This window comes from Stenotrophomonas sp. SPM (assembly GCF_003105135.1).
GTDB lineage: Bacteria > Pseudomonadota > Gammaproteobacteria > Xanthomonadales > Xanthomonadaceae > Stenotrophomonas.
The window spans coordinates 1-57,237 of record NZ_QETL01000003.1 but is presented as its reverse complement, the minus strand read 5'-3'; the positions used below and the strand labels follow the sequence as shown (position 1 = coordinate 57,237).

Annotated in this window: 47 protein-coding genes, 1 other RNA gene and 1 riboswitch (1 of these 49 only partly in view); of the genes, 34 read left to right on the top strand and 14 right to left on the bottom strand. The window is 67.4% G+C overall.

The window, feature by feature from the left end; translation table 11 throughout:
• The 4 genes from DCO49_RS02120 to DCO49_RS02105 all read left to right on the top strand — a co-directional run.
• Positions 1-379, top strand: partial view of a fimbria/pilus outer membrane usher protein gene (locus DCO49_RS02120; protein WP_116862597.1) — the end only. Its footprint begins 2,162 nt before the window's first position; the window shows 379 of its 2,541 coding nt (coding positions 2,163-2,541); the start codon falls outside the window, past its left edge; its stop codon occupies positions 377-379.
• 34 nt (positions 380-413) lie between these two features.
• A complete protein-coding gene (locus tag DCO49_RS02115) occupies positions 414-923 on the top strand; it encodes a fimbrial protein (RefSeq protein WP_116862596.1) in 510 nt (169 codons plus the stop codon).
• A gap of 62 nt (positions 924-985) precedes the next feature.
• Positions 986-1,987: a fimbrial protein gene (locus DCO49_RS02110; RefSeq protein ID WP_116862595.1), complete on the top strand. Its 1,002-nt coding sequence runs from the start codon at positions 986-988 to the stop codon at positions 1,985-1,987.
• A gap of 246 nt (positions 1,988-2,233) precedes the next feature.
• On the top strand, positions 2,234-5,194 hold the full coding sequence (locus tag DCO49_RS02105; protein ID WP_116862594.1) for an autotransporter outer membrane beta-barrel domain-containing protein: 2,961 nt from the start codon (positions 2,234-2,236) through the stop codon (positions 5,192-5,194).
• A gap of 163 nt (positions 5,195-5,357) precedes the next feature.
• On the opposite strand, the gene DCO49_RS02100 is transcribed toward DCO49_RS02105, so the two are convergent.
• From DCO49_RS02100 to DCO49_RS02085, 4 genes are read right to left on the bottom strand one after another with little or no spacing between them, the layout of a single operon-like run.
• On the bottom strand, positions 5,358-6,743 hold the full coding sequence (locus DCO49_RS02100) for an FAD-linked oxidase C-terminal domain-containing protein (protein WP_116862593.1): 1,386 nt from the start codon (positions 6,741-6,743) through the stop codon (positions 5,358-5,360).
• Positions 6,740-7,330, bottom strand: a complete 591-nt coding sequence (locus DCO49_RS02095; protein ID WP_116862592.1) for a metal-dependent hydrolase — start codon at positions 7,328-7,330, stop codon at positions 6,740-6,742. Before DCO49_RS02095 ends, DCO49_RS02100 begins: the two co-directional genes overlap by 4 nt.
• Entirely contained in the window at positions 7,330-7,725 is a 396-nt protein-coding gene (locus DCO49_RS02090) for a YraN family protein (RefSeq protein ID WP_116862591.1), read from the bottom strand. Before DCO49_RS02090 ends, DCO49_RS02095 begins: the two co-directional genes overlap by 1 nt.
• A complete protein-coding gene (locus DCO49_RS02085) occupies positions 7,688-9,409 on the bottom strand; it encodes a penicillin-binding protein activator (protein WP_116862624.1) in 1,722 nt (573 codons plus the stop codon). Before DCO49_RS02085 ends, DCO49_RS02090 begins: the two co-directional genes overlap by 38 nt.
• Positions 9,410-9,490: 81 nt before the next feature.
• Between DCO49_RS02085 and rsmI the strand changes: the two genes are divergently transcribed.
• The 3 genes from rsmI (at position 9,491) to rnpB (ending at position 11,586) form a co-directional block, all read left to right on the top strand.
• Positions 9,491-10,309, top strand: a complete 819-nt coding sequence (gene rsmI / locus DCO49_RS02080) for a 16S rRNA (cytidine(1402)-2'-O)-methyltransferase (RefSeq protein ID WP_116862590.1) — start codon at positions 9,491-9,493, stop codon at positions 10,307-10,309.
• 439 nt (positions 10,310-10,748) lie between these two features.
• Positions 10,749-11,087 (top strand): DUF6058 family natural product biosynthesis protein, encoded by a 339-nt coding sequence (locus DCO49_RS20095; protein WP_133249378.1) that lies wholly within the window; start codon positions 10,749-10,751, stop codon positions 11,085-11,087.
• Positions 11,088-11,234: 147 nt separating this feature from the next.
• Positions 11,235-11,586: RNase P RNA component class A (rnpB, locus tag DCO49_RS02070), an RNA gene on the top strand.
• Between the two features lie 86 nt (positions 11,587-11,672).
• Here the strand turns inward: rnpB and DCO49_RS02065 are convergent.
• Positions 11,673-12,152 (bottom strand): DM13 domain-containing protein, encoded by a 480-nt coding sequence (locus DCO49_RS02065; RefSeq protein ID WP_116862588.1) that lies wholly within the window; start codon positions 12,150-12,152, stop codon positions 11,673-11,675.
• A 309-nt stretch (positions 12,153-12,461) separates the two neighbouring features.
• The gene (locus DCO49_RS02060) at positions 12,462-13,274 is read right to left on the bottom strand and encodes an NRDE family protein (protein ID WP_116862587.1); all 813 of its coding nucleotides are present in this window, start codon (positions 13,272-13,274) and stop codon (positions 12,462-12,464) included.
• A 323-nt stretch (positions 13,275-13,597) separates the two neighbouring features.
• Between DCO49_RS02060 and mraZ the strand changes: the two genes are divergently transcribed.
• From mraZ to lpxC, 15 genes are all read left to right on the top strand, one after another.
• Positions 13,598-14,044, top strand: a complete 447-nt coding sequence (gene mraZ, locus DCO49_RS02055) for a division/cell wall cluster transcriptional repressor MraZ (protein ID WP_004143635.1) — start codon at positions 13,598-13,600, stop codon at positions 14,042-14,044.
• 14 nt (positions 14,045-14,058) lie between these two features.
• Positions 14,059-15,027 carry a 16S rRNA (cytosine(1402)-N(4))-methyltransferase RsmH gene (gene rsmH, locus DCO49_RS02050; protein ID WP_116862586.1) on the top strand — a complete coding sequence of 323 codons (969 nt, stop codon included), beginning with the start codon at positions 14,059-14,061 and terminating at the stop codon, positions 15,025-15,027.
• Complete coding sequence (gene ftsL / locus DCO49_RS02045) at positions 15,024-15,287, top strand: cell division protein FtsL (protein WP_079220624.1); 264 nt, start codon at positions 15,024-15,026, stop codon at positions 15,285-15,287. The genes rsmH and ftsL overlap by 4 nt, the downstream gene beginning before the upstream one ends.
• Positions 15,284-17,131: a penicillin-binding protein 2 gene (locus DCO49_RS02040; protein ID WP_108767747.1), complete on the top strand. Its 1,848-nt coding sequence runs from the start codon at positions 15,284-15,286 to the stop codon at positions 17,129-17,131. Before ftsL ends, DCO49_RS02040 begins: the two co-directional genes overlap by 4 nt.
• On the top strand, positions 17,128-18,687 hold the full coding sequence (locus DCO49_RS02035) for a UDP-N-acetylmuramoyl-L-alanyl-D-glutamate--2,6-diaminopimelate ligase (protein WP_116862585.1): 1,560 nt from the start codon (positions 17,128-17,130) through the stop codon (positions 18,685-18,687). The genes DCO49_RS02040 and DCO49_RS02035 overlap by 4 nt, the downstream gene beginning before the upstream one ends.
• Complete coding sequence (gene murF / locus DCO49_RS02030; protein WP_116862584.1) at positions 18,684-20,078, top strand: UDP-N-acetylmuramoyl-tripeptide--D-alanyl-D-alanine ligase; 1,395 nt, start codon at positions 18,684-18,686, stop codon at positions 20,076-20,078. Before DCO49_RS02035 ends, murF begins: the two co-directional genes overlap by 4 nt.
• Positions 20,068-21,153 (top strand): phospho-N-acetylmuramoyl-pentapeptide-transferase, encoded by a 1,086-nt coding sequence (gene mraY / locus DCO49_RS02025; RefSeq protein WP_079220628.1) that lies wholly within the window; start codon positions 20,068-20,070, stop codon positions 21,151-21,153. The genes murF and mraY overlap by 11 nt, the downstream gene beginning before the upstream one ends.
• A 2-nt stretch (positions 21,154-21,155) precedes the next feature.
• The gene (gene ftsW, locus DCO49_RS02020; RefSeq protein ID WP_116862583.1) at positions 21,156-22,478 is read left to right on the top strand and encodes a putative lipid II flippase FtsW; all 1,323 of its coding nucleotides are present in this window, start codon (positions 21,156-21,158) and stop codon (positions 22,476-22,478) included.
• The gene (murG, locus tag DCO49_RS02015; protein ID WP_116862582.1) at positions 22,475-23,572 is read left to right on the top strand and encodes an undecaprenyldiphospho-muramoylpentapeptide beta-N-acetylglucosaminyltransferase; all 1,098 of its coding nucleotides are present in this window, start codon (positions 22,475-22,477) and stop codon (positions 23,570-23,572) included. The genes ftsW and murG overlap by 4 nt, the downstream gene beginning before the upstream one ends.
• A 40-nt stretch (positions 23,573-23,612) precedes the next feature.
• Positions 23,613-25,049, top strand: coding sequence for a UDP-N-acetylmuramate--L-alanine ligase (gene murC / locus DCO49_RS02010; RefSeq protein WP_116862581.1), 1,437 nt, complete (start codon positions 23,613-23,615; stop codon positions 25,047-25,049).
• On the top strand, positions 25,046-26,008 hold the full coding sequence (locus tag DCO49_RS02005; protein WP_116862580.1) for a D-alanine--D-alanine ligase: 963 nt from the start codon (positions 25,046-25,048) through the stop codon (positions 26,006-26,008). Before murC ends, DCO49_RS02005 begins: the two co-directional genes overlap by 4 nt.
• Positions 26,005-26,754: a cell division protein FtsQ/DivIB gene (locus tag DCO49_RS02000; protein ID WP_108767754.1), complete on the top strand. Its 750-nt coding sequence runs from the start codon at positions 26,005-26,007 to the stop codon at positions 26,752-26,754. Before DCO49_RS02005 ends, DCO49_RS02000 begins: the two co-directional genes overlap by 4 nt.
• Positions 26,751-27,986, top strand: a complete 1,236-nt coding sequence (gene ftsA, locus DCO49_RS01995; protein WP_079220634.1) for a cell division protein FtsA — start codon at positions 26,751-26,753, stop codon at positions 27,984-27,986. The genes DCO49_RS02000 and ftsA overlap by 4 nt, the downstream gene beginning before the upstream one ends.
• 161 nt (positions 27,987-28,147) lie before the next feature.
• The gene (gene ftsZ, locus DCO49_RS01990; protein WP_079220635.1) at positions 28,148-29,383 is read left to right on the top strand and encodes a cell division protein FtsZ; all 1,236 of its coding nucleotides are present in this window, start codon (positions 28,148-28,150) and stop codon (positions 29,381-29,383) included.
• A 184-nt stretch (positions 29,384-29,567) separates the two neighbouring features.
• Complete coding sequence (gene lpxC / locus DCO49_RS01985) at positions 29,568-30,479, top strand: UDP-3-O-acyl-N-acetylglucosamine deacetylase (RefSeq protein ID WP_079220636.1); 912 nt, start codon at positions 29,568-29,570, stop codon at positions 30,477-30,479.
• Positions 30,480-30,761: 282 nt separating this feature from the next.
• Here lpxC and DCO49_RS01980 read toward each other — a convergent pair whose 3' ends face one another.
• Positions 30,762-31,211 carry a DUF721 domain-containing protein gene (locus DCO49_RS01980; protein WP_165835663.1) on the bottom strand — a complete coding sequence of 150 codons (450 nt, stop codon included), beginning with the start codon at positions 31,209-31,211 and terminating at the stop codon, positions 30,762-30,764.
• A 12-nt stretch (positions 31,212-31,223) separates the two neighbouring features.
• Here DCO49_RS01980 and DCO49_RS01975 point away from each other — a divergent pair, with 12 nt between their 5' ends.
• The 4 genes from DCO49_RS01975 (at position 31,224) to DCO49_RS01960 (ending at position 40,177) form a co-directional block, all read left to right on the top strand.
• Positions 31,224-32,177, top strand: coding sequence for a M23 family metallopeptidase (locus DCO49_RS01975; RefSeq protein WP_108767756.1), 954 nt, complete (start codon positions 31,224-31,226; stop codon positions 32,175-32,177).
• A gap of 251 nt (positions 32,178-32,428) precedes the next feature.
• Positions 32,429-35,161 carry a preprotein translocase subunit SecA gene (secA, locus tag DCO49_RS01970; RefSeq protein WP_116862578.1) on the top strand — a complete coding sequence of 911 codons (2,733 nt, stop codon included), beginning with the start codon at positions 32,429-32,431 and terminating at the stop codon, positions 35,159-35,161.
• Between the two features lie 299 nt (positions 35,162-35,460).
• Complete coding sequence (locus tag DCO49_RS01965; RefSeq protein WP_116862577.1) at positions 35,461-39,120, top strand: autotransporter domain-containing protein; 3,660 nt, start codon at positions 35,461-35,463, stop codon at positions 39,118-39,120.
• Between the two features lie 100 nt (positions 39,121-39,220).
• Positions 39,221-40,177 carry a Nudix family hydrolase gene (locus DCO49_RS01960; RefSeq protein ID WP_116862623.1) on the top strand — a complete coding sequence of 319 codons (957 nt, stop codon included), beginning with the start codon at positions 39,221-39,223 and terminating at the stop codon, positions 40,175-40,177.
• Positions 40,178-40,272: 95 nt separating this feature from the next.
• On the opposite strand, the gene DCO49_RS01955 is transcribed toward DCO49_RS01960, so the two are convergent.
• Together DCO49_RS01955 and metF are read right to left on the bottom strand one after the other, a co-directional pair.
• Positions 40,273-40,854 (bottom strand): DUF4124 domain-containing protein, encoded by a 582-nt coding sequence (locus DCO49_RS01955; RefSeq protein ID WP_116862576.1) that lies wholly within the window; start codon positions 40,852-40,854, stop codon positions 40,273-40,275.
• A gap of 40 nt (positions 40,855-40,894) precedes the next feature.
• The gene (gene metF / locus DCO49_RS01950; protein ID WP_116862575.1) at positions 40,895-41,722 is read right to left on the bottom strand and encodes a methylenetetrahydrofolate reductase [NAD(P)H]; all 828 of its coding nucleotides are present in this window, start codon (positions 41,720-41,722) and stop codon (positions 40,895-40,897) included.
• 204 nt (positions 41,723-41,926) lie between these two features.
• On the opposite strand from metF, the gene DCO49_RS01945 reads away from it, so the two are divergent.
• From DCO49_RS01945 to DCO49_RS01930, 4 genes are read left to right on the top strand one after another with little or no spacing between them, the layout of a single operon-like run.
• Positions 41,927-42,856 (top strand): alpha/beta hydrolase, encoded by a 930-nt coding sequence (locus DCO49_RS01945; RefSeq protein ID WP_116862622.1) that lies wholly within the window; start codon positions 41,927-41,929, stop codon positions 42,854-42,856.
• A gap of 26 nt (positions 42,857-42,882) precedes the next feature.
• Positions 42,883-43,953, top strand: a complete 1,071-nt coding sequence (locus tag DCO49_RS01940; protein ID WP_116862621.1) for a histidine kinase — start codon at positions 42,883-42,885, stop codon at positions 43,951-43,953.
• Entirely contained in the window at positions 43,938-44,669 is a 732-nt protein-coding gene (locus tag DCO49_RS01935; RefSeq protein WP_116862574.1) for a LytTR family DNA-binding domain-containing protein, read from the top strand. The genes DCO49_RS01940 and DCO49_RS01935 overlap by 16 nt, the downstream gene beginning before the upstream one ends.
• A gap of 50 nt (positions 44,670-44,719) precedes the next feature.
• Positions 44,720-45,277, top strand: coding sequence for a DUF3228 family protein (locus DCO49_RS01930; protein WP_116862573.1), 558 nt, complete (start codon positions 44,720-44,722; stop codon positions 45,275-45,277).
• A gap of 36 nt (positions 45,278-45,313) precedes the next feature.
• Here DCO49_RS01930 and DCO49_RS01925 read toward each other — a convergent pair whose 3' ends face one another.
• Positions 45,314-45,757, bottom strand: coding sequence for a hypothetical protein (locus DCO49_RS01925; RefSeq protein WP_116862572.1), 444 nt, complete (start codon positions 45,755-45,757; stop codon positions 45,314-45,316).
• Entirely contained in the window at positions 45,757-46,230 is a 474-nt protein-coding gene (ybaK, locus tag DCO49_RS01920) for a Cys-tRNA(Pro) deacylase (protein WP_116862571.1), read from the bottom strand. Before ybaK ends, DCO49_RS01925 begins: the two co-directional genes overlap by 1 nt.
• 230 nt (positions 46,231-46,460) lie before the next feature.
• On the opposite strand from ybaK, the gene DCO49_RS01915 reads away from it, so the two are divergent.
• Positions 46,461-47,021, top strand: coding sequence for an energy transducer TonB (locus DCO49_RS01915; protein ID WP_165835662.1), 561 nt, complete (start codon positions 46,461-46,463; stop codon positions 47,019-47,021).
• A 134-nt stretch (positions 47,022-47,155) separates the two neighbouring features.
• Here DCO49_RS01915 and ahcY read toward each other — a convergent pair whose 3' ends face one another.
• On the bottom strand, positions 47,156-48,601 hold the full coding sequence (gene ahcY, locus DCO49_RS01910) for an adenosylhomocysteinase (RefSeq protein ID WP_116862569.1): 1,446 nt from the start codon (positions 48,599-48,601) through the stop codon (positions 47,156-47,158).
• A gap of 36 nt (positions 48,602-48,637) precedes the next feature.
• A riboswitch (S-adenosyl-L-homocysteine riboswitch) is annotated at positions 48,638-48,721 on the bottom strand.
• A gap of 123 nt (positions 48,722-48,844) precedes the next feature.
• Here ahcY and DCO49_RS01905 point away from each other — a divergent pair.
• Positions 48,845-51,355 (top strand): prolyl oligopeptidase family serine peptidase, encoded by a 2,511-nt coding sequence (locus DCO49_RS01905; RefSeq protein ID WP_116862568.1) that lies wholly within the window; start codon positions 48,845-48,847, stop codon positions 51,353-51,355.
• Positions 51,356-51,594: 239 nt separating this feature from the next.
• Positions 51,595-54,306, top strand: a complete 2,712-nt coding sequence (gene ppc, locus DCO49_RS01900; protein ID WP_116862567.1) for a phosphoenolpyruvate carboxylase — start codon at positions 51,595-51,597, stop codon at positions 54,304-54,306.
• A gap of 34 nt (positions 54,307-54,340) precedes the next feature.
• Here the strand turns inward: ppc and DCO49_RS01895 are convergent, their stop codons facing one another.
• Together DCO49_RS01895 and metK are read right to left on the bottom strand one after the other, a co-directional pair.
• The gene (locus DCO49_RS01895; RefSeq protein WP_116862566.1) at positions 54,341-54,847 is read right to left on the bottom strand and encodes an acyl-CoA thioesterase; all 507 of its coding nucleotides are present in this window, start codon (positions 54,845-54,847) and stop codon (positions 54,341-54,343) included.
• Positions 54,848-54,987: 140 nt separating this feature from the next.
• Positions 54,988-56,199 (bottom strand): methionine adenosyltransferase, encoded by a 1,212-nt coding sequence (gene metK / locus DCO49_RS01890; protein ID WP_079220656.1) that lies wholly within the window; start codon positions 56,197-56,199, stop codon positions 54,988-54,990.
• A gap of 314 nt (positions 56,200-56,513) precedes the next feature.
• Between metK and DCO49_RS01885 the strand changes: the two genes are divergently transcribed.
• Positions 56,514-57,237 (top strand): 1-acyl-sn-glycerol-3-phosphate acyltransferase (locus DCO49_RS01885; RefSeq protein ID WP_207776450.1); only part of this gene is annotated, 724 nt, incomplete at its 3' end.

The following is a 57,237-nucleotide window of genomic DNA, read 5'->3' as shown; positions in this document are numbered from 1 at the left end:
GACCTCGCAGCGGGTCGCACCCACCGCGGGCAGCATCGTGCGCGTGGCGTTCAATGCCAAGCGCGAACGCACGCTGTTCATCGATGCCACCGATGCGCTCGGCCAGCCGCTGCCCTTCGCCGCCCGCGTTGAGGATGAAAGCGGTCGCGCTTACGGCGCCGTTGGTCAGGGCGGGGTGATCCAGCTGCGTGGCGCCCCCGAGCAGGGCGGGTTGATTGTCGACCCCGAGGGCCCGAACCGATGCCGCCTGCAGTACACCACCCCCGACGCGCCCGACGCCTATGGGCTGTCGTGGAGCCAAGCGGTGTGCACGCCGCTGCCGCCGCCCAGCCCCGGCCTGCAGGCCGCGCTGGATGCCGTAACCGAGTCAACACGCTGATTACTTCCCTTCATTTTTCACCTTGGAGCATCCCATGAACCTGATCAACCGCCTCACCCTGTCCACTGTGCTGCTGGCCGCCGCGCCGCTGGCCCTGGCCGACAGCGCCACCCTGACCATCACCGGCCGCGTGCTGCCCGGCACCTGCACGCTGGCCGACGCGCAGATTTCCTTGGACGATGTCAAAGCCAGTGACCTGACCCCCGGGCAGGACAGCCAGATCAAGGCCGGCGCGCTGGAGTTCACCGGCTGCGTAGGCGTCAGCAAGGCGGTGCTGTCGTTCGCCGGCACCGCGGCCGATGGCGATGCAGAGCGCTGGAAGAACACCGCTGCCACCGACGCGGCCGACGGTGTGTCGATTTCGCTGCTGTCGGGCACCACCGGCAACACCTATCTGAAGGACGGTGACACCGGCATCGATGTGCCGGTGACCGGCGCCACCGCGCGCTATGACCTGCGGGCGGCGTACCACGCACCGACCGGTTCTTCGCTGAGTGCCGGTGAGGTGTCCACTGAGATCGTGGTGACGGCTGACTACGAGTGAGTGATGGCCGCGCGCGCGAAGTGCGCCGGCCACTGACCATCTGCTGAAATGGAGATCGTTGTATGTCTATCCCTGTCCGCATCTCATCTACCGGCATATCGACGCGCATGTCGCTTCCCGCGAAACTGTTCACTTCGCTGGCACTCCTGCTATCCGCTGGTGCCGTGGTTGCCTGTGAGCAGTACTCAGCGAAACCGGACGTGCTGCTCGACACCGTCTATACGTCTGCTCCGACTGGGCCGAATGTCTTCATGGCTGAGGAGAGAGGTCGCGTCGCCTATAGAAAATGCTCATTGCCCGGCGGCATCGTATCGGTCTTCGTGCGCCTGGACGTTCCTGGGTTGACCTATGCTGGGGACATCCAATACCAAGGGCGGACCTACGCGTCCTATGTCACGTCGCATGACTCGGCTCTACTGGCATTTGACGCTTTTTCGAATTTCAATGATCGCAAGCCGCTTCGCTTGGATGAAGAACTGGAGCTGCAGTATCAGACTTTCGCCGGAGACGGCCTGCAGAACACCATCAACTACACGGCGCTGGTCTTCTCGCGCGGCGGGCGCATGCGCACGTCCAGCGTGCGGACCGGGCAGGTGTCGCTGCGATCGCCGGCACACCCTGAGCTTGATGTGACATCCCCTTACTATCTTGCTCCCCAGTTCCCGGCCGTCACCTGTCCGTTGCTGGATGTCTCGGAAACGCTTCAGGATGTCCAATGGGCAGAGTTGCCCACGCCGGGCAGCACTGCCAAGGAGAAGCCGGTGGCGGTCCGCCTGAGTTGCGGCACGGATGCACCGCGGGCGCAGATCACCCTGACCGATGCGGGTGACCCGACCAACTCGGGAAGCCAACTGACGCCCACGGCTGATTCAGATGCCAGAGGTGTGCGAGTGCAGCTCCTGCAAGCAGGTAATGAAGTGAACTTCGGACGTATCTGGGATTTCGAGCCGGGTGTTGGCGGAACGCAGGACATTGCATTCACCGCTCGCTACATCCGGACCGATGAGCCGTTGACGCCTGGTGTAATCAAGGGGGAGGCGGTGCTCAACGTCGATTACTGGTGATGTCGCGTGCCGGTTCGTCTGTGCAGCGAAGCAACGCTGACCCTCGACCATCGTTGAGTAGCATCCTTGCGCATGTAGCAAGAGGTCATCGTCGAGCGGGTCGCAGGCGGTACGCGGTGGTAGTTGCTTCACGAAAATTAATGTCGCATGTGCCGTGCAATGTCGTATTCAACAATGCAACTAATTGAATGGTGGGCGTTCAACGCGACATCCACCATGCCGGTCTCGACAAAGGAGACCTTGAACATGCGATCCCACCACCTCCATTACTCGGCGTTGGCTCTGGCCCTCGCCGCCGCGCTTGCCGCCGCAATTCCTGCCCGTGCACTCGCACAGCAGGTCATCGCCGACGGTGATGGGCAGACCCCTGCAGCAGGTGATTACAGCGCAACCGGCGTGGGCAATCATGCCTTCCATGCGCTCAACGGCGGCAGCATCGTGCCGTTGGGTGCGGTCAACGTGAGTGCGGATGGCGACGGTGCATCTGCGGCCCGTGCCGAAGGCGCTGGCAGCCGTATCGAACTGAACGGCTCGACCTTGGTCACCACCGGCTTCGGTGCCACCACGGCACTGGCGACGACCGGCGGTGAGCTGAATCTGACGGCTACCGACGTGATCAACAAGGGGACCGGGATGGGCGTTGTGGCCCATACCGGGAGCCAGGCCACGCTGCAGGGCGTGAACATCCGCATGGAGGGCGTGTCGTCAGTTGGTCTCTCCGGCGGCGGTGACATCACGATGACCGGTGGCTCGATCTCGGCAATGGGGCTGGGGAGCCGGGCGGTGTCGGCCACCGGAGCGATCATGAGCCTGACCGGCGTTGAGATTGAGGGTGCGTCCGGCATCTGGCTGGCCGATAACAACCAGCTCGACCTTGCGGGGAGCACCGTGAGGGCCAGCGGCATCGCGCTGGACATCAATGGCCGCGGCAATGCAGTCACTGTGGTGGACTCCAGCTTCCATAGCACCGGCGATGGGACGGGAACCGTCAAGATGTTCTCCGATTCAACGTTGGCGATGGCACGCGGTTCCGTCATCAGCGAGGGTGATCGCGCTGTCGGCATCGATGTGCGAACCGGTACCGTGGATCTGGACCACGTAACGGTGACCACGTCCGGTGAGAGCAGCCACGGCCTGTATGCCGATTTCACTGGCATCGGCGCCGGCCCGATCATCACTGCGCGTGCGGCCCAGGTTCACACTACGGGCGCGGGTGCGATTGGTGCGGTTGCGCGCCAGGGCGGCAGCATCCATCTGGACGACAGCCTCATCCGTACCGAAGGCCAGCAGGCCCATGGTGTGCTGACCGGTGGCAGCGGAGGGATGACGTTGACCGGGACCGATGTCCGTACCGAGGGTGAGGGCGCATGGGCCGCCGTCATCAATGACAACGGCAGCCTGGGCATCGATGGTAGTTCCCTGATGAGCGCCCAGCATGGCGGTGTCTGGGTACGCAGCAGCCGTGACCTTGGTTTGACGCTGTCCAACAACGCTTACGTATCCGGTGGCAACGGCATCGCCATCGCGCTGGATGCGGCGGTGGCCGGTCGCTTCGACGTGGTCGTCCAGGGGGGCTCGCAGATGGTCGGCGATATCGTCATCACGCCCGAAGACGAGGATGCCGGTCTGGTGCCGCGGTCCGATGTACACGTGCGCCTGGCAGACGGATCGCTGTGGCAGGGGTCTTCCGGCCTGGTGCAGACCATGGCGATTGAAAGCGGTAGTCAGTGGACACTGACCAGCGACGCCACGGTGGGCGAGCTGGATGTGCGCAACAGCGGCGTGGCGTTGTCCGATGGCAGTGGCCGCTTCAACACGCTCACCGTGGAGGGCGACCTGCACAGCGAAGGCGCCACGTTCCTGTTCCAGGGCGCATTGGGGGGCGATGACAGCGCCTTTGATCGCCTGCATGTGCGTGGCGATACGTCGGGCGATGCAAGCATCGCGGTGAAGAATATTGGCGGCGTTGGCGCTCAGACCACCGATGGCATCCAGCTGATCGAAGTGGACGGTGCATCGCTGGCAACCTATGCGCTGGCCGGCCGCGCCGTGGGCGGCTCCTATGAGTACTTCCTGTTCAAGGGGGGCGTGACTGATCCCACCGATGGCAACTGGTATCTGCGTTCGCAATGGTTTGATGTCTGCAAGGACAATCCGGCCGCGCCGGGCTGTGTGGTGGACCCGGTTGATCCGGTTGACCCCATCGATCCGGTTGACCCGGTTGACCCGGTTGACCCCGTGGACCCCGTGGACCCCGTGGACCCCGTGGATCCTGTGGACCCGGTGCCGGTGCTGCGTCCCGAAGCCGGGGCGTACCTGGCCAACCAGTCGGCAGCCATCAACATGTTTTCCCATCGCCTGAACGACCGCATCGGTGCCGTTTCGCTGGATGAAGGGCGTGCCGCGTGGGCGCGCGTGGGCCGGCAGCAGGCGGACTTCAGCGCGGTCGGTGGTCAGCTGTCGATTGATGGCAACACCTCGGTGCTGCAGATCGGCAGTGATCTGGTTCGCCGAGGCAATGCAGCGTTCGGCGTGATGCTGGGCACGGGGCGCGCTGACAGCAGTGCAGTGTCCGATCTGACCGGTTACAGCGCCAAGGGTCGGGTGCGCGGCAGCGCGGTGGGCGTGTACGGCACCTGGTTGCAGGTCGCTGACGGCACGCAGGGTGCGTACATGGATGCAAACCTGCAGCACGGCCGTTTCAATAACCGGGTGCAGGGCATCGGCCTGGAGCCGGAGCACTACGATTCGCGCATGACCAGTGCGTCGCTGGAGGCCGGCTACACCTTCAATGTGTGGCAGGGCGCTTCCAGTGCGCTGTATGTGCAGCCTCAGCTGCAGCTGTCCCATGTCAACTATCGTGGTGATCGACACGTGGAAACGAACGGCACGGTGATTGACCACGCCGATGTCGGTGGTCTGAGCGGGCGCCTGGGCGTGCGTGTATTCGGCCATGGCACTGCGCCCGGCAACACTGTGCAGCCGTACCTGGGCGTGAACTGGCTGCGCGGCAGCGGTACCAGTACGTTGCAGTTCAACGGTGACACGCTGGGCGCGGATGTGCCGCGCAACCGCTACGAGGTACAGGCCGGCGCGGAGCTGAAGCTGGGCCAGCGCTGGGGCGCATGGGGTGGGATGACCGTGCAGCGCGGCGACCATGGCTATCGCAACGTGGGTGGCCAGGTGGGCCTGCGCATGGCCTGGTAAGCGACAGTGCCGGGGTCGCCACGCGGACCTCTGGTGAGCCGAGCCCATGCTCGGCTCACCGCGCGAAGCGCGGGTGCATCGTGATCTGGACGGAGAGCAGCCGAGCGTGGGCTCGGCTCTACAGGTGCACGCCTTGGTAGCGCCGGTTTATGCCCGGCGCGCATCACACCGGTGGCAACACCTTGCCCGGGTTGAGAATGCCGTCCGGATCGAGCGCGGCCTTGATCGCGCGCATCGTCGCCAGCGTGGCCGGGGTGAATGCCTGCGCCATGAAATCGCGCTTGGCCAGGCCGATGCCGTGTTCGCCCGACAACGTGCCGCCCAACGCCAGCGTCAGTTCGAAGATCTTCGGCAGCGCCGCATGTGCACGTGCGTTCTCGTCGGCGTCTTCGGGGTGGTAGAGGATGTTGACGTGCAGGTTGCCGTTGCCGGCGTGGCCGAAGGTGACGATGGTGAGCGCGTAGTCACGCGCCAAGGCCTGCACGCCAGATACGAGTTCCGGAATGCGCGACACCGGCACCACCACGTCTTCGTTGATCTTGCCCGGCGCAACGCTGCGCAGCGCCGGCGACAGCGCCTTGCGCGCGGCCCACAGCTGGTCGCGGGCGCGGCCTTCCATCGCCACGTCCAGCTCGATCATGCCTTCACCTTCGGCGGCGCTGGCCAGCGCCTGCAGCAGGTAGGGCAGGGTGTCGTGGGCGCCATCGGCCTCGACCAGCAGCATCGCGCCAGCCTCGGGTACTTCGGCACCATTGAGGCGCAACAGCTCCAGGCTGCGCGCGTCCATGAATTCCAGTCGCGTGGGTACCACCGGTTGCGACATCAGGCGCGACACCGCTGCAGCGGCCGCATCGGCATCGCGGTACAGCACGCGCAGTCCGGCCTGGCTGACCGGCAGCGGGGTCAGCTTGAGGATGGCCTCCACGATCAGTGCCAGCGTGCCTTCGCTGCCCACCAGCAGGTGGGTGAGGTCGTAGCCGGTGGCATCCTTGGTGTAAGCGCCGCCGCAGCGGATCACTTCACCGGTGCCGGTGACCGCCACCAGGCCCAGCACGTTGTCGCGGCTGGTACCGTACTTCACCGCACGTGGGCCACCGGCGTTGCAGGCCAGGTTGCCGCCGATGCTGCAGATCTCGGCACTTGATGGGTCCGGTGCCCAGAACAGGCCGTGCGGCGCCAGCGCCTGCTGCAGCGTGCCGTTCAACACGCCCGGCTGCACCACGGCGCAGCGGTCGCCGGCGCGGATCTCGACGATGCGGTCCATGCGGGTGAACGACAGCACGATGCTGCCCGGCTGCGGTACCGCCGCGCCGGTGGTGCCGGTGCCGGCGCCGCGAGCGACCAGTGCGACGCCCTGTGCACGGCACGCGCGCACCAGCGCCTGTACCTGTTCGATGCTGGCGGGCAGCGCGACGGCGGCAGGACGTTGATGACGCCAGGAATTGTCCTGCGCGTTTGCCTCCAGTGCGTTGTCATCCATGCGCCAGCCCTCCGTGCCCAGCAGGGCGGACAGTTCGGCAACGAGGGCGGTAGGCAGGGCAGTACTCATGAGGGTTCCCGGGGAACGGCAGGGGCAGGTTGGATCAGTTTCCAGGCGACAACGGCGCCGGCCAGCGGCAGCCACACCCAGCGCAGCTCGGACAGCAGCGTGGCCACGCCGCGTGCACTGAAGAACTGAGGAGCGAAGGGCGAGACGCGGATCGGCCGCCACGGCGCGAAGAAGCGATGCTCACTCCACGGCCAGGCCAGGGCAACGCCCAGACCACCGGAGGTCATCGCATCGAGCAGCGGATGGCTGGCCGAGCAGATGAAGACGAACACCGCGGCCTGCACGGTGGATGTCGTAGATGCCAACCTTGGTTGGCTCGAAACCGCCGACCAAGGTCGGCGACTACCAAAGAACGCCAGCACCGCCGCCAACGCGGCCAGCACGCCGGCAAACAACAACGAATGGCTGGCGCCGCGGTGCCCGAACGCATCGGCATAGCGAATATGCAGGGCAAACGCCAGCACATCGGCGTCGGGCAGCATCGCGGCAATCACGCCGGCGGCCAGCACGCGCGGCGGAATGCGGCCGCGGTCAGCGGCACACCACAGCGCCAGTGGCACGGCGGCATGGGTGATGATCGAAGGCATCAGCAGTCATCCAACCGGAACGCATCACGCAGCCAACGCAGCTGCGGCGGATCGCCGGTAGCCTCAACCACATCAAAGCGGCAGGGCGCATCGGCCAGCGCAGGGTGCTCCTGCAGGTACAGCAGCGCGGCATGGGCCAGGCGCCGGCATTTGCGCGCATCCACCGAGGCCGCGCCGCCACCGAAATCCGCGCGTGCGCGATAACGCACCTCCACGAACACCACGGTGCCCGCGTCGTCCATCACCAGGTCCAGTTCACCGCCGCGGTAGCGCACGTTGCGTGCGCGCGGCTGCAACCCGGCCTGTTGCAGGTGCTGCTCGGCGGCGGCTTCCACCGCCGAGCCCCGTTGCAGGTGCTCAGCGACCACCGACGATCGGCATCGTGCGGCCACCACTGAAGGTGGACCACGCCGGCTGGCGCAGGATGTTGCCGTTGCTGTCCAGGTACAGCGTGCCGGTGGCGCCATCGAGGCCGCCCTCGTTCGACAGCTTTTCCAGGTAGGCGCTGATCTTCCACGCATCGGCACCGAAGGCGAACAGGCGGCCGGCGGCACCGCGCGCGCTGGGCAGGGTCTGGCCCACCTGCGCGGCCGACGGCAGGCCGGACACGCTGCGCACGTTCCAGGCTTCGTTCGGGTAGATGATGCCGTCCAGCGCCACGTCTTCCTCGACCTTGCCGCTGCCGGTGGTCAGCTGGCTGGTGCCGACGCGCGTTGCGCCACCGGCACCGGCCAGGGCCAGCTGCGGTGCCAGCAGGCGCGCCTGCGGGGCACGAACGGCCAGGAACACGGCATCGATCTGGCCGGCATTGCGCACCTGTGCGCTGATATCACCCACCGCGTCAACGACGGCGACCGTGGCGGCCACCTGGCCGCCGCGCTGGGCGAAACGCTGCGCAAATGCGGCCGCGGCGCGGCGGCCGGTGTCGTCGTTGCTGCTGACGACCAGGGCGCGGTTGCGCTCGCGGCCACGCAGGTATTCGGCGGCCACGATGCCATCGTCTTCCGGCGCCAGCGAGAAACCAGCGCTGCCCGCCGGCGGCGCATCCTTGCCGCGGTTCAGGGCCAGCACCGGCACCTGCAGCGGCTGGCGGCCGTACACCGCGTCCACTTCATCACGGCCCAGCGGGCCGACCACGAAGTCGACGCCGGACGCCACGGCCTTGTCATACGCGGCCAGCGCACCGGCCGGGGTTCCGGCGGTATCGAAGAAGTTGATCTCCGGGCGGCGGCGGCTTTCGCCGTAATAGGCAGCCAGCAGGCCATCGCGCACCGGCTGCGCGGCGGTGGCCAGGCGGCCGCTCAGCGGCAGCAGCACGGCCATCTTCGCCGGCGGACGGTAGCCATCGCTCATCGCCGGCGGGCGCTTGCTGGTATCGAACTGGGCGGCGCCGTCGCGGTCGAACGGGCGCGGCAGCGGCAGGCCGCGGGCGATCAGCGCACGGCCGGCGAAGTTGTACAGCGGGTCATTGGCCGGCAGCGCGGCGGCGCGGCTGCGCAGGGTAGCGTCGTCCAGCGTGCCGAGCAGGCCGGAAATGGCGGCCTGGTTCTCGCTGCGGGCGGTACCGGCCAGGCTGGCATGGGCACGGGCGCGTTCGGCGGCGGCAGCGAAGCTGTCACCGCTGGCCTGCAGTGCCTCGGCACGGGCCAGGTGCCAGCGCGTGCGCAGGCCGGGGTGCACGTTGTCACCCGCGTCCTTCAGCAGGACCAGCACTTGTGCAGGCTGCTTGTCGGCCAGAGCCAGCTCGGCGCTGGTCAGCTGGAAGCGCTGCAGGCTGGCGCCGGAGAGCTGGCGAGCGGTCAGCTGGCCCAGCAGGCTGCGTGCGCGGGCGCTGTCACCGGCGAGGTGCCAGGCCCAGGCCGCATCGGCCAGGGTGTTGCTGCGGGCACCGCCACGCAGGGTGGCGGCCTGCGCCTCCAGCTGCAGGGCAGCGTCGCGCGGCTTGCCTTGTTCGATCAGCGCCAGCGCCTGGCTCTGGGCCGGCGATTCGGGGGCGCTGGTGAGGCTGGTGGTGGCACAACCAGCCAGGAGCATCAGCGACAATGACAGGGCGGAGATGCGTGCGGCGGGCTTGTTCATGATCGGGTCCATGCGATGAGGGCAGCGGCCTTGGCCAGGTACACGCTAGGATTCTACCCTTGCCCCGTGAGTACCGCTGAAATGAGTGTGCCAACCCTGTATGTCGTCGCCACGCCGATCGGCAACCTGGCCGATCTGAGCCCGCGCGCGCAGGAGGTGCTGCGCTCGGTGGCCGCCATCTGTGCCGAAGACACCCGCCGCAGCGGCCAGCTGCTGTCCCATTTCGGCATCCAGCAGCCGCTGGTGGCCCTGCACGAGCACAACGAAGAGGCCCTGTCGCAGCGCCTGGTGGCGCGTCTGCAGGCCGGCGAGTCGCTGGCCCTGGTCAGCGATGCCGGCACGCCGCTGGTCAGCGACCCCGGGTTCCGCCTGGTCCGCGCCGCGCGCTCGGCCGGCATCAAGGTCAGTCCCATCCCCGGCGCCTGCGCGGCCATCGCCGCGCTCAGCGTGGCCGGCCTGCCCAGCGACCGCTTCAGTTTCGAGGGTTTCCTGCCGGCCAAGGCCAGCGGCCGCCGCGACCGCCTGCAGGCGCTGGCCGGCGAAGTACGGACGATGGTGTTCTATGAATCCTCGCACCGCATCGTCGAATCGCTGGCGGACATGTCGGCGATCTTCGGCGCCGAGCGCCCGGCGGTGCTGGCGCGCGAGCTGACCAAGCTGTTCGAGACCGTGCTGGACGGTGATCTGGCCGGCCTGCTGGCCAAGGTCGAGGCCGACGAGAACCAGCGCAAGGGCGAGTTCGTGGTGATGGTGCAGGGCGCCGGCGATGATGCCGAGGCGCAGCTGGCGCACGGCCGCCACGTCTACGCCAAGCTGAGCGAGCACCTGCCGCCGTCCACGGCCGCCAAGCTGGCCGCCGAGCTGACCGGCGCCCCGCGCAAGGCGTTGTACGGCAGCTGACCGGTAGCGCCGGGCCATGCCCGGCGAGCGCCCGGCGCGGCATGCGGAAAGGCACGGATCCCCGCTGATGTCGCAATCAACATCGACGAACGATCCGCGCCTGACCGCACGAGCCCGGCAGTCCTGGGCATCATCGGACGTCCTGCAGGGCGAGGTTGAGAACAGTCCGGCACGTGCGGATACTCCCGCTCCCGAAGCGTGTTGGCACGGTGACCTGGTCGCCGAGGCCTCTGACGTGAGCGAAGTCCGTGGATCGGCGCCCGTGATGCCCACGCGCCCCTGACGCGTCCGATCTGCGGTTTTCGGCGTCATTCCCATCAGTGAACACCTTGCCGGCGAGTACTTCCGTACCGATTGCGCACGCTGGACGCGCATTGCCGACAGCGCGTCACCTGGGGATGAGCGGGCGGCCGTGGCGGCCGTTCTCCTGCAGGAGCTCGTGGACTACCTGGCGGGCGAACTTGGGGATGCCGACCGGGCGCACGCAAAGGCTGAACTGCTGCTCCCGCACTTCTTCAACGGCACCTTCGGCCTGTGTATTGCAGATCCGTCCACTGGTGCCGGTATTGCCCGAAAGGAGCTGCTCCAGGAACGACTTGTTGCACTCCTCAGTGATGAACAGGCGCCTCTCAGTGCACGTGTCGACACGCAGGCGCTGCTGGCAGTGATCGACGACTACGCGCACGCATCGATGCCATTTTCGCCTGTCGAGTACGATCGCAGCAGCCGAAAGCGATTGGTGGATGATCTTCGCCGGGAGTTGTGTAAGCCATCCTGAGGGACCTGCGCAGGGGCGACATTGACCGTGGGGCGGGGGATGGTGCGCGGGTAGGGCCGGTAGATCCGCGCCATGCATGAACGGACGCGCCGTTCGCCGCGATCAACCGGGCAGGATGGCCGCGCGTAAGCTAGAATGCGCGTTGGCGGAGCCGGCCAGACAGTCGCGTCATCCTTTCGGGGGTGCCGAGGAAAGTCCGGGCTCCATAGGGCAAGGTGCCAGGTAACGCCTGGGCGGCGCAAGCCGACGGAAAGTGCAACAGAAAGATACCGCCTACGTCTTCCTCGGAAGGCCGGTAAGGGTGAAATGGTGCGGTAAGAGCGCACCGCGAGTCTGGCAACAGACCGGCACGGCAAACCCCACCTGGAGCAAGACCAAATAGGGATCCATTGGCGCGGCCCGCGTTGGATCCGGGTAGGTTGCTTGAGCGTTGCGGCGACGTAACGCCTAGAGGAATGACTGTCCACGACAGAACCCGGCTTATCGGCCGGCTCCGCCTCCTCTCTCGTCGTCTCCGCACGTGGCCCGACCACGGCTGCGGGGTCGGATCCCTTTCCGCGGGAAAGGGCTCCGACCCCATCCCGTTCAGCGTGGCGTGCGGTACTGGCCGGCGGAAATGAACTGCGCGAAGCGTTCGCACCACACCACGACCGTGGTGAACTCGTCCACATCCACGGTGGGTGGCACATCCACCAGGAAGCGGTTGAAAGTCTTCACTTCGCCAATGCGCATGGACGTGGCACGGATGCGCTCGAAGTCGGCTTCGGTTTCCACGAATTCCTTGGTCAGATACACCTTGTAGTCCGGCCCGGGCGCAATCTTGCCCTCGAACGCGATCTGGCTGCGGCTGACAGTCACCTTGCCTTCGGCCCAGTGCAAGGCGTCGCTGCCTTTCAGATTGCGCTTGAAGATGCTGCTGTACGCCGCATCGGCCATGGCCGCCTGCACCTGCTCGTGCGGCGGGTCATCGGGTGCAGTCAGGATGGGCAGGAAGTAGACGCCCAGGCCGAAGCCAAGGCCGAGGGTCAGCAGGTGGGTAAGGGTGAGTATCAGTGTCCGGTGCATGCGTTCGGCTCATTCAGAGGGGTGGGGCGCCGGCAAGGGCGCTCTGCATGCTGAACGGGTAGCGGCGGGACAGCTGATATATGGAATGAACGGCCCGATCCGCACCTCGCGGACCTGACGCGATTCCCTCAGTCGTTGCGCGGGATGTGAGTGTGGTAAGCGCTTCTGAGCGCTGGCGAAGCGGTGTTCCGGCCCCATGTGGATGTGAGGGGGGGGCAAGGAGCGTGCAGATCACGACAAGCTGCTGCGTAGCGTCGAGCTTGCTCGACGGAACCAGACAGTGGAGCAAGTTCCACTCTACGGAGAGCTTCAGTCGGGCAAGCCCGAATTTACCTGGAAGGAGACGTGGCCTTCGCCCAGGAACACGCCCTGCGCACCAAACCGGCGCTCGTACATCTCACCGTGGCCATCGTGGCCGATCAGCAGCACGGTGCTGGCGCGGGTGCCGTAATCATCGCCGCGGATGAAGGCCGGGCTCAGCCAACGCTCGCGTTCCAGGCCGATGCCGGTGTCGGGCAGGTCGCCGTCGGCGGGGCGGTGTTCGTCGGCCAGGGCATTCCACAGCGGGGTCAGGTCTGGGGTCAGAGCCCTTTCGCTTTGCGAAAGAGATCCGACCCCGTCGGCGTCCAGCCAGGTCGAGAGCGCGGCCATCAGCCTGCGGGTCTTCGGCCAAGGCGCGTCCAGCGCGCCGTTGGACATGCCGTGCACGCCCGGTCCCAGCGTCTGGCGCTCGGCCGGATGGTTGCCCAGGTACTCAAGGCTGTCGCCATCGGCCAACAACAGGTTGAACGGGGCATACGCGGCGGCGATGCCGGCCAGCCGGTCGATGTGCACGGCGGCCGGTTCGCGGCCGCGCAGGAAATCGGCCACCAGCGCGCCGCGCGAAGGGCCGGCCTGAGCGGCGAGCGGATCACGCACGTTGGTGACCACGGCCATGCGCCCATCAGCCCCCGCGCCAGCCCAGCCACCGCCCGAACGCAGGTCGCGCCCACCGATGATGGACGGCTCGTCCTGCCAGGGGGCCAGGGCCGCCGTCGGGCGGGCGTGGAACTCATCGCGGTTGCCGGTCATCACCAGTCGCCAGCGCGGGTGACGTAACCAGCCAAGAGCAAGCAGGCACATGGCGTCATTGTGCCCGGTCTGCGCAATCCGACGCCGCTTTCAGCCCGTTCTGGATGAATGCGCAGGCCATGTTTCACGCCGTCTCCACACCCCTGAACTTCTGTTCAATCTCAAAAATTGAGACGGATCAGCAACTTGTGGATAAGCCTTGAACAATTCTCTAAACATTGCTGCAAGCCATTGATGTGGCTGGCGATTTCCCCGCTGAAAAGTTGTTGACAACCCTAGGGCCGCTGCTAAGGTGGGCATCAGAGGGAAATCCGGGTGTTTTGTGGGTTTTCGTGGTTCAATGTTTCACCGGGCGAAGGAAAGGTGCACGCGTCGTGTTCCAGGGCGAGACGGCCATCACAGTTGACGATAAAGGACGCATGGCGGTTCCCACCGCCTACCGCGACCTCGTCGCGCGTGCCAGCAACAACCGTCTTGTTTTGACCTACAACCCGTTCGAAGCCGGCTGCCTGTGGCTGTATGCCGAGTCGGAATGGGAGCGGGTCCGCGACGACGTGATGTCCAAGCCCAACACCCAGCGCGTCGTGCGCCTGTTGCAGCAGAAGCTGGTCGGTTCGGCCGCCCATCTCGAGCTCGACGGCAACGGTCGTATCAGCATTCCCGCCAGCCACCGCGGTGCGGTGGGCATTGAAAAAAAGGCGGTATTGCTCGGTATGGGCGACAAATTCGAATTGTGGAGCGAGCAGGCGCATCGTGCCCTGATCCAGCAGACATTGTCTGACGAGGATCTGGGTGATGGGTTGCTCGACCTGAAGTTGTGAGCCGGGGTGCCCGGATGCGCCCAGAAGCGCAGACCGGTCACCTTCCGGTGTCGCAGTCGCCGGCGGTGCACCTGCCGGTCCTGTACACCCAGGTCATTGACGGCCTGAGGGTGATCGAAAACGGACGTTATCTGGATGGCACGTTCGGTCGTGGCGGTCATGCACGCGGGGTGCTTACCCAGTTGGGCCCGGAGGGGCGCCTGCTGGTCATGGACAAGGATCCGGAAGCCATCGCTGTGGCCGAGCGCGATTTCGCGCCGGACCCGCGCGTGTCCATCTTCCGTGGCAGCTTCGCCCAGCTGCTGCAGTGGGATGCGACGGCCGAAGGCCTGGATGGCGTGCTGTTCGACCTCGGCGTGTCCTCGCCGCAGCTGGACGTGGCCGCGCGTGGTTTCAGCTTCGGCAAGGACGGCCCGCTGGACATGCGCATGGACCCGGACAGCGGCGAGAGCGCGGCGCAGTGGATCAACCGCGTCGAAGACCACGAGATCGCCGACGTGCTGTGGACCTACGGCGAAGAGCGGCAGAGCCGCCGCATCGCCCGTGCCATCGTCGCCCGCCGCGAGAAGCAGCCGTTCACCCGCACTGGCGAACTGGCGGAGCTGATCGCTTCGGTGATGCCGCGTGGAAAAGACAAGATCCACCCGGCCACACGCAGCTTCCAGGCCATCCGCATCCACATCAACCGCGAGCTGGCCGATCTGGAAGCCGGGCTCGATGCGGCCGTGGAACGGCTCAAGCCGGGCGGTCGCCTGGCGGTGATCAGCTTCCATTCGCTGGAAGACCGCATCGTCAAGCAGTACATGAACCGCCTGGCCAAGGCGCCGCCGGCCAACCGCCGCCTGCCCGAGGCCGTGGCGTTCGTTCCGACCCTGGACCTGATCGGCGGTGCCATCAAGGCCACCGACGAAGAACTGGCCGCCAACCCGCGTGCCCGCAGCGCCGTGCTGCGCGTGGCACAGAAGCGGGAGGCCGATGCATGAGCCGGCTGCTGCTGATCATCCTGTTGGCCTGCACCGTGGCCTCGGCGATCGGCGTCGTGTTCGTGCGTCACCGTCATCGGCAGACGTTCATCGAGCTGTCGCGTGCCGAGCGCACGCGTGATGACATCAACCTGGAGTTCGGCCGCCTGCAGCTGGAACAGGCCACCCTGGCCGAAGCCAACCGCGTCGACCGCGTGGCCCGCGAGAAGCTGGGCATGAAGTTCCCCGAAGCCGCCGACGTGGTGGTGGTGCGCCCATGAGCAAGACCGGCCGCAACCGCCCGCGCAACGCCTTCAACCTGCGCCAGCGCCTGCGCTGGGTCGCGCTGGCGCTCGGCCTGTGCTCGGTGTCGCTGGTCGGTCGCGCGGCCTACGTGCAGATCATCAACAGCGATTTCTACCAGCGCCAGGGTGAGGCACGTTACCTGCGCGAGCTGCCGATCAAGACCTCTCGCGGCATGATCACCGACCGCAACGGCGAGCCGCTGGCGGTGTCGACCCCGGTCGCGTCGATCTGGGTGAACCCGCAGGACCTGCTGCGTGCGCCGGACCGCATCCCCGAGCTGGCCCAGGCGGTCGGCATGTCGGTGGACGAGCTGAGCAGCCGCCTGTCGCAGAAGTCGGACAAGGAATTCATGTACCTGCGTCGCCGGATCAATCCGGACGACGCGGAGAAAGTGGTCGCGCTGAAGATTCCGGGCGTGGCCGCGCAGCGCGAGTTCCGCCGTTTCTACCCGCAGGGTGAGGCGATGGCGCACGTGCTGGGCTTCACCAACATCGATGACCGCGGCCAGGAAGGGCTGGAGCTGGCCTTCGACGAATGGCTGCGCGGCAAGGCCGGCGCCAAGCGGGTGATCCGCAACCGCAAGGGCGAAACGGTGGAGAGCGACCTGCTGCGCGCCGCCGAGCCGGGCAAGGACCTGACCCTCAGCATCGACCGCCGTATCCAGTACCTGGCCTTCAAGGAACTGCGCAACGCGCTGGTGGCCAACAAGGCGGCCGGCGGTTCGATGGTGATCATGGACGTGGCCACCGGCGAGATCCTCGCCATGGTCAACCTGCCGACCTACAACCCGAATTCGCTGAATGGTGCAGTGCCGGACACGCGCCGCAACCGCGCCGTGACCGACCTGGTCGAGCCGGGTTCGACGATGAAGCCGCTGACCATCGCCACCGCGCTGCAGTCCGGTGCGGTGACCAAGGACACCATCATCGATACCAACCCGGGCTACATGCAGGTGGCCCGCTTCACCATCCGCGACGTGCCGCGCAACAACGGCGTGCTCAACGTCACCGGCGTGATCACCCGCAGTTCGAACATCGGCGCAGCCAAGATCGCTGCGAAGATGACCGACCAGACCTTCTACGACGGTGTGCGCCGCTTCGGCTACGGCTCGGTGCCGCACAGCGGTTTCCCCGGTGAATCCGGTGGCGTGGTGCGCCGCCCCGGCAACTGGGATGGCGCCACCAAGACCACCATGTCCTACGGCTACGGCCTGAACGTGACGCCGCTGCAGATCGCCACCGCGTACTCGGCGCTGGCCAACGGCGGCAAGCTGATCGCCCCGACCTTCGTCAAGGGCCAGCGCAACGAAGGCAAGCAGATCATCGACGAGAACGTGGCCAAGGAAGTCGTGGCCATGATGGAGACGGTGGTGACGCAGGGCGGCGCCAAGCAGGCAGCCGTGCTGGGCTACCACGTGGCCGGCAAGACCGGTACCGCGCGCAAGGCCGGCCCCGGCGGTTACGAGCGTGGCCACTACAACTCGCTGTTCGCCGGCGTGGTGCCCGCCACCAACCCGCGCTTCGCCACCGTCATCGTCATCAACGACCCGCAGGGCGGCAAGTTCTACGGCGGCCTGGTGTCGGCGCCGGTGTACCACAACGTGATGGAAGGCACCCTGCGCCTGATGGACGTCCCGCTGGACGACCTGCAGTCGTGGCTGGCTGCCCAGCAGTCCGGAAAGATGGGGCATTCGGCCTCCATCCTGCCGGCGCCGCCGGCCGAGGCCGCGTTGCCGGCCGATGCCGCCGCCGAATTCGACGCCGCGCTGCCCAGCGCGCAGAACCATGTGCCGGCCCCGCCCGCGGGAGGCACGCAATGAGTCCTTCGATGTTGCTTTCGCAGTTGCTTCCGGACGTTGCCCTGGCGGGCAACGATCCCGTTCTGACCGGCCTGGTGCTGGACAGCCGTGCCGTGCGCCCCGGCAATGCCTTCGTCGCCATTGCCGGTTTCGGCGCGCATGGCCTGGGCTTTGTCGAGCAGGCGCGCGCGGCCGGTGCCAGCGCCATCCTGTTCGAGCCGCCGGCCCCGGCCGAGCTGCCGGCGCCGGCCGATGCCATCGCCGTGCCGGGCCTGCGCGCACGCCTCGGCGCCATGGCCGACCAGTTCCATGGTGCGCCCTCGCGTGCGATGACGATGGTGGGCGTGACCGGTACCAACGGCAAAACCTCCACCGTGCAGCTGCTGGCCCAGGCCTGGCACCTCCTCGGTACGCCCAGTGGCAGTATCGGCACGTTGGGCGCCGGACTTTATGGTGCGGTCGAGCCGACCGGCTTCACCACCCCGCTGGTGCTGCAGATGCATGCGCTGCTGGCGCAGCTGCGCAACGACGGCGCACGTGCGGTGGCGATGGAAGTCAGCTCGCACGCGCTGGACCAGGGCCGCGTGGACGCCGTGCACTACGACGTGGCGGTGTTCACCAACCTCACCCGCGATCACCTGGATTACCACGGTGACATGGCCAGCTACGGCGCGGCCAAGGCACGCCTGTTCCACCGCCCGGGCCTGAAGGCCGCAGTGGTGAACCTCGATGATGCCTTCGGTCGTGAACTGTTCGCAGGCCTGCCGGCCAGCGTGCAGGCCATCGGCCTGAGCTCGCGCGGTGCCGCCGGTGCCAGCGTGCGTGCCGAAGGCCTGCAGCTGGATGGCCGCGGCATCGGTTTCGAACTGGTCATCGACGGCGCGCGCGCTGCGGTGCAGTCGCCGCTGCTGGGTCGCTTCAACGTGGACAACCTGCTGGCCGTGGCCGGCAGCCTGCATGCACTGGGCGAATCGATCGAGCGCATCGCCGGAGTGCTGTCGGCACTGCAGCCGATCCGCGGGCGCATGAACCGCCTCGGTGGCGAAGACGGCCTGCCCACCGTGGTGGTCGACTACGCACACACCCCGGATGCGCTGGAACAGGCCCTTGAAAGCCTGCACGGCCACCTGCAGGGCACGCTGTACTGCGTGTTCGGCTGCGGTGGCGAGCGCGATACCGGCAAGCGTCCGCAGATGGCCGCCATCGCCGAACGCCTGGCCAACCAGGTCATCGTCACCGACGACAACCCGCGCGGCGAAGACGGCGACGTGATCGTGGCCGACATCCTCGCCGGCTTCGCTGGGCATGGAAGCCCGAGCGGGGCGGTCGCAGGACGCGAAGGAGCACCGCGCGACCTGGCACACGTGACCGTGCAGCGCAGCCGCGCGCGTGCGATCGGCCTGGCGGTGAAGCGCGCCGGTGCGGGCGACATCATCCTGATCGCCGGCAAGGGCCACGAGCCCTACCAGGAGGTCAACGGCGTGCGCCACGACTTCGACGACACCGAAGTGTCGGCTGCCGCGCTGGCTGCCAAGGCCGGTGTGCTGGCAGCACAGGCAGGGGAGGGCATCGCATGAAGCGCACCCTGCTTTCGCTGATCGCGCACTGGGCCGGTGGCGAGATCCACGGCGATGACGTGGCCATCGATGCGGTCAGCAATGACACCCGCAGCCTGGGCGCCGGCACCCTGTACGTGGCCCTGCGCGGCGAGCGTTTCGACGGCCATGATTTCGCCGCCGATGCGCAGGCGCGCGGTGCCAGCGCGCTGCTGGTCGAGCGCCTGCTGCCACTGGACGTGCCGCAGGTGCTGGTAGCCGACAGCGAACTGGCCCTGGCCAGGATTGCCGCCGGCATGCAGCGCGACCGCGACACCGAGGTGTTCGCGATCACCGGCAGCAACGGCAAGACCAGCGTCAAGAGCCTGCTGCTGGCGATCCTGCAGCAGGTGGCCGAGCACGCACACAAGGTGGTCTACGCCAACCCGGGCAACCGCAACAACGAGATCGGCCTGCCGCTGGCGGTGATCGATGCCCCGGAAGATGCCGACTACGCCGTCTACGAGATGGGCGCCGGCAAGCCGGGCGACATCGCCTACCTGACCGATATCGCCCGCCCGCGTTATGCGCTGGTCAACAACATCGCTCCGGCGCACCTGGAACGCATGGGCAGCCTGCTCGGCGTGGCGGTGACCAAGGGCGCGATCTATGCCGCGCTGCCGGCCGATGGCGTGGCCGTCATCAATGTCGACGATGCCTACGGCCGCTGGTTCGAACAGCATTTCGTCGGTACCCCGGCACGTTGCCGGGTACTGCGTTACGGCCTGGACCACAGCGCCGATGTCACCGCGCGCGACATCCGCGCCGGTGCGCAGGGCAGCCAGTTCACCCTGGTCGCGCCGCAGGGCGAGGTCCGCATCGCGCTTGGCCTGCCGGGCCGGCACAACGTCAGCAACGCGCTGGCCGCGGCCAGCCTGGCGCTGGGCGCCGGCATCGACCTGGCCCTGGTGGCCTCGGGCCTGGCCGCGGCACAGCCGGTACCGGGCCGCCAGATCGCCCACCAGCTGCGCAATGGCGCGGTGCTGGTGGACGACAGCTACAACGCCAACCCCGGTTCGCTGGCCGCCGCCATCGATGCCCTGGCCGCCGCCCCGGAAGAGGGCTGGCTGGTGCTGGGCGACATGCGCGAGCTGGGCCCGGACGCCGAAGCCCTGCACGCGCAGGCCGGCATCCGCGCACGTGCCGCCGGCCTCAAGCGCCTGTACGCACTGGGCCCGCTCAGTGCCGCCGCTGCCACCGCCTTCGGCGAAGGCGGCCGTCATTTCGCCACCCATGACGCGCTGTCGCAGGCGCTGAAGGACGAGCTGCACGCCGGCGTGCGCTGCCTGGTCAAGGGTTCCCGTGGCAGCGCCATGGACACGATTGTCAAAGCGCTGCTGGCGCAAGGAGAGGAATCCCCGCATGTTGTATGAACTGGCTCGATGGTTGCAGCAGTTGGAGAGCCTGTTCGGGCTGTTCAACTACCAGACGTTCCGCGCCATCCTTGCCGCGTTGACGGCGCTGTTCCTGTCGCTGTGGCTGGGCCCGGCGGTGATCCGCCGTCTTGCCCAGTTCAAGGGCGGCCAGCCGATCCGTACCGACGGCCCGCAGACCCACTTCGTCAAGGCCGGCACGCCCACCATGGGCGGTTCGCTGATCCTGCTCACCGTCACCCTGTCGGTGCTGATGTGGGCCGACCTGCGCAACCGCTACGTGTGGCTGGTGCTGGCCGTGATGCTGTGCTTCGGTGCCATCGGCTGGTACGACGACTGGATCAAGATCGTGCGCCGCGACCCGAACGGCCTGGCCTCGCGCTGGAAGTACCTGCTGCAGTCGATCTTCGGCCTGGCCGCAGGCATCTTCCTGCTGCAGACCGCCGACGTGCCGGCCGCGCTGACCTTCTACATCCCGATGTTCAAGTCGATCGCGCTGCCGCTGGCCGGCATCAGCTTCGTGGCCATCGCCTACTTCTGGATCGTCGGCTTCTCCAACGCGGTCAACCTGACCGACGGCCTGGACGGCCTGGCGATCATGCCCACCGTGCTGGTGGCCTGCGGCCTGGGCGTGTTCGCGTACGCCTCGGGCAACGTGGTGTTCGCCAACTATCTGCAGATCCCGCAGATACCCGGTGCCGGTGAGCTGGTCATCATCTGCGCAGCCATCGCCGGCGCGGGCCTCGGCTTCCTGTGGTTCAACACCTACCCCGCCATGGTCTTCATGGGCGACATCGGCGCACTGGCGCTGGGCGCGGTGCTGGGCACGATCGCGGTCATCACCCGCCAGGAGCTGGTGCTGGTGATCATGGGCGGCGTGTTCGTCATCGAAACGCTGTCGGTGATGATCCAGGTGGCCTCGTTCAAGCTGACCGGCAAGCGCGTGTTCCGCATGGCGCCGATCCACCACCACTTCGAGCTGAAGGGCTGGCCGGAGCCGCGCGTGATCGTGCGCTTCTGGATCATCTCGGTCGTGCTCGTGCTGATCGGCCTTGCCACCCTGAAGGTGCGCTGAGAATGAACGATCTGTCCCGCCAGGCAACACGCCTCGAAGCCATCGAAGGCAGCTACGACAAGTGGCTGCTGGGCGCGATCATTGCGCTCACGGGCATTGGCGTGGTGATGGTGGCATCCAGCTCGATCGCACTGATGAGCAGCCCGTTCTACTACCTCAACCGCCACCTGATCTTCCTGGCGGTGGGCATCGTGCTGGCGGTCGTGGCCGCCCGCACCGAGCTGAAGTCGATCGAGCAGTACAACCAGATCCTGCTGCTGGGCTGCTTCGTGCTGCTGCTGGCGGTGTTCACGCCGGGCCTGGGCAGCACGGTCAACGGCGCGCGCCGCTGGATCAACCTGGGCATCTCCAAGTTCCAGACGGTCGAAGCGGTGAAGGTGCTCTACATCGTCTGGCTGTCCAGCTACCTGGTGCGTTTCCGCGACGAGGTCAATGCGACCTGGCCGGCGATGCTCAAGCCGCTGGGCGTGGCCGGTGCGCTGGTCGTGCTGCTGCTGCTACAGCCCGACTTCGGTTCGTCCACCCTGCTGCTGGCGATCACCGCCGGCATGCTGGTGCTGGGCGGGGTGAACATGCCGCGCATGTCGATGCCGGTGATCATCGGCCTGGTCGGCATGAGCGCGCTGGCGATCATCGAGCCGTACCGCATGCGCCGCATTACCTCCTTCCTCGACCCGTGGGCCGACCAGCAGGGCGACGGCTACCAGCTGTCCAACGCGCTGATGGCCGTGGGCCGTGGCGAGTGGACCGGCGTGGGCCTGGGCAACTCGGTGCAGAAGCTGTACTACCTGCCCGAAGCGCATACCGACTTCATCTTCTCGGTCACCGCGGAGGAATTCGGCTTCCTGGGCACCTGCACCATCGTCGCCCTGTACGCACTGCTGGTCGGCCGCACCTTCTGGCTGGGCATGCGCTGCGTGGAAATGAAGCGCCACTTCTCCGGCTACATCGCTTTCGGCATCGGCCTGTGGATCAGCATGCAGACCTTCGTCTCGATCGGCGTGAACCTGGGCATCCTGCCGACCAAGGGCCTGACCCTGCCGCTGATCTCGTCGGGCGGTTCGTCGGTGCTGATGACCTGCGTGGCGATGGGCCTGCTGCTGCGCGTGTCCTATGAACTGAAGCGCGCCGAGCGCCGCCAGGCCGTGCGCATCGGCGGTGGCGAAGAGGCCGCGGGCGCGCCGGCGGCTGAACCGGCTGCACCGGCCGCTGCCACCAGCGCGCCGAAGGCTGCCGAACCGGTGGCTGCCGCTGTACCGGCCGCTGCGCGTGGTACCAGCCGCCTGCAGTCGCGCATCGAACCGACCTTCGGGAGGCTGTCATGAGCACTGCCTCCACGAACAACACCAATACCCGCCCGGTGATGATCCTGGCTGGCGGCACCGGTGGCCACATCTTCCCCGGCCTGGCCGTGGCCCGTGTGCTGCGCCAGCGTGGCGTGCCGGTCACCTGGATGGGCGCCGACGGCGCGATGGAAACCCGTCTGGTGCCGCAGCACGACATTCCGGTCGACACCCTGGCCATCACCGGCCTGCGCGGCAAGGGCAAGCTGGCCCTGCTGGGTGCACCGTGGCGGCTGATGCGCGCCCTGCGTGCGGCCGGCATGATCATTCGCAAGCGCCAGCCGCGCGCCGTGGTCGCCTTCGGCGGCTTCGCCTCCGGCCCCGGTGGCATGGCCGCGCGCCTGCATCGCCTGCCGCTGCTGGTGCACGAGCAGAACCGTGCGCCGGGCATGACCAACCGCATCCTGTCGCGCTACGCGCGCCGCCTGCTGACCGGTTTCCCGGGCACGTTTGCCAAGGGCGAGGAGTTCGTCGGCAACCCGGTGCGCGCGGAAATTGCCGCGATCGCACCGCCGGAACAGCGTTTTGCCGATCGCCAGGGCCCGCTGCGGCTGCTGGTGGTGGGCGGCAGTCAGGGTGCACGCGCGCTCAACACCGGCGTGCCGCAGGCGATTGCCGGGCTGGCCGGCAACGTGCAGGTTCAGGTGCGCCACCAGAGCGGCGAGAAGCTGCATGGCGAAGCCGTGCAGGCCTATGCCGAGGCCGGCGTGCAGGCTGAGATCACTCCGTTCATCGCCGACATGGCCGATGCCTTCGCCTGGGCCGACCTGGTGGTGTGCCGTGCCGGCGCGTCCACCCTGGCCGAGCTGTGTGCGGCGGGCGTGGGCAGCGTCCTGGTGCCGTTCCCCGCCGCCGTCGACGATCACCAGACCCGCAATGCGGAGTATCTGGTCGAGCGCGATGCGGCCGTGTTGCTGAAGCAGGATGGAACGCTGGCCGACGGCATTGCCGCACTGCTGCGCGAACTGTCCGAAAATCCCGCCCGCCGCATGCAGATGGCGCAAGCCGCGCGTGCCCTGGCCAAGGTCGATGCCGCCGAGCGCATCGCCGATATCATTCTCGAGGAAGCTGTATGAAGAAGGCCCGCTACTGCGCCTGCCACGCGCGAGGCCGCGCATGATCCGCCGCCTGCACGACACCAACGACCTGGTGCGCGCGTTCCCGCGCGTGCATTTCGTCGGCATCGGCGGTACCGGCATGAGCGGAATCGCCGAAGTGATGCTGACGCTGGGCTATGAAGTCTCCGGTTCGGACAACGCCGACAACGCGGCCACCCGCCGCCTGGCTGGCCTGGGTGCACGCATCATGCGTGGCCACTCGGCCGCCAACGTGCTGGGCACCGACTGCGTGGTGGTCTCCAGCGCCATCCGCGAAGACAACCCGGAACTGATGGAAGCACGCAGCCAGCGCATTCCGATCATGCCGCGCGCGGCGATGCTGGCCGAGCTGATGCGCTTCCGCCGCGGCATCGCCGTGGCCGGTACGCACGGCAAGACCACCACCACCAGCCTGACCGCGGCGGTGCTGAGCGAAGGTGGCCTGGACCCGACGTTCGTGATCGGTGGCCAGCTGCTGGCCGCCGGTGCCAATGCCAAGCTGGGCGGTGGCCAGTGGCTGGTGGCCGAGGCCGATGAAAGCGATGGCAGCTTCCTGCGCCTGAACCCGCTGATGTCGATCATCACGAACATCGATGCCGACCACCTGGAAAACTACGGCAACGACTTTGCCCGCGTGCAGGCGGCCTTCGCCGAGTTCCTGCAGCGCCTGCCGTTCTACGGCCTGGCCGTGCTGTGCATCGACGACCCGGAAGTGGCCGCGCTGGCCGCCAGGACCCCGCGCCATGTGATGAGCTACGGTATGAGCCCGCAGGCCGACGTGCGCGCCGAGAACGTGGTGCAGGAAGGTTCGCGCATGCGCTTCACCCTGCGCCTGCCGCAGGGCACCAGCCAGGAGGTGGTGCTGGCCCTGCCGGGCAAGCACAACGTGCTGAACGCGCTGGCTGCTGCGGCGGTGGGCTGGCAGCTGGGCGTGGCCCCGGATGCGATCGCCCGCGCGCTGGAAAGCTTCGCCGGCGTCGGCCGCCGCTTCAACGACCTGGGCGAAGTGACCACGGCCAGTGGCGCCAAAGTCCGCATCATCGACGACTACGGCCATCACCCGAGCGAGCTGGAAGCGGTGTTTGCCGCCGCCCGCGGTGGCTGGACCGACAAGCGCCTGGTGGTGGCCTTCCAGCCGCACCGCTACAGCCGTACCCGCGACCAGTTCGACAAGTTCGCCGCCGTGCTGTCCAGCGTCGATGCGCTGGTGCTGAGCGAGGTCTACCCGGCCGGCGAGGAGCCGATTGCCGGTGCCGATTCGCACGCACTGGCCCGCGCCATCCGTGCGCGCGGCCGCAGCGAGCCGGTGGTGGTGGGCAAGGCCGCCGAGCTGGCCAGCGTGCTGCCGGACGTGCTGCAGGACGGTGACCTGCTGCTGATGATGGGCGCGGGCGACATCGGTGCCGTCGCCAGCCAGATCGCCGTGGAAGGTTTCAAGGCGGAGGGCCAGGCGTGAGCACCCTGACCTTCCCGCCGCTGCGCGCCACCGACCCGGCCGTGTTCGGTCGCGTCGCCGTGCTCCTCGGCGGCAGCTCCAGCGAACGCGAGGTGTCGCTGGATTCGGGCCGCAACGTGCTCGAAGCCCTGCAGTCGCGCGGCGTCGATGCGTTCGCCGTGGATGGCATTCCGGCGCTGGCCAAGGCGCTGGCCGCCGGCGGCGTCGACCGCGTGTTCAACATCCTGCACGGCCACAACGGTGGCGGTGAGGACGGCATCGTGCAGGGCCTGATGGACGCTTTCGGCGTGCCGTACACCGGTTCGGACGTGCTGGGCTCGGCGCTGAGCATGGACAAGATCCGCACCAAGCAGGTGTGGCTGTCGCTGGGCCTGCCGACCCCGCAATACCGCAAGGTGACCGCGGAGAACGTGCACGCCAACGCGGCCGAGCTCGGCCTGCCGGTGGTGGTCAAGCCGGCCAACGAAGGGTCCAGCGTGGGCATCAGCCGGGTGACCGACGACGCCGGCCTGGACGAAGCAGTGGCCCTGGCCGCGCGCTACGACGGCCAGCTGCTGATGGAACAGATGGTGGTAGGCGACGAACTGACCGTGGCCATTCTTGGTGACGTCGCGCTGCCGTCGATCCGCATCGTGCCCAAGGGCCAGTGGTACGACTACAACGCCAAGTACATCGCCGAGGACACCCAGTACCTGTGCCCGGGCCTGGAAGGCGCTGACGAAGAAGAAATCCGCCGCATCGCCCTGGCTGCGTTCCGCGCCGCCGGCTGCCGTGGCTGGGGCCGCGTGGACGTGATGCGTGACCGCGCCAGCGGCCGCTTCTTCCTGCTGGAAGTGAACACCGCGCCGGGCATGACCAGCCACTCGCTGGTGCCCAAGGCGGCAGCGCAGGCCGGCATCGGTTTCGAGGAACTGGTGTGGCGCGTGCTGGAACAGACCCTGGAGGCATCGCACGCATGAACGCGGTGCTGCGCATCTTCGTCTGGCTGTTGGCCCTGTCGGTGGTTGCACTGCCGGTGGTGGCCGTGGTCAATGGCTGGGTCGGCGCCGAGCGCTGGCCGCTGGCGAAGCTGCGCGTGCACGGTGAGTTCAAGCGGGTGCCGCCGGAACAGCTGCAGCAGGTGCTGCTGCCGTACGCACATGCCGGCTTCTTCGCGGTCAAGCTGCAGGACGCGCAGGACGCCTTGGAAAAGCTGCCGTGGGTGGAAAGCGCGCAGGTGCGCAAGCAGTGGCCGGACGTGCTGGAAGTGACCTTGGTCGAGCACAAGCCATTCGCGCGCTGGGGCGAAGGCCGCCTGCTTTCCGAGCAGGGCAAGCTGTTCCCCACGCCGAAGAAGCTGGCCGACCTGCAGCTGCCCGAGCTGGATGGCCCGGACAGCCAGACCGAAGAAGTGGTGAAGCTGTACAACGATGCGCGCGCGCTGTTCGCACCGGCCGGTGTGGACGTGCGCCGCCTGACCATGGATGCGCGCGGCAGCTGGTCGCTGCTGCTGAGCAATGGCACCGAAGTGGTGGTCGGCCGTGACGATGCCCGCTCGCGCCTGCAGCGCTTCGTGCGCGTGCTGCCGCAGCTGGCCAACCAGGCTGCGCCGATCGAGCGCGCCGACCTCCGATACACCAATGGTTTCACCCTGAGCTGGGGAACGCCGGCCACGCCGGCCGGCGCACCCGCGACCCCGGCCAGACGAACGCAGGAAAGGACATGAATCGCAAGGGTGACAAATCGCTGATCGTCGGCCTGGATATCGGCACCTCCAAAGTGGTGGCGCTGGTGGGCGAGTATTCGCCGGGCAACCCGATCGAAGTGATCGGCATCGGCTCGCACGAGTCGCGCGGCCTCAAGCGCGGCGTGGTGGTGGACATCGAATCGACCGTGCAGTCGATCCAGCGTGCGGTGGAAGAAGCCGAGCTGATGGCCGGCTGCGAGATCCGCTCGGTGTACGCCTCCATTTCCGGCAACCACGTGCAGTGCAAGAACTCGCCCGGCATCGTGCCGATCCGCGACGGCGAAGTGACCTGGGGTGACCTGGATCGCGTGCTCGATGCGGCCAAGGCGGTGGCGATCCCGGCTGACCAGAAGATCCTGCATGCGATCCCGCGCGAGTACGTGCTGGATGATTCGCAGGAAGGCATCCGCAACCCGGTCGGCATGACCGGCGTGCGCCTGGAAGTGCATGCCCACCTGGTGGTCTGCGCGCAGTCCGCGGCGGCCAACATCAGCAAGTGCGTGCAGCGCTGCGGCCTGCAGGTGGACGACCTGGTGCTGTCCTCGCTGGCCTCCAGCGTGGCGGTGCTTACTGCCGACGAAAAGGAACTGGGCGTGGTGCTGGTCGACATGGGCGCCGGCACCACCGACATCGCTGTGTTCGTGCAGGGCGCGATCTGCCACACCGCCTCGCTGCCGATCGCCGGCGACCACGTGACCAACGACATCGCGCACATGCTGCGCACGCCGACCCCGGAAGCCGAGCAGATCAAGGTGCGCTACGCCTGCGCCCTGGCCCAGCTGGCCACCGCCGAGGAAAGCATCCAGGTGCCGTCGGTGGGTGACCGTCCGCCGCGCCGCATGCCGCGCCATTCGCTGGCGCAGGCAGTGCAGGGCCGCTACGAAGAGATCTTCGAGATGGTGCAGGCCGAACTGCGCCGCTCCGGCTTCGAGGAACTGGTGCGCGCCGGCCTGGTGCTGACCGGTGGTGCCTCGAAGATGGAAGGCGTGGTCGAACTGGCCGAGGAAATGCTGCAGATGCCGGTGCGCGTGGGCATTCCGCAGCACGTCACCGGCCTCGGCGAAGTGGTGGGCAACCCGGTGCATGCCACCGGCGTGGGCCTGCTGCTGATGGGCAGCCAGAACGAGCATCCGCGCCGGCCGTCGCTGCCGACCGGACGTGCGGGCAGCATGTTCAAGAAACTCAAGACCTGGTTCCGCGGCGAATTCTGACGCGGAACCTGCATCACCCGGGTCCGCCCGGTTGCAATACCGGCAACACGACGCAACAACGCAACACACAACCCACACAGCCGCATCGGCAACATGACGCGAAGAGGCAGGAGGCCCCAACGCCCATGCCACCGACAAGCGGATACAACGAGGACACGGACATGGCGCATTTTGAACTGATCGAAAAGATGGCACCCAATGCGGTGATCAAGGTGGTTGGCGTGGGCGGCGGCGGCGGCAATGCCGTAGCGCACATGGTCAACTCGGCAGTGGATGGTGTGGAATTCATCACCGCCAACACCGACTCGCAGGCCATCAAGAATTGCGGTGCCAAGCTGCAGCTGCAGCTGGGTACCAACGTGACCAAGGGCCTGGGCGCAGGCGCGAATCCGGAAGTCGGCCGCCAGGCTGCTCTGGAAGACCGTGAGCGCATCATGGACGCCCTGCAGGGCGCGGACATGGTGTTCATCACCGCCGGCATGGGCGGCGGCACCGGCACCGGCGCTGCACCGGTGGTGGCACAGCTGGCCAAGGAAATGGGCATCCTGACCGTGGCCGTGGTCACCAAGCCGTTCCCGTTCGAAGGCCGTCGCCGCATGCAGGTCGCGCTGAAGGGCATCGAAGAACTGAGCCAGCACTGCGACTCGCTGATCACCATCCCGAACGAGAAGCTGATCACCGTGCTGGGTCGCAACGCGACCATGATCCAGGCCTTCCGTGCCGCCAACGACGTGCTGCAGGGCGCCGTGCAGGGCATCGCCGACCTGATCGTGCGTCCGGGCCTGATCAACGTCGACTTCGCCGACGTGCGCACCGTCATGTCCGAAATGGGCCTGGCGATGATGGGTACCGGCACCGCCCGTGGCGATGACCGCGCGCAGGCCGCTGCCGAAGCCGCCATCCAGAACCCGCTGCTGGACGACGTGAACCTGGCCGGTGCCAACGGCATCCTGGTCAACATCACTGCCGGTGCCGACTTCACCATGGCCGAGTTCGACGAGATCGGCCGCACCATCGATGGCTTCGCTTCGGAAGACGCCACCGTGGTGGTGGGTACCGTGCTCGACCCGGACATGCAGGACGAAGTGCGCGTGACCGTGGTGGCCACCGGCCTGAACCGCGTGTCGGCCAGCAAGAGCCAGCGCCCGGGCGAACGCGCGCCGATCAAGCTGGTGCGCAACGCGACCACCGGCCAGCCGGAATTCGGCGACTTCGACAACGGTGGCGACGCCGTGTCCAAGGCCGTCGGCGGCATGGGCCTGGGCCTGCGTCGTGCCAGCAGCGACAGCGTGGCCGCGTCGACCCCGTCGGCACCGGCCTCTTCGGCCCCGGCGTCGGCTGAACTGCCGAACGATTACCTGGACATCCCGGCCTTCCTGCGCCGCCAAGCGGACTAAGCGGAGCTGCCCGGGGCTTGTCCCCCCCGGGTTGCGCCACCCTGTCCAGAAAATGCGGGCGCCGGGCCAGGATGGGCCCGGCCGCCTTGCTTCACGCGTGTCCCACCGGCAGCCTCCAAGGGTGTTTCAGCCGGGGTATGGGGACGTGCGTGTTAATCTAGCGTGTCACTTCCGGTCTGCCCCTATGATCCAGCAACGCACCCTCAAGAACACGATCCGCGCCACCGGCGTTGGCCTGCACAGCGGTGACAAGGTGTACATGACCCTGCGCCCGGCACCGGTCAACCATGGCATCGTGTTCCGGCGCGTGGACCTGGACCCGGTGGTGGAAGTGCCGGCCAAAGCCGAACTGGTCACCGAAGTGACCCTGTGCACCGGCCTGACCTGCAACGACGCCAAGATCCAGACCGTCGAGCACCTGATGTCGGCACTGGCCGGCCTGGGTGTGGACAACATCATCGTCGAACTGTCCTCGGCCGAGCTGCCGATCATGGACGGTTCGTCCGGCCCGTTCGTGTTCCTGCTGCAGTCGGCGGGCATCGTTGAACAGGACGCGCCCAAGCGCTTCATCCGCGTGCTGAAGACCGTGGAAGTGACCGAGGGTGACAAGGTTGCCCGCTTCACCCCGTACGAGGGCTACAAGCTGGGCTTCACCATCCAGTTCGACCACCCGATGATCCCGGCCAAGCAGTCACGCCAGGAAATCGAGTTCTCGACGATGGCCTACACCAAGGAAATCTCCCGCGCCCGCACCTTCGGCTTCATGCGCGACCTGGAATACATGCGTGAGCGCAACCTGGGCCTGGGCGGTTCGATGGACAACGCCATCGTGCTGGACGAGTTCCGCGTGCTCAACGAAGACGGCCTGCGCTACGCCGACGAATTCGTGCGCCACAAGATCCTCGATGCGATCGGTGACCTCTATCTGGCCGGTGGCCAGGTGCTGGGTGCCTACGAGGGCTTCAAGTCCGGCCACGCACTCAACAACAAGCTGGTGCGTGCGCTGATGGCCGATGCCACCGCCTGGGAATGGGTGACCTACGAGTCGCCGACCGCCGAAGATCCGGTGGTGTACGCCGTGCCGGCCTACGCCTGATCATTTCAGGTTGTTGAAATACAAGAAGAAAACGCCGCCTTCCAAGGCGGCGTTGTCGTTTCCGGGCGCAGCTGGCTGAATGGCGCAGCGCGTAAAGCGACGGTCGGCTGGGGGTCACGGTTTTGTGAACCTGACCGCTTTGAAGCCTGAATATAACGATTATTTAACAGCAATCTAACGACTCGACCACCCGGGGCGGCTAGGATGCGACCCGGCCCCCGAAAATGTTTCACGCTGCGGTGACATGCGCGACGGGGATCGGAGCTGGATGCTCCGTTGTCCTCAGGACCCTTGCTTCGGTTTGAGCGGGGCATCCTGCAGGGCCGCCAAGGCGTCGCGTAGCCCTTTGTGCGTGGCGGCTGAAACTGCGTGGGGGCCATTCCGGTTGTCGTGCGCTGGGGAGCGCGTGGGAATGGGAGACGCAGTCTTGATGGTCACCTTGGTGGCCCTCAGCCCGATGGACCGGGCCGCGTCGAGCAACTGGGCTTCAGCAAGCCGCAACTTGGCATGCCAGACCGGTGATTCGACGAGAAAAACGAGGTGTTCCCCGTCCACATTGGCCAGCCGGCAACGGTTGCGCAACGCGGGCGGTAACTGGGGGCGCAACTGACGGTCCAGCGCATCGAGCCACAAGGCACGACGCAGAGGGTTTCCGCTTTTGTCCCCCATCACTGCATCCAGTGCCGGTTTCGGCTTGGACGCGGGACGAACGCTGGATTTCGGCTCAGACATGAAAACTCACTGATGGCATTCAAAAAGATCGTAATCAAAACGCGTGAAGGGCAGGCCAAATCGCCGATCGCGCGTCTGCGGTTCTATTTCGAGGACCGCCCCCGCGCCCTGCTGGGCAGCGTGCTCGGGGTAGGCTGCATTATCGGCCTTGCCGGCGGCATTGGCGCCAGCGCGCTCAATGATTCGCGCCTGCAGGCCAAGGTCGACCGCCAGGAAGCTGAACTGGCCAAGGTCCAGCGCGATGCGCAGACCCAGGTCAACGCCCTGGCCGCCCGCTTGGGCGAGCTGCAGGCACAGGCCACCCGCCTGAATGCCCTCGGCGAGCGCCTGACCCAGATGGGCAAGCTCGAAGACGGCGAGTTCGACTTCAACGAGACCCCCGGCCTGGGTGACGGCGATGCCGGCGGCCCGACCTCGGACATCCCGGTCAAGGACGTCAACGCCGACTTACAGGTGCTGGAGCAGCGCTTCGCTGCTTCAGGCCGCCAGTTGTCGGTGATGGAATCGCTGATGTTCGACCACCAGCTGCAGCAGAACGCTGTGCCCTCGCGCATGCCGATCCGCAACAGCTACGTGACCTCCGGCTTCGGCACCCGTGCCGACCCGTTCGGCCGCGGTGCCGCTACCCACAAGGGCATGGATTTCCACGCCAAGGTGGGCGACCCGGTGATGTCCGTCGCCGATGGCGTGGTCAGCTTCTCCGGCGTGAAGGGCGGCTACGGCAACGTGGTCGACGTCGACCATGGCAACGGCTACGTGACCCGCTATGCGCACAATTCGCGCCTGGTGGTGAAGGTCGGTGACCTGGTCCGTGCCGGCCAGGAAGTGGCCAAGGCCGGTTCCACCGGCCGCTCGACCGGTGCCCACGTGCACTTCGAGGTCTGGGAAAACGGCAACGTGGTCAACCCGCGCAAGTTCCTCGGCGACGGCGGTAATACCCCGGTCGGCCGCATCAGCCGCGGTTGAACCCCGGTTGGGGGGCAGAGCCCTTTCCCTGTCGCGAAAGGGATCCGCCCCGATCCTGCGCGTGGTCGGATCCCTTCTGCAGCCCGGAAGGGCTCTGACCCCCTCGCCAAAGGGTTGAAACCCCTGGTGCCCGTCCCAAGCTACAATGGGTGTTGCCATCGACAGGGCGCAATGCGCCCTGTTTCGTTTGCGGCGGACGGATCCCCAGGGGGAAGACCGGGCCGCTGTGTCCATCCAACCCGGTTCCTTCAATGATCAACAGCCTGCTTACCCGCGTATTTGGCAGTCGTAATGAACGACAGCTGCGCCAGCTCAACCGCATCGTCGCCAAGATCAATGCGCTGGAGCCGGAGATCGAGAAGCTTTCCGACGAGCAGCTGCAGGCCAAGACGCCGGAGTTCAAGCAGCGCATCGCCGGTGGTGAAGCCCTGGACAAGGTGTTGCCGGAAGCGTTCGCGGTCTGCCGCGAAGCCGGCCGCCGCGTGCTGGGCATGCGCCACTACGACGTGCAGCTGATCGGCGGCATGGTGCTTCACCTGGGCAAGATCGCAGAAATGCGCACCGGTGAAGGCAAGACCCTGGTCGCGACCCTGCCGGTGTACCTGAACGCGCTGGAGGGCAAGGGCGTGCACGTGGTCACCGTGAACGACTACCTGGCCCGCCGCGACGCCGCCCAGATGGGCAAGCTGTACAACTGGCTGGGCCTGAGAGTGGGCGTGGTCTACCCGGGCATGCCGCACAGCGACAAGCGCGAAGCGTATGCCTCGGACATCACCTACGGCACCAACAACGAGTTCGGTTTCGACTACCTCCGCGACAACATGGCGCTGTCCAAGGCTGATCGCTACCAGCGCGGCCTGCACTACGCCATCGTCGACGAAGTCGACTCCATCCTGATCGACGAAGCGCGTACCCCGCTGATCATCTCCGGCCCGGCCGACGATTCCCCGGAGCTGTACATCCGCGTCAACCGCGTCGTGCCGAACCTGGTCAAGCAGGAAGCGGAAGACGGCGAGGGCGACTTCTGGGTCGACGAGAAGGGCAAGCAGGTGCACCTGTCCGAAGCGGGCATGGAGCACGCCGAGCAGCTGCTGGTGGAAGCCGGCATCCTCGACGGCGAGACCGAAGGCCTGTACGCGCCGCAGAACCTGACCGTGGTCCACCACCTCAACGCCGCCCTGCGCGCGCACGCCATCTACCAGCGTGACGTGGATTACATCGTGCGCGACGGCGAAGTGGTCATCGTCGACGAATTCACCGGCCGTACGCTGTCCGGCCGCCGCTGGTCCGACGGCCTCCACCAGGCCGTGGAAGCGAAGGAAGGCGTGCCGGTCCAGCGCGAGAACCAGACGCTGGCAAGCATCACCTTCCAGAACCTGTTCCGCATGTACAAGAAGCTGTCCGGCATGACCGGTACGGCCGATACCGAAGCGTTCGAATTCCAAAGCATCTACGGCCTGGAAGTGGTGGTCATCCCGACCAACCGCCCGACCATCCGCAAGGACAGCCCGGACCAGGTATTCCTCAACCGCAAGGGCAAGTTCAATGCGGTGCTGGCCGACATCGAAGAGTGCGCCAAGCGCGGCCAGCCGGTGCTGGTGGGTACGACCTCGATCGAAACCTCGGAAATGCTGTCCGAGCACCTGGCCAAGGCCGGCGTGAAGCACGAAGTGCTCAACGCCAAGCAGCACGACCGCGAAGCGACCATCGTCGCCAACGCCGGTCGTCCGGCCGCGGTGACCATCGCCACCAACATGGCCGGCCGTGGTACCGACATCGTGCTGGGTGGTTCGCTGGAAGCGGAAATCCACGAGCTGGGCGAGGGCGCCACCGACGAGCAGAAGGCCGCGGTCAAGGCCGAATGGCAGAAGCGCCATGACGCGGTGAAGGCCGCCGGCGGCCTGCACATCGTCGGCACCGAGCGCCACGAATCGCGTCGTATCGACAACCAGCTGCGTGGCCGTTCGGGCCGCCAGGGTGACCCGGGTTCGTCCCGCTTCTACCTGTCGCTGGAAGACAACCTGATGCGCATCTTCGCCTCCGACTGGGTGCAGAAGGCCATGCGCATGATGGGCATGAAGGAAGACGACGTCATCGAGGACCGCCTGGTCAGCCGCCAGATCGAAAAGGCGCAGCGCAAGGTCGAGGCCCACAACTTCGACATCCGCAAGAACCTGCTGGACTTCGACGACGTCAACAACGACCAGCGCAAGGTGATCTACGCCCAGCGCGATGAGCTGCTGGACGCCGAATCGGTGAAGGACAACGTCGACGGCATCCGCGACGACGTGATCTTCGACATCGTCGCCCGCTTCGTGCCGCCGAACTCGGTGGACGAGCAGTGGGACCTGCGTGGCCTGGAAGCGACCCTGGAGTCGGACTTCGGCCTGCAGATGTCGCTGGTGGACATGGTCAAGTCGCACGAGGAACTGGACGCCGAAGGCATCGCTGCCAAGGTGCTGGAGCGCGTCAACCAGCACTTCGCCGAGAAGGAAGCCGGCGTGGGCGAGGAAACCATGCGTGCGCTGGAAAAGCACGTGATGCTGACCGTGCTCGACCAGAGCTGGAAGGAACACCTGGCCCGCATGGACTACCTGCGCCAGGGCATCTACCTGCGTGGTTACGCGCAGAAGCAGCCCAAGCAGGAGTACAAGAAGGAAGCCTTCGAGCTGTTCTCGGACATGCTGGAGAACGTCAAGCGCGAAGTGGTGACCCTGCTGGCCCGCGTGCGCATCCGCAGCGACGAGGAAGTGCAGGCGCTGGAAGCAGCCGAACGGCAGCAGGTGGAGGCCCGCCTGAGCCAGTCGCAGTTCCAGCACCAGGACGCCGGCAGCTACAGCGCCGACGAGGAAGCCGCGCAGGTGGAAGCCTCGCAGCAGGGCGTGAACCCGCTGCAGCGTGACGAGCCGAAGATCGGCCGCAACGATCCGTGCCCCTGCGGCAGTGGCAAGAAGTACAAGCACTGCCACGGCCAGCTGAGCTGACTCAGGAAGCCCCGCGAAAGCGGGGCTTCTTCGTTATGGGCTTCACGGCCGCAATGACGCTGTTTATGTGAGCTGTTAGACAGAAGCGCGGAATTCCGAAGCTTCTGACAGACACATCGGAAATTCCCTACTCGGAAGTCAGACGACTTTTATAGGCGCTCCCCCTTCGCCTCCGTATGGTGTGCCTGCGTTTCTACTGCCGGGTTTTTCGCAGGGGCCATTCCCCGGTTGCCGGCAGGCGCACGTCGCGGATCACATGAAGTGGTCCTGCGAGCCACACGACATACACATGGAGCGTCATGAACAGGATCTATCGCCAGGTGTTCAACCACACCACCGGCCAGATGCAGGTCGCCTCGGAACTCACTTCCTCCCACACTCCCGGCCGCACCCGCGTCGGCCACGGCCAGCGTCCGACCGCACTGCGCACCGCGCTGCTGTTCGCACTGGGCCTGGCAGCACTGCCGATGCAGTCCGTGTTCGCCGCGCCCTTCGATTTCACCAACGATGAAACCATCACCGATTCGCGCGTCTACGCCGATGGCTTCCGCGTCGGTCCCAACGGCACCGTCGTGGTCAACGTGCTGGGCGGTGGCAGCCTGACCTCCACCGAAGGCGCTTCGCTGGGCACGCTCGCCGGCAGCTTCGGCACGCTCAACGTGGCAGGTGCCGGCAGCAGCATCACGCTGACCAGCATCTTCGACGACCTGCGCGTCGGTGACGCCGGCAAGGGCCTGTTGACGGTCAAGGACGGCGCCAGCGTCGACGTCACCCGCAACGTGGTGCTGGGCTTTGCCGCAGGCAGTGAGGGCGCGGCAGAGATCAGCGGCGCCGGTTCAACGTTGACCGCGCGCCAGATCGATGTCGGCAACGCCGGCACTGGCAGCCTGCTGATCACGGGCGGCGCCGCCGTGGCAGCCACTGCCGTCAACAGCCCCAGTCTGTCGCAGGGCATGCGTATCGGCGTGCTGGCGGGCAGCAAGGGCGTGGTCACGGTAGAAGGTGGTGGTTCGCTGGTCATCGCCAACAACAACCTGCTGGTCGGCCAGCGCGGCCAGGGCGAGCTGAACATCGGCAGCGGCGGCTCGCTCACCGTCGGCGGCGCGCTGGTTGCTGGCATCGTCGAGAACAGCTCGGGCATCGTGAACGTTACCGATGGCGGCACCGTGGTGGCCGACAGCGTGTTCCTGGGCCAGGACGCCAACTCGGTCGGCACGATGGTGGTCTCCGGCGCGAGCAGCGTGACGACCGATACCTTCGAACTGGGCCGCCGTGGCGAAGCGCTGCTGCGCGTGGAGAACGGTGGCGTCGTGAGGGCGACCACGTCGCTCATCGCCGAATCGCCGGACGGTCCGTCGGGCGACTACGGGCAGACCGGTCGCATCGAAGTGCGCGGCGTGGGTTCGGCCATCGAAGCGGCGCGCGTGGATGCGACGGCGAGCCTGCTGATCGAAGACGGTGGCGCGATCCGTTCGGACGTTGCCAACATCAAGAACTCGTTCGGCGCCGGTACCGGCGACAGCCGCGCCAAGGCTACCCTGACCGGCACCGGCAGCGAGTGGGTCAACACCGGCGCGATGAAGGTCACCACCGACCTGCAGGTGCTGGACGGTGCCAGCATCACCACCGACACGCTGAGCGTGTCCGGTGGCTCGGACTTCCCGCTGGGTACGGCGGCGCTCTATCCCGAGCAGGTGCTGGTCAGCGGTGAAGGCTCGTCGATCACCGCCGCCAATGGCATCACCGTGGGCAAGACCGTCTTCGACCCGCTCGGCGTGCTGACGGTGAACAACGGCGCGAAGCTCAGCGCCGGCACCGGCTACACCCTGGACAACAGCGGCTACCTGGTCATCGGTGGCGGCATGGAGGACTGGACCGCCGCCGATGGCCCCACCTGGGGTGCGGCCACCGCCGCTGGTGAGCTGGACGGTGCACCGATCACCATGAACAGCGGCATCGGCGGGCTGCTGTTCAACCACACCGATGACATCGCGCTGGACAACTCCATCGCCAGCGGTCACGACTCGATGACCTCCGGTGGTCTGCATCAGCTGGCCGGCACCACCACGCTCAACGGCGACCTGACCGCGTTCGGCGGCGGCATCAACGTCAGCGGTGGCACCCTGGTGATCAACTCCGACACCTACACCGGCCAGGGCTACACCGGCACGAGCCAGGCGGTGGCACAGGAGATCCGCATCGATGGCGGCACCCTGGTGCTCAATGGCAGCGCCGGCTTCCAGCAGACGATCAACTACGGCACGGGCCTGGGCAGCGATGTGATCCGCAGCTCGAACGTGCACGTCATCAACGGCGGCATGCTGGCCGGCAACGCCACCGTGGGTGAAACCTTCGTGCGCAATGGTGCGGTGCTGTCGCCGGGCCAGGGCGGCCTGGGCACCCTGGTGATCGACGGCAACCTGTACTTCAACAACCAGGCCCTCACCCCCGAACAGGTGGCCGACAAGGCCTTCTACGACGTCGATGTGCTGGGCAATGGCCAGTCCGACCTGCTGACGGTGACCGGCAAGGCCTATCTGGGCCGGGTCGCCGCGGGCGGCCAGTCCGGTGCCGCCGGCGTGCGCGTGACCGCGCTCGACCCGTCCACCAGCTACCAGAATGGCCAGGTCTACACCATCCTCAGCGCGGCCGAGGGCATCGACGGCCAGTTCGACGATGTCATCTCGCGCTCGGCCTTCATCGACCCGACCCTGGTGCAGACCGGCAACGACGTGCGCCTGGCCATCGCGATCAAGAGTGACCCGGGCACGCCGGGTGAACCTGGCGAACCGGGTACTCCGGGCGAACCGGGCAACCCCGGCAATCCGGGCACGCCGGGTACCCCGGGTGAGCCGGGCGGGGTGAACCCGCCGGTGGTGTTTGGCGCAGTGGCGGCCAACAGCAACCAGCGTGCGCTGGCGGCCGGGCTGGACACGCTGCAGCAGTCCGGTGAGGCGCTGGCGCTGTACAACCAGCTGCTGATGCTCGATGCCGACCAGGCACGCGAGGCGTTCGACCACCTGTCCGGTGAGATCCACGCCAGCAACCGTGCGCTGCTGCTGGACGACCGTTTCCTGCATGAAGGCGTCGGCCAGCGCCTGCGTGGCAACCCGTCCATCAAGGCCCACGGCGGCGGCTTCTGGCTGTCCGGTGGCGGTGCCAGCAACCGCCAGGACGGCCGCAACGACGGCGTGGCCGACAGCCGCCAGCACCGCGAAGGCCTGATGGCCGGCCTGGACTGGACCTTCGGTGAAGCCTGGACGGTGGGCCTGGTGGCCGGCACCGAGAAGGTGCGCCAGAAGACCGATGCACGCAGCGCCCGCTCCGATGTCGATGCCGTGCACGGCGGCCTGTACGCAGGCTTCCGCGCCGGCGAGGCCTGGTTCAATGCCGGTGCCAGCTACGCCAGCTATGACGTCGATACCGACCGCACCGCCATCGTCGGCGATGCCCGCCAGCAGCTGCGCGCCAGCCATGACGCGCACGCCGTATCCGGCTTCGCCGAGGGTGGCTGGGACATCCAGCTGCAGCGCATGACCCTGACCCCGCACGTGGGCGTGGGCTACACCCGCCTGACCATGGACGCGGCCGAGGAAGCCGGCGGCAGCACCGCGCTGGCCATCGAGGCGAGCAAGGATTCGGTGTGGACCGCCACGGCCGGCCTGCGCGCCACGTGGGACATCAGTGCCAACCAGGACGACGGTGCCCAGCTGGTGGCGGGCCTGGCCTGGCAGCACGCTGGCGGCGACGTGCATACCCGCAGCAACCAGCACTTCGTGGTGGGCAGCAGCACCTTCAGCATCGACGGTGTGCCGCTGGCCCGCAACGTCGGCATCGCCGAGCTGGGCGTGGCGGTGAACACCTCCGACAACAGCCGCCTGTCGCTGGGCGCGCTGGGCCGTGCCGGCGGTGGCCAGCACGAGATCGGTGCGCAGATGACCTGGAACGTGCAGTTCTGATCCAGCGTGCATGACGGAGTTGGCAAGGGGTCCCGCAAGGGGCCCCTTGTTCATCCGCACCGAGGTTGCAGCCTGCATGCCGCGTGGGCATGCTCTGGCCATGCCTTCCCCGAAACGATCGATCCATGTCGTGGCCGGCGTCATCACCGACGCCCGTGGCCGCATCCTGCTCAACCGCCGTACCGAGAACCGCGACATGGCCGGCCTATGGGAATTCCCGGGCGGCAAGCGCGAGGCCGGCGAGAGTGCCGAACAGGCGCTGGTGCGTGAACTGCGCGAAGAGCTCGGCATCGAGGCCGAGATCGGCGAGTGGATCATGGACGTGCCGCAGCATTACCCGGACAAGCACCTGACCCTGGACGTGCGGCACATCCGCAGCTGGAAGGGCACCCCGCGCGGGCGCGAGGGCCAGGCCATCACCTGGGTGGCACCGGACAAGCTGGGCCGTTATTCGATGCCGCCGGCCGATCTGCCGGTGGTGGCCGCGCTGCGCCAACCGGACCGTTACCTGATCACCCCGGCACCGGAGGACGGCGAGCACGGGCCGCAGCGCTGGCAGGACCAGCTGCAGCAGGCGGTGGCCGCGGGCCAGCAGCGCATCCAGCTGCGCCTGCCGGCCGCGCACCCGCAGCGGCAGGTGCTGATCGAACAGGCCCTGCGGACACACCGCCAGGGCGTGCAGTGGCTGCTCAACCGCGATATCGAACTGGCCCGCACGCTGGGCGTCGGCGTGCACCTGGGCAGCGAACAGCTGGCAACCCTGCAGGAACGCCCGCTGCCGGCCGGGCAACTGGTGGCTGCCTCCTGCCACGACCTCGCGCAGCTGCAGGCGGCGCAGCGGCTGGGCTGCGATTTCGCCGTGCTTGGCCCGGTGCAGGCCACCGCCAGCCACCCCGATGCCACGCCGCTGGGCTGGGAGGCGTTTGCCGCGCTGCGGGCGCAGGTGTCATTGCCGATCTACGCGTTGGGCGGGCTGGATGCCGGCCACGTCAGCCAGGCCCGCCGCCACGGCGGCCAGGGCATCGCCGCGATCCGCGGCCTGTGGCCAGGCGGGTAGCGCGGCGCTTCTGGCCTTCCGCCGGGCATGGCCCGGCGCTACCACAGGGTCGGCCGCCCGCTGTCAGTAGATCCACGCCATGCGTGGATGCGGTCCTACAACGTGATCCAGAAACACCCGTACTGCCGCCGCAGCCCCAGCACCGTCGCCGCGCGCGCCGCACTGCCCGGCAGTGTCTGCTCCAGGCGCAGGCCCACGGGGTAGCGGGCCACCGGTGTCCCAGGGTCGGATCCCTGCGCAGCAGGGCTCTGACTCCCATCCGGTTGCACCTCATCATCCTGCTGCGGATACACCGGCACCACGTCCACCAGCGGCCGCCGCACCACCGATTCCAGCTGGCCGAGGATGCGCTGCGCGCCGGCATCGGAGACCGCGCTCCACAGATACAGCGTGGACAGCCGATTGACGTCCTGGGTGTTCACCGCATCGTGCAGGGCCTGCACCAGTTCGCTCAGGCGACGCGGGCAGCTGGCGCCCAGGCTGTCGCGCTGCAGGGTGCTCCCGGCCGGTGGCGGCGGCGGACGCCGCGACTGCGCGCCCACGCTGTCACAGGGACGGTCGGTGTAGACGCTCTGGCCCTGCGCATCGGTGCAGCGGTTCAAGCGCGTGGATTGGGCATGGGCGTCAATGCTGGCAGCGGACAGCAGCACCAGCAGCAGGGACAGGACAGCTTTCATCGCCACAGGGTAGCGTTGAAAGCGACAACACAGTGCGCTTTCAGCCGTTCAACAGCTTCAGCACCGACACCGTCGGCTTGGCCAGGTTCAGCGTGTAGAAGTGCAGGCCGGGTGCGCCGCCTTCGACCAGCCGCTCGCACAGCTTGGCCACGACTTCGGCACCGAAGGCGCGCACCGACTCACTGTCATCGCCATAGGCCAGCATCTTGCGGCTGATCCAGCGCGGGATCTCGGCGCCGCACTGTTCGGAAAAACGCCGCAGCTGGCTGAAGTTGGCGATCGGCATGATGCCGGGGGTGATCGGCACCTGCACGCCCAGCCGCTGTACCTCATCGACGAAGTGGAAATACGCGTCGGCGTTGTAGAAGTACTGGGTGATGGCCGCATCGGCACCGGCATCGACCTTGGCCTTGAAGTGCTTCAGGTCGGTCAGCGCGTCCGGTGCCTGCGGATGGGTTTCCGGGTAGGCGCCCACTTCGATGCGGAAGGCATCGCCGTGCTCGGCGCGGATGAAGGCGATCAGTTCGGACGCATAGCGCATGTCGCCGGGGAAGCCCATGCCGGAGGGCAGATCACCACGCAGCGCGACCAGGCGCCGGCAGCCGATGGCGCGGTACAGCTTGAGCAGCTCGCGGATCTCCTGTCGGGTGCCACCGACGCAGGACAGGTGCGGCGCGGCGTCCATGCCGTGGTGCTGGTTGAGGTGGCGCACCGTCTCGGAGGTGTAGCTGAGGGTCGAGCCACCGGCACCGAAGGTACAGGACACGTACTCGGGGGCGTACGCCTTCAACCGGGCGGCGGCACGGTCCAGCTGGCCACGCTGCTCATCGGTCTTGGGCGGGTAGAACTCGAAGCTGATGGCGGTCATGGCACGGGCGGTGGCGGCGGGTGCGGTTGAGTATATCTCTCCATCAAGATGGATGTGAAGCTGAGCGACGTGAAGAACTGGTTCGCCCCGGGCGACCGTTCACCCGGGCGCGCGACCGTTGCTCCGCCACTGCAACACGCTGGCAGCCACGGCGGCCAGGCTGGCCGCATCCCCCCACGCACCCGTCCCTGCAAGGAGTACGCGATGAAGATGATGCTGGCGATGTACTACGCGATGAAGGCCCTGGCCCGGCTGGCGATGCTGGGCATGGCGCTGGCCGTCCTCGGCTCGGGCACCGCCCATGCCGCCGGGGCCACCCAGGCCGGCACCGGCAAGGTGCAGGTCGAAGTGGTCGGCCACGGCCGCCCGCTGCTGATGATCCCCGGCCTGAACAGCAGCGCCGAGGTCTGGCGCGAGACCTGTCGGGCACTGAAGGAGGTGCAGTGCCACCTGGTGCAGCTGCCGGGCTTTGCCGGTGCACGCGCCGCCGACCCGCGCCCGGCGGATTTTCTGTCGGCGATGCGCGACCAGCTGCTGGCCTATGTGCATGACCAGAAGCTGGACCATCCGGCGGTGATCGGCCACAGCCTGGGCGGCGTGCTGACGCTGCAGATGGCGGTGAAGGAACCGGACGCACTGGGGCCGCTGGTCATCGTCGATTCGCTGCCGTTCTATGCCGGCATGCAGAACCCGCAGGCGACCGCACAGAGCGTGCAGCCGACGGCCGAGCAGATGCGCACGGCGATGCTGGCGGCGGACCCGGCCAGCTACCAGGCGCAGGCCGAAGCGGCGCTGGCCCCGCTGACCAGCACCGCGCGCCTGCCCGAGCTGAAGCGCTGGGGCCATGACAGCGATCGCGCCACCACCGCCGATGCGATGTACTCGCTGCTGGTGACCGACCTGCGCAGCGAGGTGGCCGGCATCCGTTCGCCCACGCTGGTCCTCGGCGCCTGGGCGTCCTACCAGGCAATGGGTGCGACCGAAGCATCGGCGCGTGCGATCTTCCAGTCGCAGTACGCCGCGCTGCCCGGCGTGCGCATCGCACTGAGCGCGACCGGCCACCACTTCCTGATGTGGGATGATCCGCAGTGGCTGCGTGGGCAGGTGCAGGCATTCCTGGACAGCCACCGCTGATCCTTTCGTCCGCTCCGGCCATGGTCATGCCCGATTCGACTTCCACACTGCGCTTCTGGCTGATCAACACCCTCGGGTGGGCGCTGTTCTGCGTGCTCAGCCTGGCGATGACCAGCACCTTCGGTGGCGGCATCAGCAGTGGTGGCACGCTCATCAGCGTCGGTCTGGGCGTGTTGCTGTGGGGCATCAGTGCAGGCGTGCGTGCACTGGCCCTGCGGCACGGCTGGTGGAAGCGCGAATTCGGTGCGCTGGTGCTACGGCTTGCGCTGGCGGTGCTGCTGGGTGCGCTGCTGGCGCAGCTGCTGCTGACCGCCGTGCTGCAGCCGGCGCTGGCACTGGGCTGGGTGGATTTCGGCGGCCGGGCGGGTGACTTCCGCCCGGTGGCGCGGCTGGCCTATCTGCTCAACACCGTGCTGCTGCTGGGCCTGTGGACCGCGCTGTGGGCCGGCCTGCACAGCCTGCGGCAGGCGCGCCACGCGGAACTCGAACGCCTGCGGGCCGAGGCCCAGCGCAGTGCGCTGGAGCGCGATGCACTGCGCGCCCGCTTGAATCCGCACTTCATGTTCAATGCGCTCAACAACCTGCGCGCGCTGATCCTCGAAGATCCCGAGCGCGCACGGCAGATGGTGACCGATCTGTCGCGCACGCTGCGCCACGCGCTGGAGCACGCGCGCAACGAGGAGGCACTGCTGGCCGACGAGCTCGCCGTGGTGCGCGATTACCTGGCCGTTGAGGCCGTGCACTACGAACAGCGCCTGCAGCTGCACATCGACGTGAGTGACGAAGCGGCGCAGGCACGGTTGCCGGTGATGGCGCTGCAGCTGCTGGTGGAAAATGCGATCAAGCACGGCATCGCCGTGCGTCCTGGCGGTGGCGAGGTACGTATCAGCGCGCAGTGCCGTGATGGCCTGCTGCGGCTGCAGGTCGACAACCCGCTCGGTGTTGCCACGGCCGGCATGGATGCGGCGACTACCGGGCATGGCGTCGGCCTGGCCTACCTGCGTTCGCAGCTTGGCCAGGGCGGCCGCTTCCATCTGCAACCGCTGGACGGCCGCATGCAGGCCATCCTGGAGATTCCGCAATGCGCACGACCCTGAATGTCCTGATCGTCGATGACGCGCGGCTGGCGCGGCAGGAACTGCGCACGCTGCTGGCGGCGCTGCCGTGGGTGCAGTGCGTGGGCGAGGCCGATGATGTACCGGCGGCGCGCGAGGCGATCGCACGGTTGAAACCCGATCTGGTGCTGCTGGATGTGCAGATGCCGTCCGGCACCGGCTTCGACGTGCTTGATGGCCTGGACCCGGCGCCGGCGGTGGTGTTCGTCACCGCCTACGATACCTATGCGGTGCGTGCCTTCCAGACCAATGCGCTGGACTACCTGGTCAAGCCGGTGGAAGCGCCGCGCCTGCATGAAGCGCTGGAACGCGCGCGCCAGCAAGACAGGCCTGCGGCGCCGGCGGTGGTTGCTGGTGGCAGCCTGAACGCGCAGGACCAGGTGTTCGTGCGCGATGGTGAGCGTTGCTGGTTCGTGGCGGTGGGCGAAATCCGCAGGCTGGTGGTGGATGGCAACTACACCCGCCTGTGGTTCCGCGACCAGAACGCGCTGCTGACGCGCAGCCTGAGCGCGCTGGAAGCACGCCTGCCAGCCGAATTGTTCTTCCGCGCGAACCGCAACACGCTGGTGAACCTGCGACGCATCCGCAGCGTTACCCCCAGCATTGGCGATGGCTACGACCTGGCGCTGGATGACGGCAGCGAGGTGGACGTGTCGCGGCGGCAGGCGCGTGAGCTGCGCGAGCGGATGGCGTTGTAGCCGGGCGCAGCGGTTACCCTGTGTGCCAGACATTCCAACCACGGCACGCCATGTCCATCGTCCTCACCGAATTCGCCCGTCCCCGCCTGTTTCCGCGCGTGCCGCGCGCCAACACCATCCAGGATGTCAGCGCCGAGCAGTTCCAGGCGCACCTCAATGCGCATGCACCGCTGAAGGTGCTCGACGGCTATGCGCCGTTCTGCAAGCTGTTCGTCTACGAGAACTGGACCAGCACGCGCTGCCTGACCGTGCCGGTCACCGAGGCCAACCGCCACCTGCTGCGCAGCGGCTACGAAGCGCGCAACCGCGAGGAGCTGCCGGTGCTGGTGCGCTGGTTCGAGGGCGTGGAATCGCCGCGCGCGAACTACCTTGTGGTGATCCTGTACAGCGCCGAGCAGCTGGCGAAGGAAGGCTCGCCGATCGACGCGGACTGGGGCATCGTCGGCTGCATCTACACCGCCGAGCCGGAAGAAGTGCCAATGGCGCCGATCACCATGATGCGCAATGCATTGGGTGTGGAGGAGGGTGGTTCCGGCGTGCCGCTGGACCGGGAGGCCTACCAGCGCGCCGTGCAGTTCTGGGAGAACAACGCCAACTGGCGGCCGTGATCTGCTGCATGCACGTTGTGGGATTGTGCCCCGCCGTCAATCGGCTTTCCACTCCCACCACGGGTAGTGATATTCGCGGTCGGTCGCCTGCCAGTGCTGGCCGCACTGCGTACAGGCAACGCGGTGGCATTCGCCCCAACCGTCATCGGCGTCGCCTACCGTGAGCAACTGCATCTGCCCCTGTTCGATCAGCCTGCGCGGGTCGAAGAACAGATACGTCGGCGTGAGTGCGCACAGGCAGCCGGCCTGCGCCTGCCAGTAGCGCAGACGTTTCAGTGCGGCCTGCAGATGCACCTGGTTGGCCAGCAGCGCGCCACCCAGCGTGACCCCGGCGCAGGCCCGTTCGATGCGGTCGGCATGCGGCGCCAGTGCATCCAGCAGCGCGGGATCGAACGTCACCGCGACCCGGCAGGCCGAGGCATGGATACGCGTGGCATCACCACTCAGCAGGTCCCGCAGCAGGGCATCGGCTGCGGACATCAGCGGGCCTTCCCGATAGGCGCATAGTGCCCTGCGGTCAGCCGCAGCAGATCGGCCGGCGCCAGCTCTACTTCCAGGCCACGGCGGCCGGCGCTGACGTGCAGCGTCGGCAGCGCCTGTGCGCTGGCATCGAGGAAACTGCGCAGGCGCTTCTTCTGTCCGAGCGGGCTGATGCCGCCGACCAGGTAGCCGGTGGCGCGCTGCGCGGCATCGGCGGCGGCCATCTCGCACTTCTTGCAGCCCGCGGCTTCGGCCAGTGCCTTCAGGTCCAGCTGGCCGGCCACCGGCACGATCGCCACCAGCAGTTCGTGGGTTTCGGTGCTGGCCAGCAGGGTCTTGAACACCTGTGCCGGGTTCAGGCCCAGCTTCTCCACGGCTTCGCCGCCGTAGGACTCGGCGTGTGCGTCGTGCACGTAGCTGCGCACGGTGTGGGCGATCTTCTCGCGCTTGAGCAGGTTGATGGCGGGAGTCATGGGGGCATCGTAGCGCGCGCGGGTCGCGTTGCCTTGACCGGGGCTACTGCCGGAGAGCATCCACGCCATCCGCTCCCCAGTAGATCCACGCCATGCGTGGATGAGCCAGCAGGCATGACCGAGCTGCCGCCGTCTGCACCGGCGTGGCAGACTGGGGGCAACAGGACGCAGCACAGGGGAATGGAGTGGCATATCAGCGGATGATCGCGGCAGGCCTGCTTGCCGGAATGATGTTGGCCGCCGGACCGGCACTGGCCGATGACGGACGCTGCACGCGAGGCAAGGCCGTGGGCGAACTGATCGATGCCGGCATGGTGTCGATGGCCTCGCACCGCAAGGGTGACCAGTGTCGTTTCACCGGCGTGGCGTCGAGTGTCCACGCGATGTTGCGGCAGGCCATGTTCCTGTCCGCGCTGGCGGGCAACTGTCGCGGCATTGTCCTGGAAGTGGACCCGAAGCAGGACACCCGCCTGGGCATCCGTGTACCGCAGCGCTGCCTGGTCGACCCCGACCCGCCGGATGCTCCGCCGGTCGATTGGTGGCCGCTGTCGTCGCCTCCGCCGAGATACCCGCAGGAGGCCTACAAGCAGGGCCTGAAGGGCACCACCGTGATCCTGGTGGTGATCAATCGCGAGGGCCGGGTGACGGGAAGGATCATCGCAGCGTCCAGTGGCCATCCGGCACTGGACGAGGCAGCCATCAACGCGGCCTCGGCCTGGACGTTCAGCAGCAAGCGCAGCGATCCGCCCGACGTCAGCCTGGCCAGAATTCCGGTCAACTTCGAATTCTGAGCGCACTGCCGCGCGGATCATTTGCGTGAGTCCGCCAACGCAGAACGGGCGCCCGAAGGCGCCCGTTCCGTGTGCATCCGTTGCTGGGGTCAGAGCCCTTTCCTGTGGAAAGGGATCCGACCCCGGGCACGACATCAGTAGCGGTAGTGGTCCGGCTTGAACGGACCTTCCACCGGCACGCCGATGTAGTCGGCCTGTTCCTGGGTCAGGGTGGTCAGCTTCACGCCGATCTTTTCCAGGTGCAGGCGGGCCACTTCTTCGTCCAGGTGCTTGGGCAGCAGGTAGACCTTCTTCTCGTAGCTGTCCTTGTTGGCCCACAGGTCGATCTGGGCCAGGGTCTGGTTGGCGAACGAGTTGGACATGACGAAGCTCGGGTGGCCGGTGGCGCAGCCCAGGTTCACCAGGCGGCCTTCGGCCAGCAGGAAGATCGCATTCCCGTTCGGGAAGATGTACTTGTCCACCTGCGGCTTGATGTTCACGTGCTGCACGCCCGGGAACGCCACCAGCGCATCGACCTGGATCTCGTTGTCGAAGTGGCCGATGTTGCAGACGATGGCCTGGTCCTTCATCGCGCTCAGGTGCTCGATGCGGATGATGTCCTTGTTGCCGGTGGTGGTGACGTACAGGTCGGCACGGCCCAGGGTCGATTCGATGGTGTTGACTTCATAGCCTTCCATCGCCGCCTGCAGCGCGCAGATCGGGTCGATCTCGGTGACGATGACGCGCGCACCGTAGGCACGCAGGGATGCGGCGCAGCCCTTGCCCACGTCGCCGTAGCCGCAGACCACGGCGACCTTGCCGGCCAGCATCACGTCCATCGCGCGCTTCAGGCCATCGGCCAGCGATTCGCGGCAGCCGTACAGGTTGTCGAACTTGCTCTTGGTGACCGAGTCGTTGACGTTGATCGCCGGGATCAGCAGGGTGCCGGCCTGGGCCAGCTGGTACAGGCGGTGCACGCCGGTGGTGGTCTCTTCGGAGACGCCCTTCCAGTCCTTGACCACGCGGCCCCAGTAACCCGGGCGCTCGGTGGCAACGCGCTTGAGCAGGTTCTTGATGACCTGTTCTTCGTGCGAGGACGAGGCGGTGTTGACCCAGTCGCTGCCGTTTTCCAGCTCGTAGCCCTTGTGGATCAGCAGGGTCACGTCACCGCCGTCGTCCACCACCAGCTCCGGGCCGGTCAGGGTGCCGTCGGGCAGGGTGAAGGTCAGCGCGTCCAGGGTGCAGTCCCAGTACTCTTCCAGGGTTTCGCCCTTCCAGGCGAACACCGGGGTGCCGGTGGCGGCGATGGCCGCAGCGGCGTGGTCCTGGGTCGAGAAGATGTTGCACGAGGCCCAGCGCACGTCGGCGCCGATGTCCTTCAGGGTCTCGATCAGCACCGCGGTCTGGATGGTCATGTGCAGCGAGCCGGTCACCCGCACGCCCTTCAGCGGCAGGCTGGTGGCGTGCTTGCGGCGGATCGACATCAGGCCCGGCATCTCGTGCTCGGCGATGTCCAGTTCCTTGCGACCCCAGTCGGCCAGGGTGATGTCGCGGATCTTGTAGTCACCTTCGGTGGAGAAGGTCTTGGCAACAGCGTTCATGCAGTAGCTCCGGTTGTGGGCGAGCGGGTACTCGCATCTAGCCGGGCGCCGTTGTTACAAAGCCACCTTACCGAGCCTGGCCGGGCCTCAGGGCATCCGGTCGCAGCGCCCCTCGGCAGGGGAGAACGCCCAGTATATCGCGGCCCCGGGCCGGAACCGGAGCGACCCAACCATCGGCAGATGGGGCGCGGGTCGGCGCCTGTTAAGGTCGAGGGTCTTCACGCATCCAAAACAGGAAGAACGATGAGCAAGCACGCGCGCCGCAGCCGGCGCTGGACCGGCCTGGTCCTGTCCATGGCCCTGCTGGCGGTGGTCCCGCAGGCGTGGTCGGCCGACAGCCCGCCGGTGGCCGCCGCCAGGGACGTGGCCGGTTATGAGCTGCCCTCGGCCGCGCTGCAGGCGGTGGTCGATGCGCCGCGTGCGCCCGGCCTGTTCCTGTCGCCGCGCCGCGACGTGGCCGCGCTGATGCAGATGCCGTCGCTGCCGTCGATCCAGGTGGTGGCGCAGCCCGAACTGAAGCTGGCCGGCATGCGCATCAACCCGCGCACGTTCTCCGACAGCCGCTTCAGCTTTGGCGAGAAGCTGTGGCTGATGAACGTGGCCGACGGCAAGGAACGGCAGATCAGCGGCCTGCCGGCGCAGCTGTCGATCGCCGGCCTGGCCTGGTCGCCCGACCAGAAGTGGCTGGCCTTCAACCAGGTCGACGCCGCCAGCGGTGCCAACGAGCTGTGGCTGGTGGACGTCGCCAACGCCAGTGCCCGCCGCCTGCAGGCCAACCTCAACACGGTGTTCGGCGACGGTTACCAGTGGCTGCCCGACAGCCGCGGCCTGATCGTGATGACCCGCCTGGCCAATGCCGGTGATCCGCCGCCTGCCGATGGCATCCCGACCGGCCCGGCCGTGCAGCAGACCGGCAAGAGCAGCGGCGTGGTCTCCATCCGCACCTACCAGGATCTGCTGAAGAACGAAGCCGACGCGCGCCTGTTCGATTACTACGCGCGTGCGCAGCCGGTGCAGGTCGGCCTGGACGGGCAGGCCCGCGCCATCGGCATGGCCGGCATCTACCTGGGCCTGTCGGCCTCGCCGGACGGCAACTACCTGCTCAGCCAGACCGTGCAGCGCCCGTATTCCTACGTGGTGCCGGTGGGCAGCTTCCCGCGCCGCATCGACGTGCTCGACCGCAACGGCCAGCTGGCCCACAGCGTGGCCTCGCGCCCGCTGGTGGAGGGCCTGCCGACCGGCAACGATGCCGAGGTGACCGGTGTGCGTGACATCAGCTGGCGCGCCGATGCGCCGGCCACCCTGGTCTGGGCCGAAGCGCAGGACGGCGGTGACCCGAACCGCGACGCCAAGGTGCGCGATGCGGTGTTCATGCAGGCCGCGCCGTTCGAGAAGCCGCCGGTGACCCTGGCCCAGCTGGGCAGCCGTTTCGGTGGCATCACCTGGGGCCGTGGCGATCTGGCCCTGCTCAGCGAGTCGTGGTGGAAGACGCGCAACACCAAGACCTGGCGCATCACCCCGGACGACGCGACGCAGTCGCCGCAGCTGCTGTGGGACCGCGATGCACAGGACCGCTACAACGATCCGGGCCGCGCCGGCGTGGTGCGCGACGTCAACGGCCGCAGCCGCCTGCAGACCACCGCCGATGGCCGCAGCATCTTCCTGTACGGGCAGGGCGCGTCGCCGGAAGGTGACCGTCCGTTCGTGGACCGCTTCGACATCGAAAGCCGCAAGGCCACCCGCCTGTTCCATTCGCAGGCACCGGTCTATTCGGCACCGGTCGCGCTGCTGGACCAGGAAGGCGAGTCGCTGCTGCTGACCCGCGAAAGCCCGGACGAGCCGACCAACTTCTACGTGCAGTCGCTGGCCCAGGCCGATGCCGCCCCGCGCGCGCTGACCCACTTCGCCCACCCGCTGCCGCAGCTGAAGGGCGTGCAGAAGGAACAGATCCGCTACAAGCGTGCCGACGGCGTTGATCTGACCGCGACGCTGCTGCTGCCGCCGGGGTACGACCCCAAGCGTGATGGCCCGCGGCCGCTGCTGATGTGGGCCTACCCGGGTGAGTTCAAGAGTGCCGCGGCCGCCAGCCAGGTGACCGATTCGCCGTACCGCTTCAACGCGATCAGCTACTGGGGTCCCCAGGCGTTCCTGGCCAAGGGCTACGTGGTGCTGGCCAGCCCGACCATGCCGATCATCGGCGAGGGCGACAAGGAACCCAACGACACCTATATCGAACAGCTGGTGGCCAATGCACAGGCAGCGGTGGATGAAGTGGTGCGTCGTGGCGTCACCGACCGCGAGCACATCGCCATCGGCGGCCATTCCTACGGTGCGTTCATGACCGCCAACCTGCTGGCGCACACCCGCCTGTTCAAGGCCGGCATCGCCCGCAGCGGCGCCTACAACCGCACGCTCACCCCGTTCGGTTTCCAGGCCGAGGAGCGCAACTACTGGCAGGCGCAGGACGTCTACCAGAAGATGGCGCCGTTCAATTACGCCGACAAGATCAAGGATCCGATCCTCTTCATCCACGGCGTGGACGACAACAACTCCGGCACGTTCCCGATCCAGAGCGAGCGCATGTTCGCCGCGGTGAAGGGCCTCGGCGGTACCGCGCGGCTGGTGATGCTGCCGAACGAATCGCACGCCTACCGCGCACGCGAATCGATCATGACCATGCTGGCCGAGAGCGAGCGCTGGCTGGAACAGACCATCGGCCCGGTGCAGCAGGGCAAGGCGAAGAAGAAGCGCTGATCGCGCACGTGATGATGGCGGCCCCTGCAACGGGGGCCGCCTGTGCGGCTTCGCCGCCGCCCGAGCACGGGCTCGGGCGCTACACGGTGTCACGCACCGTGACGTCGGTAGAGCCGAGCCGACGCTCGGCTGCTTCAACTGCGGATGCGTGCAGATGAAACCATTCCTGCAACGCAGCAACGGCTTCGAATTGGGATAGGCTTGGCGACGGATCATGCCCCGAGGTTCGTGCGTCGCCGATGAACGAGTACCGCAGCAGCATCGAATTCGCTTCCCCCGATCTTCCGCTTCGCGATGATGTGCGCCGACTGGGCGCACTGGTCGGCGACCTGCTGGTCGAACAGGTTTCCGCCGCGTTCCTCGACGACGTCGAGGACGTGCGCACCCGCGCGATCGCGCGCCGCGAGAACCAGGCACCGCTGTCAGAGCTGGCCGATGGCCTGGCCGGTCGCACGCCGGAGCAGGCCGAAACCATGGTGCGTGCGTTCAGCACGTACTTCCAGGTGGTCAACATCGCCGAACGCGTGCATCGCATCCGCCGCCGCCGCGATTACCAGCGTGCCGGCACCGCAGGCGCACAGCCCGATGGCCTGCAGGATGCGCTGCAGCACCTGAAGGCGCAGGGCGTAGGCCTGGACGAGCTGGCGCAGTGGCTGCCGCGCATCGACATCGAACCGGTGTTCACCGCGCACCCGACCGAGGCGGTGCGCCGCGCGCTGCTGGAAAAAGAACAGTTGATGGTGGCCAGCCTGGTGGACAACCTGGATGGCCAGCGCACGCCGGGCGAGGCTGCTGCCGATGCCGCGCGCTTCCGCATGGCGCTCACCGCGTCGTGGCAGACCACCGATTCCTCGCCGGTGCGGCCCACCGTAGATGACGAACGCGAGCACGTCGGCTTCTATCTGGTGCAGGTGCTGTACCGGGTGATTCCGGTGCTGTACGAGTCGCTGCAGCAGGCGCTGCGCGATACCTACGGCGAGGAGCTGCCGCTGCCGCGCCTGCTGCGCTTCGGCACGTGGGTGGGCGGAGACATGGACGGCAATCCGAACGTGGATGCCGGCACCATCCGCAACACGCTCGATGCACAGCGGCAGGCGGTGCTCGGGCGCTACCAGAAGGAACTGCTGCAGCTGGCCAGCCTGCTCAGCCAGTCCACCGAACGGGTGGGGGTGAGCGAAGCCCTGCAGGCACGCGTGGCGCACTACCAGCAGCTGCTGCCGCAGGTGCAGTCGCGCCCGCGCCACGCCGACATGCCGTACCGCCTGCTCAACGACCGCATGCGTGCGCGCCTGCAGGCCACGCTGGATGATGGCCACGGTGCCTATGCCGGCCCGGATGAACTGATCGACGATCTGCAGCTGATCCTCGACAGCCTGCGTGCCCATCGTGGCGAGCACGCCGGTGGCTTCGCCGTGCAGCGCCTGCTGTGGCGGGTGAAGACCTTCGGCTTCCATCTGGCGCGGCTGGACGTGCGCCAGGAATCGAGCGTGCATGCACGTGCACTCGCTGCGGTGCTGGGCGGCGAAGACGCCTGGCAGGCGTTGGATGCGCTGGGCCGTGCGCGCCTGCTTGGCCCGCATGCCAGCGGCGAAACACCGCTGCCCAAGGGCGATGACGAGGGCAACCAGCGTCTGGATGCGGTGTTCGCGGCGTTGGCCGATGCACGTGCACGCCATGGCGGCGATGCACTGGGCAGCTACATCATTTCGATGGCGCACGATCGCGGCGACGTGCTAGCCGTGCTGGCACTGGCGCGACGCGGTGGCCTGGTCGATGCCGATGGCGGCGTGCCGCTCGATATCGCGCCGCTGTTTGAAACCGTGGACGACCTCAAGCGCGGCACCGCCACCCTGCGTGATCTGCTGGAGGATCCGGTGTACCGCGCGCACCTGCGTGCACGCGATGACGTGCAGATGGTAATGCTCGGCTACTCGGACAGCAGCAAGGACGGCGGCATCGCAGCGTCGCGCTGGGGCCTGCAGCGTGCGCAGGTGGAACTGCTGGATGTCGCGGCCGAGACCGGCATCCGCCTGACCTTCTTCCATGGCCGTGGCGGTTCGATCAGCCGTGGCGGTGGCAAGACCACCCACGCCGTGGATGCATCGCCGCGCGGCAGCATCGATGGCCGCCTGCGGGTGACCGAGCAGGGCGAGGTGATCCACCGCAAGTACGGCATCCGCGCGCTGGCCCTGCGTTCGCTGGAACAGGCCACCGGGGCGGTGCTGCGCGCCAGCCTGCGACCGCGTGCGCCGGAGCCGCGCGAAGACGGGTGGCGGCCGGTGATGGACACCGTCTCCGCGGCCAGCAGCGAGGTGTATCGCGCCTTCGTCGGCCAGTCCGGCTTCATGGACTACTTCCGCACGGCCACGCCGATCGACGTGATCGAGCGGATGACCCTGGGCTCGCGGCCGTCGCGCCGCCTTGGCCAGGATGCGGCATTGGGCAACCTGCGGGCGATTCCGTGGGTGTTCGCCTGGAGCCAGGCGCGTGCCGTCATTCCCGGCTGGTACGGCGTGGGCAGCGGCCTGCAGGCGGCGGTGGGCGCCGGCCATGAACAGACGCTGCGCGAGATGGCGCGTGACTGGCCGTTCTTCCGCACCTTCCTCGACGACATCGCGATGGTGCTGTCGAAGGGCGACATCACCATCGCCGAACAGTTCTCGCAGCTCTCTGGTGATCTGCACGTTCGCTTCTTCCCGCAGGTCGAGAAGGAGCTTGAGCTGACCCGGCATTGGCTGCTGGCGCTGATGGGCCAGCAGACCCTGCTGGATCATGATGCGCGGCTGGCGCTGTCGATCCGCCTGCGCAATCCCTACGTGGACCCGATCAGCGTGCTGCAGGTGGATCTGCTGCAGCGCTGGCGGGCCAGCGGGCGCGAGGATGATGACCTGCTGCGCGCGCTGGTGGCCTGCGTGAACGGTGTTTCGCAGGGCGTACAGAACACCGGTTGACCCGTGTCCGCCGGGCCATGCCTGGCGAGCGCGGTCAATCTTCCGGCGACGGCGGGTTCGACGCCAGCAGCTCCAGGTGCCGCTGTTCCATTTCCTGGCGCAGCTGGCGGCGGATCTGCGCAGCGGCCTGGCGGCGCTTCTCGTCCGAGCTGGCCGGCTGCAGCGGCGGCACCGCCGTCGGCCGGCCGTCCTCGTCCACCGCGACCATGGTGAAGAAGCAACTGTTGGCGTGGCGCACGCTGCGCTTGAGGATGTCCTCAGCCACGACCTTGATGCCGATCTCCATCGATGAGGTGCCGGTGTAGTTCACCGAGGCCAGGAAGGTGACCAGCTCACCCACCGCGATGGGCTGGCGGAACATCACCTGGTCCACCGACAGGGTGACCACGTAGCTGCCGGCGTAGCGGCTGGCGCAGGCGTAGGCCACCTGGTCGAGCAGGCGCAGGACGGCGCCGCCGTGGACCTTGCCGGAGAAATTGGCCATGTCCGGCGACATCAGCACGGTCATGGACAGCTGATGGGTTTTCAGTTCGGTCGACATGCGGCGATTGTATCGGCGTGGCGTAGCTCTTGTAGAGCCGAGCCCATGCTCGGCTGCTCTTGGCGCAGGCAAAAGAAAGCCGAGCGTCGGCTCGGCTCTACAGAAAGCAGAAGGGCCGCTTGCGCGGCCCTTCGCGTGTCTTACTTCAGCTTCGCATCGGCGCGCAGGGCGGCGGCGCGGTCGGTCTTCTCCCAGGAGAAGGCCGTGGCGTTGACGGTCTCGCCTTCGCCGTTGAGGTAGCTGAATTCCTTCGGCTTGCGGCCGAAGTGGCCGTAGGCAGCGGTCTGCTGGTACATCGGGTGCACCAGGTCCAGCATCTTGATGATGCCGTACGGGCGCAGGTCGAAGTGCTTGCGGATCAGCTTCTCGATCTTGTCGTCGCTGATCTTGCCGGTGCCGAAGGTGGTGACCGAGATCGAGGTCGGCTCAGCCACGCCAATGGCGTAGGAGACCTGCACTTCGCAACGGTCGGCCAGGCCGGCGGCAACCACGTTCTTGGCGACGTAGCGGGCAGCATAGGCCGCCGAACGGTCGACCTTGGACGGGTCCTTGCCGGAGAAGGCGCCACCACCGTGACGCGCCCAGCCACCGTAGGTGTCGACGATGATCTTGCGGCCGGTCAGGCCGCAGTCACCCACCGGGCCGCCGATCTCGAACTTGCCGGTCGGGTTGATGTGGAACTTGGTGCCCTTGTGCAGCCACTTGGCCGGCAGCACCGGCTTGATGATCTCTTCGCGGACGGCCTCGATGAGGTCCTTCTGCTTGATGCCCGGGGCGTGCTGGGTGGACAGGACCACGGCGTCGATGGCCGAGACCACGCCGTTTTCATAGCGCAGGGTGACCTGGCTCTTGGCGTCCGGGCGCAGCCAGGACAGCGGCGAGTTGCGCTTCTTGCGGATCTTGGCCTGCTGTTCCACCAGGCGGTGCGACAGGTGGATCGCGGCCGGCATGAAGCTGTCGGTCTCGTTGGTGGCGTAGCCGAACATCAGGCCCTGGTCGCCAGCGCCCATTTCTTCCGGCTTCTTGCGGTCCACGCCCTGGGCGATGTGCGGCGACTGCTTGCCGATCAGGTTCAGCACGCCGCAGGTGGCGCCGTCGAAGCCGACGTCGGAGCTGTCGTAGCCGATGTCCGTGATGACCTTGCGGGTCAGGGCTTCCAGGTCGATCCAGGCGCTGGTGGTGATTTCACCGGCGACGATGGCAACACCGGTCTTGACCATGGTCTCGCAGGCCACGCGGGCGCGCTGGTCCTGGGTCAGGATCGCGTCCAGCACCGCATCGGAGATCTGGTCGGCAACCTTGTCCGGATGGCCTTCGGAGACCGACTCGGAGGTGAAGAGATAGCTGGACATCAGGCGGTATATCCCTTGATTCGGATGGAAAGATGGGCGCGCATCATACACGGGGTGCGCCGCCTGTGCATTGTGAACCCGTATGGGTTGCCGGTGGTTAAGGTGTTGTGCCCACCACGACAAGGCTTGGCGGAGCCCCGGGGCCCATCGTGCGCAGACAGTGTTCCACTGGCGTGACCATTGGCGGGCGGCCTTCACGGCCCGGGCCCACTGGCCGGGGCCGTCATCGTTCTGCCGCCAAACCGCCATCTGGCTGCCGCGTGGCGGGCGCAGGCTCTCGGCCAATCCGGCCGCCGGGCATCAGTGAGCACGCCATGCAGGAACTCGAGCAGCGCTTGCAGCAACGTTTCCCCGATTGGTTCCGCGGCCGCCGCGGGTATCTGGCGCGGCCCCTGCTGCGCAGCGTGGGCCGCTGGTCGCGGCTGGACCGGGTGGAGTCCTTCCTGCAGCGCAGCGCGGATCTGCGCGGCTTCGACTTCGTCGCCGCCGGCCTGGAGTTCCTCGAAAGCGGCTACCAGGTCGATCTGCTGGACCTGTCCCGGATCCCGGCCAGCGGCCGCCTGTTGATCGTGGCCAACCATCCTTCCGGTGCGCTGGACGCGCTGACCCTGCTGGACGCGGTCGGCCGGGTCCGACGCGACGTGCGCATCGTCGCCAACGATCTGCTGGGCGCCATCGGCCCGCTGCAGGACCTGCTGCTGCCGGTGCGCATCCTCGGCGGCAAGGTCCAGCGTGGCAGCCTGCACGCGGTGGAACAGGCGCTGGACGCCGAGCAGTGCGTCATCGTGTTCCCGGCCGGCGAAGTATCGCGGCTGTCGCTGCAGGGCATCCGCGATGGGCGCTGGCAGCGTGGCTTCGTTCGTTTCGCCCGCGCCGCCGGGGCGCCGGTGCTGCCGGTGCGGGTGGAAGCGCGCAATTCGGCGCTGTTCTACGGTGCCTCGACCCTGTTCAAGCCGGCCGGCACCGCCCTGCTGGCCCGCGAGATGTTCGCCCGCCGTGGCCGCCCGCTGCGCCTGCGCATCGGCCAGCCGATGCAGC

What these genes read in the sequence shown, in the direction of transcription:
- DCO49_RS02105 (WP_116862594.1), top strand. Translation starts at nt 2,234, where the DNA reads ATGCGATCCCACCACCTCCATTACTCGGCGTTGGCTCTGGCCCTCGCC.
- DCO49_RS01925 (WP_116862572.1), bottom strand. Translation starts at nt 45,757, where the DNA reads ATGTCCGCAGCCGATGCCCTGCTGCGGGACCTGCTGAGTGGTGATGCC.
- murF (WP_116862584.1), top strand. Translation starts at nt 18,684, where the DNA reads ATGAAGCGCACCCTGCTTTCGCTGATCGCGCACTGGGCCGGTGGCGAG.
- DCO49_RS02095 (WP_116862592.1), bottom strand. Translation starts at nt 7,330, where the DNA reads ATGCCTTCGATCATCACCCATGCCGCCGTGCCACTGGCGCTGTGGTGT.
- DCO49_RS02115 (WP_116862596.1), top strand. Translation starts at nt 414, where the DNA reads ATGAACCTGATCAACCGCCTCACCCTGTCCACTGTGCTGCTGGCCGCC.
- DCO49_RS01895 (WP_116862566.1), bottom strand. Translation starts at nt 54,847, where the DNA reads ATGTCGACCGAACTGAAAACCCATCAGCTGTCCATGACCGTGCTGATG.
- lpxC (WP_079220636.1), top strand. Translation starts at nt 29,568, where the DNA reads ATGATCCAGCAACGCACCCTCAAGAACACGATCCGCGCCACCGGCGTT.
- ftsL (WP_079220624.1), top strand. Translation starts at nt 15,024, where the DNA reads ATGAGCCGGCTGCTGCTGATCATCCTGTTGGCCTGCACCGTGGCCTCG.
- DCO49_RS02040 (WP_108767747.1), top strand. Translation starts at nt 15,284, where the DNA reads ATGAGCAAGACCGGCCGCAACCGCCCGCGCAACGCCTTCAACCTGCGC.
- DCO49_RS02100 (WP_116862593.1), bottom strand. Translation starts at nt 6,743, where the DNA reads ATGAGTACTGCCCTGCCTACCGCCCTCGTTGCCGAACTGTCCGCCCTG.
- ftsZ (WP_079220635.1), top strand. Translation starts at nt 28,148, where the DNA reads ATGGCGCATTTTGAACTGATCGAAAAGATGGCACCCAATGCGGTGATC.
- DCO49_RS01980 (WP_165835663.1), bottom strand. Translation starts at nt 31,211, where the DNA reads ATGTCTGAGCCGAAATCCAGCGTTCGTCCCGCGTCCAAGCCGAAACCG.
- DCO49_RS01935 (WP_116862574.1), top strand. Translation starts at nt 43,938, where the DNA reads ATGCGCACGACCCTGAATGTCCTGATCGTCGATGACGCGCGGCTGGCG.
- DCO49_RS01975 (WP_108767756.1), top strand. Translation starts at nt 31,224, where the DNA reads ATGGCATTCAAAAAGATCGTAATCAAAACGCGTGAAGGGCAGGCCAAA.
- ahcY (WP_116862569.1), bottom strand. Translation starts at nt 48,601, where the DNA reads ATGAACGCTGTTGCCAAGACCTTCTCCACCGAAGGTGACTACAAGATC.
- ybaK (WP_116862571.1), bottom strand. Translation starts at nt 46,230, where the DNA reads ATGACTCCCGCCATCAACCTGCTCAAGCGCGAGAAGATCGCCCACACC.
- DCO49_RS02065 (WP_116862588.1), bottom strand. Translation starts at nt 12,152, where the DNA reads ATGCACCGGACACTGATACTCACCCTTACCCACCTGCTGACCCTCGGC.
- DCO49_RS01960 (WP_116862623.1), top strand. Translation starts at nt 39,221, where the DNA reads ATGCCTTCCCCGAAACGATCGATCCATGTCGTGGCCGGCGTCATCACC.
- DCO49_RS02060 (WP_116862587.1), bottom strand. Translation starts at nt 13,274, where the DNA reads ATGTGCCTGCTTGCTCTTGGCTGGTTACGTCACCCGCGCTGGCGACTG.
- rsmH (WP_116862586.1), top strand. Translation starts at nt 14,059, where the DNA reads ATGCGCCCAGAAGCGCAGACCGGTCACCTTCCGGTGTCGCAGTCGCCG.
- secA (WP_116862578.1), top strand. Translation starts at nt 32,429, where the DNA reads ATGATCAACAGCCTGCTTACCCGCGTATTTGGCAGTCGTAATGAACGA.
- DCO49_RS02035 (WP_116862585.1), top strand. Translation starts at nt 17,128, where the DNA reads ATGAGTCCTTCGATGTTGCTTTCGCAGTTGCTTCCGGACGTTGCCCTG.
- DCO49_RS02000 (WP_108767754.1), top strand. Translation starts at nt 26,005, where the DNA reads ATGAACGCGGTGCTGCGCATCTTCGTCTGGCTGTTGGCCCTGTCGGTG.
- ftsW (WP_116862583.1), top strand. Translation starts at nt 21,156, where the DNA reads ATGAACGATCTGTCCCGCCAGGCAACACGCCTCGAAGCCATCGAAGGC.
- mraY (WP_079220628.1), top strand. Translation starts at nt 20,068, where the DNA reads ATGTTGTATGAACTGGCTCGATGGTTGCAGCAGTTGGAGAGCCTGTTC.
- DCO49_RS01905 (WP_116862568.1), top strand. Translation starts at nt 48,845, where the DNA reads ATGAGCAAGCACGCGCGCCGCAGCCGGCGCTGGACCGGCCTGGTCCTG.
- DCO49_RS01965 (WP_116862577.1), top strand. Translation starts at nt 35,461, where the DNA reads ATGAACAGGATCTATCGCCAGGTGTTCAACCACACCACCGGCCAGATG.
- DCO49_RS01940 (WP_116862621.1), top strand. Translation starts at nt 42,883, where the DNA reads ATGCCCGATTCGACTTCCACACTGCGCTTCTGGCTGATCAACACCCTC.
- rsmI (WP_116862590.1), top strand. Translation starts at nt 9,491, where the DNA reads ATGAGTGTGCCAACCCTGTATGTCGTCGCCACGCCGATCGGCAACCTG.
- ftsA (WP_079220634.1), top strand. Translation starts at nt 26,751, where the DNA reads ATGAATCGCAAGGGTGACAAATCGCTGATCGTCGGCCTGGATATCGGC.
- DCO49_RS02110 (WP_116862595.1), top strand. Translation starts at nt 986, where the DNA reads ATGTCTATCCCTGTCCGCATCTCATCTACCGGCATATCGACGCGCATG.
- murG (WP_116862582.1), top strand. Translation starts at nt 22,475, where the DNA reads ATGAGCACTGCCTCCACGAACAACACCAATACCCGCCCGGTGATGATC.
- ppc (WP_116862567.1), top strand. Translation starts at nt 51,595, where the DNA reads ATGAACGAGTACCGCAGCAGCATCGAATTCGCTTCCCCCGATCTTCCG.
- murC (WP_116862581.1), top strand. Translation starts at nt 23,613, where the DNA reads ATGATCCGCCGCCTGCACGACACCAACGACCTGGTGCGCGCGTTCCCG.
- metK (WP_079220656.1), bottom strand. Translation starts at nt 56,199, where the DNA reads ATGTCCAGCTATCTCTTCACCTCCGAGTCGGTCTCCGAAGGCCATCCG.
- DCO49_RS01915 (WP_165835662.1), top strand. Translation starts at nt 46,461, where the DNA reads ATGTTGGCCGCCGGACCGGCACTGGCCGATGACGGACGCTGCACGCGA.
- DCO49_RS01930 (WP_116862573.1), top strand. Translation starts at nt 44,720, where the DNA reads ATGTCCATCGTCCTCACCGAATTCGCCCGTCCCCGCCTGTTTCCGCGC.
- DCO49_RS01945 (WP_116862622.1), top strand. Translation starts at nt 41,927, where the DNA reads ATGAAGATGATGCTGGCGATGTACTACGCGATGAAGGCCCTGGCCCGG.
- metF (WP_116862575.1), bottom strand. Translation starts at nt 41,722, where the DNA reads ATGACCGCCATCAGCTTCGAGTTCTACCCGCCCAAGACCGATGAGCAG.
- DCO49_RS01955 (WP_116862576.1), bottom strand. Translation starts at nt 40,854, where the DNA reads ATGAAAGCTGTCCTGTCCCTGCTGCTGGTGCTGCTGTCCGCTGCCAGC.
- DCO49_RS02085 (WP_116862624.1), bottom strand. Translation starts at nt 9,409, where the DNA reads ATGAACAAGCCCGCCGCACGCATCTCCGCCCTGTCATTGTCGCTGATG.